This window comes from Ruminococcus sp. (genome assembly GCF_017549005.1).
Taxonomy (GTDB): Bacteria; Bacillota; Clostridia; order Oscillospirales; family Ruminococcaceae; genus Ruminococcus.
On record NZ_JAFYYT010000009.1, the window covers coordinates 57,672 to 104,131 of the forward strand.

Here is a 46,460-nt window from a genome sequence, read left to right on the forward strand (position 1 = left end):
TCTGACCTCTTACGGGGAGACCCTTACGGTGACGAACGCCTCTGTAGCAGCCTATTTCAACAAGTCTCTTGATGTTAAGAGCAACTTCACGGCGGAGGTCACCCTCTACTGTGTAATGCTCGTCGATATAATCACGAAGCTTAGCTACATCCTCTTCTGCGAGATCCTTTACTCTTACGTCAGGATTAACGCCTGTTGCTGCGAGGATATTTGTTGCAGTCTGACGACCGATTCCGTAGATATAAGTGAGACCGATTTCGATTCTCTTATTCTTTGGAAGGTCAACACCGGCTATTCTTGCCATATTATAATTGCACCTCCATTAATGCGTCGGGGATCAGCCCTGGCGCTGCTTATGCTTTGGGTTTTCGCAGATAACCATGATTCTGCCTTTACGTTTAATAACCTTGCACTTTTCGCAAATAGGTTTTACTGAAGGTCTGACTTTCATTGAAAATACCTCCTTTAGCGGATAGAGGATATCTGTGATATCCTGTATTTTTACTTAACGCGCCATGTTATACGGCCTTTTGAAAGGTCGTATGGTGACATTTCAAGTTTTACCTTGTCACCGGGTACGATTCTGATATAATTCATTCTGAGCTTTCCCGATACATGAGATAATACCTCATGACCGTTTTCAAGCTGAACCTTAAACATTGCATTCGGCAGAGCGTCAGTTACAACGCCCTCAACCTCGATTACATCTTCTTTTGACACTTTGCATAACCTCCTTTACTCAGCGCTGCTGAACTGTTTCAGCACATTTCTGAGTTTTTTATCAGTTATATCGTTTAGATCGATCATACTGTCTGTAATGCGGATATGTTTTATATTCTTACGCTTCGGGGCTGAGAGCTTTCTGCTCTTTCCGTCCGCGATAAGGCAATATTTTTCATCGGCTTCCACGACTGCGAAATACTTTCCGCCGTCACGTCCTGCCTCCGCTCTTACAACAGAGCCTTTCAGCAGCTTCACGATAATTCCCTCCGTCAGGGCTGTGTCAAAATGACGGGACCGTCAGGAGTTATTGCGATAGCGTGCTCAAAATGAGCCGACAGTGAACCAGATTTGGTAACCACGGTCCAATTGTCCTTGAGAGTTTTTACATCATCGCCTCTGACATTTATCATTGGCTCGATACATATCGTCATTCCCGCAACCAGTCTTGGTCCGTGACCTGCACGTCCCCAGTTCGGTACTTCGGGTGATTCGTGAACCTCTCTGCCGATTCCGTGGCCGCAGTAATTTCTTACGATTCCGTAGCCTCGTGAAGCACAATACTCTTCTACAGCATGAGAAATATCTCCGATTCGTGCGCCGACCTGAGCCTGTGCGATACCTTCATAGAGGCTCGCCTCAGTGACCTCAAGCAATGCTTTAGCTTCATCAGAAATTTTACCCACAGGGAAGGTCCAGCAGCTGTCTCCGTTGAAGCCTTTATAAGCAGCTCCCGTATCGATGCTTACTATATCTCCTTCTTTTAACCTGTGGCTTGCCTTCGGGATACCGTGTATAACTTCCTCATTTACTGAGATACAAGCGTTTCCGGGGAATCCATAAAGGCCTTTAAAGCATGATTTGCTGTTATGACGAGCGAAGTACTCGCCCACCAGCTTATCAACGTCGAGCGTTGACATACCAGGCTTTAATCTTTCGCCCGCATACCATATTGCGCCGCAGGTAATCCTACCTGCTTCACGCATTATGGCTAATTCGGACTTTGATTTAATGACTATACTCATTACTTCTCTACTCCTACTGCTGCGAGTGTGAGCTTGGAAGTTTCTGCGACCTCTTCCTGACCGATAACAGTGACAAGCTTGCCCTGCTTCTCGTAATAGTCCTTGAGAGGAGCTGTTTTTTCGTGATAAGTTGCGAGTCTTTCGAGAACTACCTCGGGCTGATCGTCCTTACGAACGATAGTCTTGTCGCCGCACTTATCGCAAACACCCTCGGCCTTGGTAGGCTTATACTCAACGTGGTATGAAGCTCCGCAGCCCTGGCAGACTCTTCTGCCCGAAACTCTCTGCTTGATAGTCTCGTCGGGAACGTGGATCTCGATTACCTTGTCGATACGGATGTTCATTTTATCAAGAGCTTCTGCCTGAGGCACCGTTCTTGGGAAACCGTCGAGGATAAAACCGTTTTTGCAGTCATCCTCAGCGATCCTCTCCTTCAGGATACCGATAACGATATCGTCTGAAACGAGAGCGCCTGCGTCCATAGCAGCCTTAGCCTTAAGACCGTACTCTGTGCCGTTCTTTGCAGCCTCACGAAGGATATTGCCTGTTGAGATCTGAGGAATATTCAGTGCTTCGGAAACCACCTCAGCCTGAGTACCCTTGCCTGCGCCGGGAGCGCCTAAAAAGATAAGGTTCATATTGACGGTCCTCCTTTACTGTAAGAAGCCCTTATGATGACGCATCATAAGATGTGATTCAAGTGTTCTTGTTGTTTCGAGAGCAACTGATACTGCAATGAGTATCGTTGTACCACCCATTGAAAGCTGCTGCAGCTCATGATCTGCCATAGCCATGAAGATCGGGATAACTGCAATGAAGCCGAGGAAGATAGCACCCACGAGAGAGATCTTGTTGAGTACTCTCTGGATATAATCAGATGTGGGCTTACCGGGTCTGATACCGGGGATACCGCCGTTTGACTGACGGAGATTGTTTGCTATCTCAATAGGATTGTACTGGATCGAAACGTAGAAGTAGTTGAACGCGATAACGAGCAGGAAGTAAATTACAGCGTAACCCCAGCCTCTTGTGCTGAAGAAATCGCAGAACTTGCTGTAGAAGCTGCCGTCATGCGGATTCTGTTTGAACATCTGTATAGCAGATGGGAGAGACATAAACGACATAGCGAAGATGATAGGCATAACGCCGCTCATAATTACCTTTATCGGGATATGTGTCTTCTGTCCGCCGTACTGTTTTCTGCCGACTACGCGCTTTGCGTACTGTATCGGGATACGTCTTTCCGCCTCATTCATAAAGACGATAAAGCCGATCTCGAAGATTATGAATGCAAGGTATGCAAGTGATATCCAGAGGTACTTACCGTTCTGTCCGGTCTTGATGCTGTCTCTTGTAAGTCTTATAAGAAGTGCAGCGTCATTCGGGAATCTTGCTGCAATACCTGCAAAGAGTATGATAGAGATACCGTTTCCGATACCCTTATCGCTGACTCTGTTACCCATCCATACAACTATGAGCGCGCCTGCAACGAACAGTGCGATGATTACGAAGGCTGCAAAAACGCCCTCGCCGCCCGTTTTATACTTCAGAGCATTGCCGATAACATTGCCGTCCTTGTCTTCAACGCCGTTTGTATGCTTAAGAGTAAGATAATAAGCAAACGACATGAATACCGCAAGTACCATTGCTACGAAAGCAGTGATCTTTTCGATCTTCTTTCTTCCCTCTTCGCCCTCGTCGCGCATTCGCTCGAGAGGAGGCAGTGCATATGTCAGCAGCTGCATAATGATGGAAGCGTTGATGAACGGTGTTATCGAAAGTGAGAACACAGTTGCCTTTTCAAGTGCGTTACCTGTGATAGTATTCAGATAATCGAGGATACCGCCGTCCTTTGCGTTGTTCTCCATCCATGCCCTTACTACTTCGGTATTGATGAAGGGAACAGTTACGGCACATCCGAATCTGAACAGTATTATCATGAGTAATGTGTATAAGATCTTTTTGCGTATCTCGGGTACACCCCACGCTTTTTTCAGCGTATGGAACACATTACATCACCTCAGTCTTTCCGCCTGCCTTTTCTATCTTCTCAACAGCGCTCTGTGAGAATTTTGCAGCTTTAACTGTCAGCTTAGCGGTAAGCTCTCCATTTCCGAGGATCTTTACTCCGTCATTTAACTTCTTAACGAGACCGGAAGCTACGAGGAGCTCTGTGTCTACTACTGTACCGTCCTTGAACTTGTTAAGATCGGAAACGTTAACGATAGCATACTTTGTAGCGAAGATGTTGTTGAAGCCTCTCTTAGGGATTCTTCTTGCGAGTGGCATCTGACCGCCTTCAAAGCCGATCCTTACGCCGCCGCCGCTACGAGCATTCTGACCCTTGTGGCCCTTACCTGCTGTCTTGCCGTTACCCGAACCGTGGCCTCTGCCTATACGCTTTACAGCCTTGTTGGAATCGAGTGCAGGTGTTAATTCATGAATTTTCATATCGTTGCACCTCCTTGTTTACGCTTCTGTAACCTCAACGAGGTGTGAGATCTTCTTGATTTTTCCGTTTGTCTGCTCGTTGTCGGGCTGTGTTGTAACATCTCCGACTTTTCTGAGGCCAAGTGACTCAGCAGTAGCGATCTGGTCCTGCTTTCTGCCGATGAGGCTCTTTACAAGCTTGATATTCTTTGCCATTTCTTACTGCCTCCTTAACCTAAAATTTCCTTAACAGACTTGCCTCTCTTAGCTGCTACGTCCTTAGCGGAAGTGCAGTTTACGAGACCGTCGATAGTAGCTCTTACTACGTTGCAGGGATTGTTTGAACGAAGTGACTTTGTTCTGATATCCTTGATGCCTGCAACCTCGATCACGGCACGAACAGGGCCGCCTGCGATAACGCCGGTACCGGGTGCAGCGGGCTTCATAAGAACTCTGCCTGCGCCGAATGCGCCAACGATTTCGTGTGGGATAGTAGTTCCCTTGAGAGCGACCTTTACAAGGTTCTTCTTTGCGTCCTCGATGCCCTTACGGATAGCATCGGGAACTTCTCCTGACTTTCCGAGGCCAAAGCCGACTGTACCGTTTCCGTCGCCTACAACAACGAGTGCTGAGAACTTCATGATACGGCCGCCCTTAACTGTCTTTGATACACGGTTGATAGCAACAACCTTCTCAACGAACTCAGGAGCCTGTGTTTCGATATTAGCCATTGTTTTACCTCCCTCTTAGAACTTTAATCCGTTTTCACGTGCGCCCTCTGCGAGTTCCTTGACTCTGCCGTGGTAGAGGTAGCCGCCTCTGTCGAAAACTACTTCGCTGATACCCTTGTCAGCTGCGTTCTTAGCGATCATCTCGCCGACCTTGCGAGCACCCTCAACGTTGCTGCCGTTGCCCTCAAAGCCCTTATCCATGCTTGATGCAGAAGCAAGAGTAACGCCGTTTACATCATCGATAAGCTGAGCATAGATGTGCTTTGTCGAACGGAACACATTCAGACGGGGACGCTCGGGAGTTCCTGAGATCTTTGCACGAACTCTGCGGTGTCTCTTTAATCTTGCCTTATTGCTGTCAAATTTCTTAATCATAGCAATTTGCTCCTTTTAATTACTTCTTGCCCTTACCAGCTTTACCTTCCTTGCGGATGATATGCTCGCCTTCGTATCTGATACCCTTGCCCTTGTACGGCTCAGGTGGACGCTTTTCGCGTATCTCAGCTGCAAACTGACCTACAGCCTGCTTGTCGATACCGTTTACTATGATCTTGTTGGGCTGAGGAACTTCAAGCTTGATAGCGTCTGTATCCTCGAATACAACAGGATGTGAGAAGCCAAGGTTAAGAGTTACCTTGTTGCCGCTCTTTGCTGCACGGTAGCCGACACCCTCGATCTCGAGAGTCTTTGAATATCCGTTTGTTACACCCTCAACCATGTTGTGGATGAGTGTTCTTGTAAGACCGTGAAGTGAACGAAGACGCTTGTCGTCGTTAGGTCTTGTTACTGTTACAGTGCCGTTCTCGACCTCAATGCCGAGCTCTGTGCTGAACTGTCTTGAAAGCTGACCCTTAGGTCCCTTTACAGTGATAAGATTGTTTTCGTTCTTAACCTCTACACCTGCAGGAACGCTGATGGGCATTTTACCGATTCTTGACATAATCAGTTTTCCTCCTTACCAGATGTATGCAAGGACTTCGCCGCCGACATTGAGCTCTCTTGCCTTCTTGTCAGTTACGATTCCCTTTGATGTTGAAACGATTGCGATACCAAGGCCTTTTCTTACCTTAGGCATATCCGCGCAGCTTGAATAGATACGCAGACCGGGCTTAGAAACTCTTCTAAGGCCTGTTATAACAGGAGACTTATTGTCGCCGTATTTAAGCGTGATCCTGATAACACCCTGCTTTCCGTCCTCAATGAGCTGGAAGCCCTTTACATATCCCTCGTCTACGAGGATCTGTGTAATGTCCTTCTTTACTCTTGAAGCGGGAACGTCAACTGTGGCGTGCTTTGCAGTATTCGCATTGCGAATTCTTGTTAAAAGATCAGCGATTGTATCAGTTATCTGCATGCCGAATGACCTCCTTTTTGTATTTTACCAGCTTGCCTTTTTAACACCAGGAATCTGACCGTCGTGTGCAAGCTCTCTGAAGCAGATACGGCAGATGCCGAACTTTCTGAGATATGCGTGCGGTCTGCCACAGATCTTACATCTGTTGTAAGCTCTTGTGGAATACTTGGGAGTTCTCTGCTGCTTATTGATCATTGCCTTCTTAGCCATTTTTAATCCTCCCTGATTACTTGATGAACGGAGCGCCCATAAGTGAAAGGAGCTCTCTTGCCTCTTCATCGGTCTGTGCTGTTGTGATGAAGTTTATATCCATACCTCTTACCTTATCGATCTTATCGTACTCGATCTCAGGGAAGATAAGCTGTTCCTTGATACCTGTTGAATAGTTGCCCTTGCCGTCGAATGAATTTGCGCTGATTCCTCTGAAGTCACGTACACGTGGGAACGCAACGTTGAAGAGCTTGTTTACAAATTCATACATTCTTTCGCCTCTGAGAGTAACTTTAACGCCGATAGGCATACCCTCACGGAGCTTGAAGTTAGCAACTGACTTCTTAGCTCTGCACACTACAGGCTTCTGGCCTGTGATAGCTGCGAGATCGGTCATGATAGCATCGATGACCTTTGCGTTGTCCTTTGCTTCACCTGCGCCGACGTTGATAACAACCTTGTCGAGCTTCGGGATCTGCATAACACTCTTATAGCCGAACTTCTTCATAAGTGCAGGAGCAACGTCGCTAACATAAAAATCCTTTAAACTTGCCATGTCGTTTCTCCTTTACTATTATTCAAAAGACTTTCCGCACTTCTTGCAAACGCGGAGCTTCTTGCCGTCCTCTATAACGTGGCCTACTCTTGTGGGCTTGCCGCACTTAGGGCAAACAAGCTGTACCTTACAAGCGTAAACGGGAGCCTCAGTTTTTACGATGCCGCCCTTTTCGCCCATTCTTGTAGGCTTTACGTGCTTTGTGATCATGTTGACGCCTTCAACGATGACCTTTTCTTCCTTAGGGCTTACCTCGACGATCTTACCTGTCTTTCTGTCGCCCTTGCTGTCGTACTTGTCCTCGTACTTGCCGGTGAGAAGGATTACAGTGTCACCGGTTTTAACGTGTACTTTACTCATAATCGAATGACACCTCCATTAAAGAACTTCAGGGGCAAGGCTGAGGATCTTTGTATACTCCTTTTCACGGAGCTCCTTAGCAACAGGTCCGAAAATACGGGTTCCCTTGGGGTTCTTGTCTTCCTTAATAATAACAGCAGCGTTCTCATCGAAACGGATGTAAGTACCGTCCTCTCTTCTGAGACCCTTTGCTGAACGAACGATAACTGCCTTTACAACATCGCCCTTCTTTACAACGCCTCCGGGTGTTGCTTTCTTTACTGAAGCAACTACGACATCGCCGATATTTGCATATCTTCTGCGTGTACCTCCCAGAACTCTGATACACATAAGCTCCTTAGCGCCTGTGTTATCAGCGACTTTAAGATAAGTCTGCATCTGTATCACAGCGAGTTCCTCCTTTCAAGCTTTAAGCTTCTATCAAAATTACTTAGCCTTTTCAATGATATTTGTTACACGCCATCTCTTGTCCTTGGAAAGCGGACGTGTTTCCATAACCTCAACGCGGTCACCGATTCTGCACTCATTGTTTTCATCGTGAGCCTTAAGCTTAACGGTACGCTTGATGATCTTCTTATAAAGCGGGTGTTTAACGTTATCAACGATAGCAACTACGACGGTTTTATCCATCTTATCGCTTACAACCTTACCTACTCTTGTTTTTCTAAGGTTTCTCTCAGTAGACATTAGCTAAATCCTCCCTTTCTTACTGCTGTGCAGCAAGCTCTGCCTCACGCAGAGATGTCTTGATGCGTGCAATATCCTTCTTTACAGCCTTGAGTCTTGCTGTATTATCAAGCTGATTGATTGCCAGCTGAAAGCGGAGAGCGAAGAGCTCTTCCTTGAGGCTGGCGAGCTTCTCGTTGAGCTCATCAACTGACATTTCTCTGATTTCCGATGCCTTCATTACTGCTCAACCTCCTGCTCTGCTTTAGTTACGAACTTACACTTGATAGGAAGCTTGTGCATAGCAAGACGCATAGCTTCTCTTGCAGTCTCTTCAGCAACGCCCTTGATCTCAAAGAGAACACGGCCCGGCTTAACAACTGCTACCCAGTATTCCGGTGAACCCTTACCTGAACCCATTCGTGTTTCAGCGGGCTTTTCTGTGATAGGCTTGTCAGGGAATATCTTGATCCAAACCTGACCGCCTCTCTTGATATAACGAGTCATGGCAATACGGGCAGACTCGATCTGGTTGGAAGTGATCCAAGCAGGCTCGAGAGCCTGAAGACCGTAATCACCGTAAGTTACCTTGTTTCCTCTGTATGCCTTACCCTTAAGACGTCCTCTGTGGACTCTGCGGTATTTAACTCTCTTTGGAAGCAGCATTACTGGTTACCTCCTTCTCTTTTAGCAGCGCGAGTCTTGTTGAACTCTCTGCGGTTATCCTTTGACTTGTCGTCTCTGCGACGTCTGTCATTGTTTCTTGTATCGTTCTTTCTCTCGAGCTTTTCTCTCTGAGCAGCAGCCTTTGCAGCATCGCCCTTGAGAACTTCGCCCTTATAGATCCAGACCTTTACGCCAAGCTTGCCGTATGTTGTATCAGCCTCAGCAAAGCCGTAGTCGATATCAGCACGGATAGTCTGGAGCGGGATAGTACCCTCGTGGTAGCTCTCGCTTCTTGCGATCTCGGCACCGGCAAGTCTGCCTGATACCTTGACCTTGATACCCTTTGCGCCGAGACGCATTGTTCTGCCGATAGACTGCTTCATAGCTCTTCTGAAAGATACTCTGTTCTCAAGGTCGAGAGCGATCTTCTCTGCTACGAGCTGGCTGTCCATATCGGGCTGCTTTACTTCAATGATATTGATGAAAACCTGCTTGTTCATCATCTTCTCGAGCTGTGCTCTGAGCTTCTCGATTTCTGCACCGCCTCTGCCGATTACGATACCGGGCTTAGCGCAGTGGATGTGGATTCTTACCTTATCGGCAAAACGCTCGATCTCGATTCTCGGAACGCCTGCAGCATAGAGGCTCTTCTTTACGAAATTACGAACGTTGTAGTCCTCAACGAGAGTGTTGCCGAAATCGGACTTGTTTGCATACCAACGAGAATCCCAATCTTTAATAACGCCGACACGAAGACCGTGCGGATTAACTTTCTGGCCCATTCTTCAAACCTCCTTGGGATTATTCTTTTTCTGTGAGAACTACTGTGATGTGTGATGTTCTCTTTAAAATTCTATATGCTCTGCCCTGTGCTCTCGGCATGATCCTCTTCATTATAGGTCCTGGTGTTACGAAGCACTCGGAAACCACGAGGTTATCCTTGTCCATGCTGAAGTTGTTCTCAGCATTTGCCTGAGCGGACTTAACAAGCTTTGCAACGATAGGACTTGCAGCCTTAGGAGTAAGATCTAAAGTAGCTAAAGCGAGATCAACAGGCTTGTTTCTGATAAGATCCAGAACAATCTGCACCTTTCTGGGTGATATACGAGCATTTCTTAAATAAGCTCTTGCTTCCATCTCTGAACTCCTCCTTCCGCTTATTTCTTACCGTTGTTGGATGTCTTTGAGCCTGCGTGGCCCTTATAGGTTCTTGTAGGAGCAAACTCGCCGAGCTTGTGACCTACCATATCCTCTGTAACGTATACCGGAACGTGCTTGCGTCCGTCGTGTACAGCGAATGTGTGACCTACGAAATCAGGGAATATTGTTGAAGAACGGCTCCATGTCTTGAGAACCTTCTTTTCGCCTGCTTCGTTCATTGCAACGACCCTCTTCAGGAGAACTTCCTGGACATAAGGTCCCTTTTTGATGCTTCTGCTCATTAATCAGTTCCTCCTTTCAGATTACTTGCCGTTGCGGCGCTTTACGATGAACTTATCAGTTCTGTGATGCTTCTTACGTGTCTTATAGCCGAGTGCTGGCTTACCCCAAGGAGTAACAGGGCCCGGACGTCCGACAGGTGACTTACCTTCACCACCACCGTGCGGGTGATCGCATGGGTTCATGACAGAACCACGAACTGTAGGTCTCCAGCCCATGTTTCTTACACGACCAGCCTTACCGTAGTTAACGTTCTCGTGGTCGATATTTGAAACCTGACCGATAGCAGCCTTACAATTGATCGGAACCTTTCTCATCTCGCCTGAAGGAAGTCTTACGAGAGCGTATGTGTCTTCCTTACCCATGAGCTGAGCCTGGTTGCCTGCGCTTCTTACGAGCTGAGCGCCCTTGCCGGGATAAAGCTCGATAGCGTGGATAAATGTACCAACAGGGATATCAGCGAGCTTGAGTGCGTTGCCGGGCTTGATATCAGCCTCTGCGCCTGACTCGATCTTATCGCCGACCTTTAAGCCGTTTGGTGCGAGAATGTATCTCTTCTCACCGTCCTCGTACTCAACGAGCGCGATGAATGCGCTTCTGTTAGGATCGTACTCAAGAGTCTTGACAACTGCGATCATATCGTCCTTGTCTCTCTTGAAGTCGATTACACGGTACTTTCTTCTGTTACCGCCGCCTCTGTGGCGAACTGTTATACGGCCGTAGCTGTTTCTTCCCGACTTCTTCTTCATTGGTTCGAGAAGGCTCTTCTCCGGCTCAACCTTTGACAGAACCGAGTAGTCAGTTACAGTCATCTGACGTCTCGAAGGTGTCGTAGGCTTATAAGTCTTTATAGCCATTTTAACTTTCTCCTTTAATGCATTTTTTGCGGGAGCATTACTCCCATAACTCTCTTACTTATTTAATAGTGGGATCAAACCATGCCCTCGAAGAACTCGATAGCCTTTGAATCCGCTGTAAGAGTAACGATAGCCTTCTTCCAGTCGGGTGTCTTGCCGACATATCTTCCGACTCTCTTATCGCGTCCGTTGCAGTTCATTGTGTTTACCTTTGCAACCTCAACGCCGAAGAGCTGCTCAACAGCCTTCTTGATCTCGGACTTGTTAGCGTCCTTAGCTACCTTAAAGGTGTACTTTCCAGCCTGAAGATCGTCCATGGACTTCTCAGTGATAACAGGCTTGAGAATGATGTCCTGAGCTGCTTTCATTATGCGTACACCTCCTCGATCTTTCCTACAGCATTCTTTACAACGATGAACTTGTCATAGTTGAGAATGTCGTAAACATTAAGTGTATTTACAGCAGCAGTCTTAACACCGGGGATGTTAGCTGCGCTCTTGATAACCTTTGTATCAGCCTCTGCTGTTACGATGAGAGCCTTGCCCTCAACGCCGAGAGCCTTGAGCATATCAACAACTGTCTTTGTCTTGAAGCCGTCAAGTGTAAGAGCGTCAAGAACGATCATGTTGTTGTCGATGACCTTAGCAGAAAGCGCGGACTTCATTGCAAGTCTCTTTACCTTCTTGTTAAGCTCGTATCTGTAATCTCTGGGCTTGGGGCCGAGAGCGATTCCTCCGTGTACCCACTGAGGAGCACGGGTCGAACCCTGTCTTGCATGGCCTGTACCCTTCTGTCTCCAGGGCTTTCTGCCGCCGCCGCTTACTTCTGTTCTTGTAAGTGTGGACTGTGTGCCCTGTCTCTGGTTTGCAAGGTAATTAACAACTGCAGCGTGCATAACGCCTTCATTGGGAGTGATTCCGAAAACTGCGTCATTGAGCTCTGTCTCGGAAACCTGCTTACCTGTCATATCAAATACTGAAATAGTAGACATTTACGCTTCCTCCTTCCTTAAGCCTTAACGCTGTCAACGATATAAACGATACCGCCCTTAGGACCGGGGATAGCGCCCTTGATAGCGATGAGATTGTTCTCAGTGTCTATTTTAACGATTTCGAGATTCTGTACAGTTACCTGCTCAGCACCCATGTGACCTGCCATGCCCTTGCCCTTGTAGATTCTTGAAGGGGATGAGCAAGCGCCCATTGAACCTGCCTGTCTGTGAACAGGACCTGTACCGTGAGTTTCCTTGAGTCTGTGCTGATTGTGGCGCTTGATAGCACCTGCGAATCCCTTACCTTTGCTTGTGCCGACAACGTCGATAGCGTCGCCTACAGCAAATGTATCTGCCTTGATGATGTCGCCTACGTTGAGAGCGTCGCAGTCGTCAAGTCTGAACTCCTTGAGTTCCTTCTTGCAAGCAACGTCTGCCTTGTCGAAGTGACCCTTCATAGGCTTGTTAACTCTCTGTACCTTTACGTCGCCGTAGCCCAGCTGAAGTGCTGCATAGCCGTCGTTCTCAACGGTCTTCTTCTGTACAACAACGCACGGGCCAGCTTCTACTACTGTTACAGGAACAACTTTTCCTGTTTCGTCGAAGATCTGAGTCATACCGATCTTCTTGCCGATAATGCCTTTCTGCATTTTCATTTCCTCCTGTTAGGTTATTGGTTGATGATTTACACATCAACTTGACCGACGGATCACCGTCATTCCGCTTCCCGAGCGGTAGTTTCAAGCGTAATATCAGTCAATTACTTGACTTCCATAACAACGTCTACGCCTGCGGGGATCTCGAGCTTGTCAAGAGCAGCTGTTGTCTTGTCTGTAGGACGGATAACGTCTACGAGTCTCTTGTGAGTTCTCATCTCGAACTGCTCACGGCTGTCCTTGTACTTGTGTACAGCGCGGAGAATAGTAACAACTTCCTTATCTGTAGGGAGCGGGATAGGACCCGAAACTCTTGCACCGCTTCTCTTGGCTGCCTCAACGATCTTAGCTGCTGCAATATCAACAGTAGCGTGATCGTAGCCCTTGATCTTGAATCTGATTTTTTCGTTGACTGCCATTGTTTTCGCCTCCTTGGAATTAATTACGGGGACGCAGATTGGAATATCACACGTTTCCGTGTGTTTCATGCTTCATCTCATAAAAAACTCGAAAAACTGGTGTTTTCCGAGCGGTTTCAGCAAAATATGAGCACAAAAAGAGCATAATCCACGCATACGCAAGCTGCGTGAACAATAACCACAAACTGTGTTCGATATCCCATTCGCCCGGTTTAAAATCGGACATACTCCACGGAAATTACCTGCCATACCGACAGCAACCTTCCGTTTCAACGCATATCTTCGTGCAGTCAGTGCGCGTACAGCGCACTCAACGTAATCAATTATATCACATATATAGGGATAAATCAACAATTTGCAGAAATTGTATTTGTAAATTTTTAATGAACAATAATTTTATTTTAACAATATACTCCGAACCGTGATTTCCTCACAGCCCGGAGTATGGATAAATGCCTGTTCATCGCCTTTTCAGCTTCCGAAGATAAATTTCAGAGCTGTCAGGACAGTATCGCCGACCTTCTTCGAGTTCACGATCTCGAGAGCCTTGTCGGGGCGGTCTGTGATGATATTGTCAACTCCGAGAGCCATCATCTTCTGCATTTCGCTCTGCCTGTTCACAGTCCATACGAAAATGCGCTTTCCGTGATGATGAGCCGAGTTCACCACAGCCTGGTTGACGAAGAGATAGTTCATACTCACAGCGTCGATATATGGCAGCTGTGCAAATGACGTAGCCGTTGCGAGGTTTGCGATAAAGCCCGTCTTAATCTTTGGATTGAGCTGCTTAACCTTTTTCAGTGCAGGGTACGAGAACGACGTGATATAGCAGGAATTGACGATACCGTACTCCTCTATGAGCTCCACAGCCTTTTCAGCAGTCTTTTTCGGGTCGCCCGAGCGCTTTATCTCAATATTCAGCATTATATCATCCCCCACAAGCTCCAGCACGTCCGAGAAGAGCGGTATCTCCACGTCGTCGAACTCCCCGTCCTTTCCGAACCACGAGCCTGCGGACAGCGTTCTGAGCTGGTCGTAGGTGTATTTCTCCACCATGCCCGTTCCGTTCGTTGTACGGTCGAGCTTGTCGTCATGTATCACGACGAGGCGGTCGTCAGCAGTCAGCTGTATATCGAGCTCTATGTAGTCCGCACCGCAGTCCATCGCCGATTTGAAGGCAGGCAGGGTGTTCTCCGGAGCTACCTTTGAGAAGCCCCTGTGCGCCGTTACCTGAGTACGGCTTATAATTCCCACGTTGAGGCTTACATTTCCGCGTGAAAGGGCTTTCAGGTAGGACAGGTTCATCACCGAGCTGACAGCTGCAAGACACACTATGATGACCGCACTCTTTTTCTTGCTGAACTTCTTATAGCCCGCATTCGGGAGAACTATATCCTCGTCCTTAACGTCCTTCATGAACTTGTCGGTAAGCAGCCATATAATGGCAGGAGCCGAGAAGAAAGCCGATACCGCCGTAAAGACGCTCCACGTATAACGCAGTATCTTCAGCGCCGTGCCGAAAGCAGCTCCTGGCTTTGAAAAGCCCTTTACGATAAAGACTATGATGAAGCTGAGACCGAAAGTCAGCAAGCCGATAAAGGCAACTATGCCTATGCTCCACAGGAGCGCCGAAATTATCATCTTTCTGCGCTGTCCGTGCATTTTCTCCTTGCTGCTCTTTATGCACTCCTTAAAAGGCTTGTCGGTAAGGATAAGGTAGTGGATACTGTAGCTCGCGCTTATGATAAGGATAATGAACAGCAGCTGCACAAGTACATAGCATACAACTGCCAGAGCTCCGTTCATGGAGTTGAATATCCTCCTCATCACAGGCATGAGCGGAGCCATGAACATACCCGATGACAATGAGAACTGTGCAAGGGGCATTATTGCCATGTACGCAAGGAAAGAGACTATCCCCGTGCCTCTGAAAGCCTTTGCAAAAGCTTTCAGACCCGTTCGGAACATTCCTCCGGTGTATATCCGCTGCTTTTTGTTATAGCAGGAAAAGCAGGCTACAAGAGCGGAGAGCTCCACAAAGGAGAAGAACGCATAGCTGAAAAGCATCAGAGCTATGACTATAAGGGTCGAGGGATGTCTTAAATATGTAAGAAGATTTTCATCGTTGAGATAAGTAACTCCCGAAAGCTTCATGGTGAGCTTCAGAAGCAAGGCAGTCACAGGCGTTCCCACTGCAAGCAGAAGGAGCTTGAAAATAAGCTCGAATACCAGGAAGTGGGGCATCGCTTTTATAAAGACCCCTGCGGGTCTGAGTATCTTTTTCATTTTTTACTCCGGAACCAATGGATTTACTTCAATTATACGCCCCTGACCGTCCGTTGTCAATATCACATTGTGCTTATCGGACAAAAAAGGCATAAAGAAATTTCTTCCTTATGCCTTTTTCTGTAATAATACATATTCAGCCAACTATTCCCGAGCGTTCTATTCCCTCGGTGAAGTGCTTCTGCAAAAATACATACATGATAAGCACGGGAGCTATGGAAAGCAGACAGCCTGCCTCTTTCCATACTATCTGGTCACGGGGACTTATCTGCACCGTCGGGTCGTCGAAAAGGTTCATTTTCAGCTCGTTGTCGAGATTTGTCAGCATGAGGGCTATGGTCCTGGTGTCCGTGAAGAAGGTGCTGCTCACATAGTAGTCGTTCCAGTACCATACAACGGAAAACAGGAATACAGTCAGCAGCGCTGCCGAAGCGTTGGGCAGCATTACCCTTACGAACGTTCTGAAAGGTCCGCAGCCGTCGATATACGCAGCGTCCTCCAGTTCTCTCGGCATTCCCTTGAAGAACTGACGGAATATATATATCATCAATCCTGCGCGTATGCCGTTGGCGGTCATTGCAGGTAGATACATGGTAAGTCTGCTGTCAATGAGATTAAGTGAGAAAAGCCCTTTTATGCCGAAGTATCTGAACTGGGTATACAGCGGCAGGGATATCACCTGCGTCGGCACAAGTATCATCATGATGACAACTCCGAAGAGAAGCCTGCTGCCCCTGAACCTGAATCTTGCAAAGCCGTAGCCCGTCAGGGCGCATGAGAACACCTGCACCAGCGAGCAGCCTATATTCAGGAACAGAGTGTTGCCGAGAGTTTTCCAGTAGTCCATAGCGTCAATGGTCTCGGCTATGACCTTCAGCGTGTAATGCCTCGGTATCCACATTACCGTGGGGTCGCTCATATCAGCCCTGTCTCTGAAAGCGCAGCTTATCATGTATATCAGTGGATACATTATGACAAAGCCCAGTCCTATGAGTATAACGGCTCTGAAAAACGGCCATACCTTATCCGCAACGGCTTTCCTCCGCAGATAGCGCCTTTCCTCCGCCGTGACGGAAGCTCTTCTTCGGCGTCCTGCTTCGCGGCTGTCCATGCCGCTGCCTGTCTCGTCGGCTGTCTTTATCTTCGGTGCATTCGTTACATCTGCCATTCATGCACCTCCTCAGTCGTTCTCATAGTATATGAACCTGTTCATAACAGCCGTGACCACGCCTATAGCGGCAATAACGACTGCAAAATATATCCACGCCATTGCGGAAGCCTCTCCGAAATCGAACTGGCTCCTCATGGTGGAGATACGGTTCATAACGCTGTTCATCGGGTTAGTGAACGAATCTATTACGGTAAATATGAGATTTGCAAGTATGAACGGGCTGACATACGGGAAGGTTATCTTCCAGAAGTACTCCCATGCGGTAGCGCCCTCCATCTGTGCCGCTTCACGGGCAGAGGCAGGGATATTCTGCAGAGCCGCAAGGAAAAGGATTATCTGTATGCCCGAATTCCATACGATACCGAAGATATTGTCCGCGACTGCTGAAATAAAGGTGCTGACGCTGTCGCTTATGCCGTAGATACCGAGGAACTGCATCAGCTCACCCACAAGATTCGTGGAAAACATGGTATTGAACTGCTCAGCGCCCGCATTGCCCGTAGAGTCCATATCGCCGCTGATTATCCTGAAAACAGGTCCCGTGGCGATTATGACGGGCAGAAAGAATACAGCCCTCGCAAGTGTCCTTCCCCTGAACTTCTGATTGAGCACCACCGCGATAAACAGCGAGAATATCAGTATCAACGGCGTTTTCCAAAGAGTTTCGAGGAGAACGTCCCCGAGATATTCCGTATAATAGGGGTCTTCACCAAGTACGCTGAAATAGTTGTCCATGCCCCTGAATTCGGTATTCAGCGAGCCGGGATCCACCGAAACACTGCAGAATGAGTACCACAGCGACTTCCCGAGAGGTATCAGGAAGAAAAGCACCGTTCCCGCCAGCCATAAGCTGATAAAACCGTAGCCGTACAGGGATTTTCTCCGCTGATAGGACATTATGCGCCTTTTTTTACTGCTTTTTTCAGTTTTTGCGCTCAATTTCTTCCCGCCTTTCCTATGTGATTTCGCCAAGAGAGATGAAGCCGCCGTCCCAGCTGACCGTCATTGCCCCAAGGTCGGTAACGACCCTTGTTCCGTCCGAATAATCTGTAGTTATGATATCGCCGTCCGCATGATAACCGGTAATATAGCAGTCCGAGACACTGCTCAGGAGCGGCTCGAGCATGGCGTAATCCTCTGCCGCTTTTCTGATATTGCCCTTATAATTGGCATAATACAGGAAATCAAGCTCTGTGTCTTTCAGTTCGCTTGTCTCCTCGTGAATCATATCGTAGCTGAGAGAGCTTCCGGTAGCCGCCGCCATGAGCATCAGCCTTTCGGGGTCGGGGCTTCCGTTGACAGCCTCCGCTGAATACGGTATAACACCGTGCATTACCATCTGATAGAACGGGATATCCTCGTCAAAGAGGTCGAATCTGCCCGAATTCATGGGAACTCCCGTGATATGGCTGACATATGGGAGAGCATAGGCGTTTGCATTGTCTGCAAGTATGCCGCCCCCAAGCTTCTCCGTGACAGTCTCATAGCCCTCCGTAAGGAGCTTTTCCGCGCCTGCCCTTGAAATGCTCTTTTTGCCATAGTCTCCGTAAAGCGAGGAGGTAAGACTTGCGAGAGAAACTCCGCCGAGCCCTGCATTTGAATAGTTTTCGGCGATATCTCCGAAAACCTCACCGTAGCAGTCAGGAGTAAGCAGAGAAAGATTCTTTCTGAAACCGTCGGGTATGCCGTAAGCCCTGTCATAGCTGACTATCCTCGAATATGAGCCCGAAACCCTCACGGCTGTGTCCGAAAATGAGTAATAGCCGTTTCCCGAGCTGAAATCCCTGTTGTCGGAAACAGGGTACAGGCTGTAACCGCATTCGTCTATAAGGTCGGTGAGGCTGCGGAAGTCTCTTACTCCACCAAGCTTTCCCGAGGGCTTTGCGCCCTTGTCGACCTTGTTTTTTATACCGTCGTTGGTCCAGTTGCTGTAGGAGACGACCATATCGTCAACTCCGCGCTCTTTCAGCTCGCTTATTATGTCAGCTGCCTGCCCGAAATCTGTAACGGAGGTCCGAAACGAGAGCGGTATGCCGAGAACCGACTTTTTCTTCATAACTCCGCCGTAAAGTCCGAGATACAAAGGTGCTTTGTCCGCGCTGCTCCTTATCTTCACGCCCTGCTCTTCAAGGAGATACTGCCTGTATCTTGCAGCTATATCGGTATAATCAGCGCCTTTCTTCGCAATGGGGTAGTAGAGCAGCTCTATATCGTCCGATCTTATCTTTCCCTTTTCAAAGACAGTGTACTTATCGTGGCTGTTTCCCGACATGTAAAATGTGTCCGTACCGCGGAGAATAAAGGTGAAATTGCAGATATTGTACCTGCTTTTGGACTGTCCCGACACGTTTGCCGTGATATAAGCGTTGGAGTCGCCCTTTGCCGCGACCGCAAGGAGGGCGTTGCCCCCTCTTACTATGCCGTATACGGGCAGATATATCTGCTCCGTGAGAGCTCCCCTGTTCTGCGGTACAGCCGTTACATCGCTGCCATAGATACGCTGCTGATAGAGGTTCGTCTGCATAGTCCTGCCGTTGTTGAAGCGCACAAGGGCTCCGCAGCCGTCGGGTATGACGAAATATCCCTCTTCATCGTCGGGAGCTGCTCCGAAGCTGCCAAGCAGTGTCATCTCAGTCGCTATGTTTTCAGGCTTTGATTCGGCTATCTCAGATATTTTCACCCTTGCCCTTAGGTGATCGTCCTCTATGGTATACTCCACAGGAACAGTAAAGCCTGCGTCTTTGTAGCCGTATATCACGCGGATACCGTTTTCGATATCGCTGACATTGAATACGCAGTCCTTATCGCTGCCCGAGCGGAGCATATTATTGCCCGAACGGCTCATAGGTATGCCGTAGCGAAGCACATTCGACGAGCGCAGCTCGTCCGCTACAAGTCCCGTAGCAGTTGTATCCTGAGAAGCTTCGAGGGGCGACGACCACCATATAAAGCCGTTTTCCTTGTTCTCGATACCGAATGAGGCGCTCCTGTCGTCTATTATCATACGGAGCTTATCATTTTCCGCGCCGTAGCGGAAAGCTCCGAGGTAATGGCTGCCGTCGGCGGTCAGCCACGCAAAACCGCCCTCTGCGGACTTGTATATCCGCTTTCCGTCTTCTGTCCTGTCAAAGCTGTAGCTCTTGTCCGTGCCTTTCATATCACCGCGGAGGAACTCCAGCGTATTCTTGTCGGCAGACAAAAAGGCGTATTTGCTGTCAAGGGTGGAAACTATCTCCCTTATCCTTATGACTCTGCCGGTATCTTCATCGGTAAGCACGAAAAATCTTCCTGCGTCGCTGACATAGAGCTTTCCCTCGTCGCATTTGACGCCGCTTCTGAATGAAGCCGCAGCTTTTCCGCTTTTACTGTCAATTATAACGAGCTCGCCCAGTTTTTTCAGCTCGTCTGCCTTGTCGGCTATCTTCTGCTGCTCGGAAGTATAGTCCTTTTTGCTCTTAGGCTTGCCGCCCACGGTCTCCCAGAGCTCATCTTCAATGTCCTTGCTCCTGAAATAAACATCGTAGCCGTCGCAATATCCTATCTTTTTAAGGTATCTGTCAGCGTCCTCCGCCGAAAGCTCGGCTTTCTCAACTGACTCCGAACGTTTGGACTTCTCGGTATCTCCGCCGCTTTCGGTTTCCGAAGCCGTATCGGACTGCACGGCTTTTCCTTCGCTGTCCGCATAGGCGCTGCCCGAAGCCGCCATTGAAGCCGCAATGAGCAGACAGAGCAGCGTTCTTCTTATCTTTTTGCCCATATTCCGCGCCTTTCAGACTCTCGCTCTGTAGGAGAGCTCCGTGTAAACAGTGGATATGAAGATGTATACCTGCTGTATCAGCGACATGAAAAGCACCAGCAGGAACAGCATTATGAGCATTGCCGCTATGGTCAGCAATACCGCAAATACCGTCTTTCTGAAGGTGTACTGATGTACCGACTTCACCGCCGAGAACAGCAGCACCACCGTCCAGCAGGTGCCGATGATCTCTATCACCTGCATGAAGACAGCTTCGTCGCGCACAAGTATGTGGGAAAGCAGTACATTCACGTAAAGCTGCACCACATAGGGTATAAGTGCGTAGGCACTGTATATGCAGATATTCCTCAGCGTTCCCTCTCCCTCGAGGAGAGTGCACACTGCCCAGTTGCCCACTGTCCATGCTCCGAAAAGCACGAAGCTGCGGACTATATAAGGTATGATATTGAAAGTCTTGTCGTATGAGATGTGAAACTGAAAGCCGTAGAGCCGCCCGTAGGCTATCTCGCCGAAAAAGAGGAGCAGAACGATGAGCATGGCTATTTTCAGCGAGCCCGACTTCTTCCAGCGCATATCCTCAAAGCCCTCAAAAGGGTGCGTCACCGCGTGCTTTACCCACTGACGCTGAGTAAGATCCATCATTGCTGCTCCGCCTCCTTTTCTTCCGTATTTTTCGCAGCTCTGCGCCTTTTCCTGTAATGTCCGGAAACTATGAGAGCTCCGGCGCAGAGTATCAAAGCCGCCGCTACAGCCGTGAAATGCTCCCTGAGGAACTCCCTGCGCCTGCCCTCGAAGGCTTTGTTGTAGATGTCGCCTGCGTCCGCAAGCTTCGCGTACTTCATGGAGCCCTTGTAATCGCCCTTTCTGAGAAGCGCCGAAGCTATTCCCACATAGGCTCTGCGGTAGTTTCCGTCCCTTGCAAGGACCTCCTGCCACGGTTCGAGAGCCTCCTCGTAGTATCCGTCGTTGTAGAGTGCGGCAGCCTTGTGGACCACCTGTCCGAATGAGGTCTCCTTAAATACCGTCACCGTGTCCTTTGAGGAGTCAAGGACGTATATCTTGTCGTCGAGGGACTCCACCGCCGTCGCATGGTCAAATCCGCCTGTCTGTTTGGCAATGGCACCCGTGATGAACAGCAGATTGCAGTCCTCGTCGTACTGGAAAACTCTACCCGTGGTGAAGTCAAGGCAGTTTATGCAGCCGTCTGCGGCTACATCTATATCGACTATGGACGGCATGAACATCTTGTTCTGCGATGTATCGTACATGGGCTTGTAGTCGCCGAAAGTCAGCGAAAGTCCTGCAAAAATGTTGTTTCCTGCCGCATTCAGCTTCTTGACAGCGTCAACTGACTGAGTATTTGAAGCGGTACAGGTGAAGATAAAGTCTCCGTCGATGTCAAAGCTGGTTATTCCCGTGGGGACTGTCCTTTTTCGCCGTGCCTTCTTCTCGTCGGACATGAAAAGGCTCCTGAAATAGTTGCTTACCACCTTTGCGGTAGCTTCAACGCGGTTCGCGCCGTAAAATCCGATAAATCCGCCGTCGGGCGAGAACATCGCGGCTCCCGTTGTGATATTTCCGAGAACAGTGTAGACGTTACCTGCCTTGTCGGCAACTACTCTCTGGGGCAGAAAAGTCCTCTTCTGGTCGTAGACCTCAGACTCGGGCTTTGTTATCTCAGTTTTTACGCTGCCGGCCATATCCGTTACAAGTATGCGTGAATTATCCGTATCGGCTATGTAAAGGCAGTCGTTCGACGCGGAAACGAAAACTCCCATAGGCTTGCTGAGCTTTGTTTCCGAGCCGTCGGGCATGGTGAAGCTGTCATAAACGCGGAGAACGCTTTTCAGCTCGGAGTCCGCCGCGATAATGCGGTCGTTGCCCGTATCGGTTATGTATACCGTGCCGCTGCTGTCTATGAAAAGGTCGGAGGGGCTGTCGAAGCCGCCTATCTCAAGGTCGTTTCCCGAGACCGTCCTGTCGGCGGTATAGCCTGCCTGTGAGGGGATAGCCTCGCCCCAGCGGTCGTAGTTGTAGCTCTCCGAGGGAACTCCTGCCGCCGAGACAGACGATACGCTCACGGAAGCGAGTGCAGCAAATGCCGTCAGCGCTGTGATACATCTTTTCAGTTTTGTATTCGTTTGCTTCACTCCCTTTCATTTTATCGGTTTGCACCGGGCGTCAATGATGCAGTCACCAACTAATCATCAAAAACTACTTACTGCTCACTCTTTGATGCCCGAATGTGCCATAGTCTCGATGACCTGCCTCTGAGCAAGCATGAATATGACTATAGGCGGTACGAGCATGAATACCGCTGCCGCCATTGCTACGCCTGCACGGGCAAGTCCCGAGGTGGCAGCCTGCGAGACTACTGTGGGAAGGGTCTTGTACTCCTCCCTGAATACCACCGAGCCTGTCTGTATGTTCCACGCCCCCTGAAATGCGAATATTATCAGGGTCATGAGCGCAGGCTTCTGATTGGGTATAACTATCTGCCAGCATATGCGGAAAAGTCCTGCGCCGTCCACCTTTGCGGCTTCTATCATGGAGTCGGGCACCTGACTTATGGACTGCCTCATGAGGAAAAGTCCCATGGGCGACGCCACCGCAGGGAAGATAAGCGCCATATAAGTATCTATCATGTGGAGCTTCGCCATAACTATGTACTGCATTATGTATATGACGCTGCTCTGATAGAGAAGCGCTATTACTATTATGCCGTTCAGCAGTTTGCTTCCCGGGAACTTGCACTTTGCAAGCACGAATGCCGCCATTGACGAGAATACGCACTGCAATACCGTTACCGCCGCAGTCACAAATATGCTGTTGAACACATAACGTGAGAACGGTACGCGGTTCTGATGGAGCACACGGAACATATCCCTGAAATTGTCAAGGGTGGGTCTTACTGCGTAAAGCTTCGGCGGGAAAACGAAAAGCTCCTCAACGGGCTTTACCGACATTACTATCGTAAGGTATATGGGCAGCACCATGAAAAGTCCGAGTATCGCAAGAAGCATGAATATACTGATACTTCCGCCGAATTTTCTGCCTGCCTGTCTGTTTGAAGCGCGAAGCTTCGCAACGTCTGTAACTGCCACAGCTTCGCCTCCTTAGTCCATATATTTGCCAAGCGCCTTGCTGATGAGCTTGTTGCAGACGAACATGGCAGCGAAGAGTATAAGGCATATCGCCGAAGCATAGCCCATTTCAAATCTCTGCCAGCCGTAGTCGAAGGCGTGGGTCATTATCGTATGCGCCTTGTAGTCCGTACTCGGGAAGCCTACAAGGTTCTGAGCAACAGTTCCTGCGGTGAACGAGCTTACTATCTGCATTACCGCCGCGAACATGAGCTGAGGTCCCATTGACGGGATAACGATGTAAATGAGCTCCTGCCAGCGTGTGCGGATACCCTCGATAGCTCCCGCCTCGTACATGGAGCGGTCAATATTCTGAAATCCCGCACGAAGCGCAAGAAATCCTGCGCCCAGCGATATCCACAGCTGCACAACTATCGTGACGCCAAGCACGTATCTGCCGTCCGTAAGCCACTGCACAGGTGAATTGATGATACCGAGATTTATGAGGAAGGAGTTCATGTAGCCGTTCATATCGCCGCTGAAAATGAGCTGCCATACCGTGTATACGTTGGCCATTGAGGGCGCGTAGAATATCAGCGTAAACAGCGTTTTCAGCTTCGGGTGCATCTCGTTTATCATCCATGCCAGCAGGAAACACAGCACGTAGCTGACAGGTCCCGTAAGCAGGGCGAATACCAGCGTTACCCTTATCGAGCGTATGAATATCTTGTCAGAAAGAAAGAGCGTGGTGAAGTTGGAAAGTCCCACATATTTCGGCGGACGGACCATGTCAAAGTCCGTGAAGCCCATAGGCAGCGACATCAGCACAGGCACTACGGTAAAGACTATGAAGAATATCATAAAGGGCGCTATCATGCCGTAACAGGCTTTGCTGCGCTTTATATCGCGCCAAAGCGTACCGCGCTTTTCCTTTTTTATTCTTTTTCCGGTATTTTCAGCGGAAACTGCCACCTATTTCACTTCCTTTACGTTTTAACCGAGGCGGATATTACCTGTCTATTAAAGTAACGCCTTCTCTTGCAAGGCGACTTCGTATTTTGGGGCGCTGCCCCAAACCCTGCAAGGGCTGTCAGCCCTTGACCCGACCAAAGGGGTGTAAACCCTTTGGAATCCCAGGTTTAACCTCAGTTGAGTCCAAGATTTTTACGCTTTCGCGTTATTTCGTCGTTTATGTCCTTATTGTACCATATCAGCGTATCACGGGGGTTATTATGCTCGTTTATGGTCTCTCTGAATGCGTTCATTATATTCCGCGTCACCGCATATGAGGCAGGAGTTACGGGTATCTCCTCAAGCTCTGCCTGCTGTGCGCGAAGCCGCTCAAGCTCGCCGTTCGACCACGACATACGCCCGAGAGCTTCAACATTGGCAGTATCGAACCGTCCCAGAGTTCCCAGAAGTCCCTCTATCTGAGAAGCGTACTGCACCTGCGTCTCCGTATCAGTGAACCACTTGACGAACTCCCACGCATTTTCCTTGTTTTTCACCTTGCTGAATATCACAGCTCCTGCGCCGTTTGAGTTTGCCGCGTGTGATACGGTACCGTCGGCTCTTTCAGTTCCGGGTACGGGACAGAAGTCCCACAAGCCCTTTATCTCGGGAGAAGCAGCCGTAAGCTGGTTGAAAAAGGTATAATTTGCGATAACTATGGGATATTCCCCTGTTCTGAAACGGCTGAATGCGTCGTAGGTCTGCTCGAAGCAGTAGTCCGTGTAGAAATCCGTCCACTCCTCAAAGGACTGCACCGCTTCTATAGTATCAAGGGACGAAGCCGTCAGGTCTTCATTATAATAGGTCTTCCCCTTTTGCAGCAGAAGCATGGCAAAGGTATGACCTGCCTCCGTCGCAGGAGAGATATTATTCGGCGGAAGAACAAGTCCAACCGACATATAGTTCCTTTGTAGGGCTGGGAGCATATCCCTGAGCTCCGACCATGTCTCGGGAGGCGAGAAGTATCCAAGCTCCGTGAGCACGTCCGTGCGGTAGAACATCATCGGGAAGGACTGGCTCAAAGGCAGTCCGTAGCAGCCGCCGTTGTAGGTATACTGCGTCATGGCGTTCCTCTGAAAACGCTCCCTTACCTCGCCGAAGTCATCAAACTGCGACAGATCAACAAGGAGATCACGGGCAGCAAGGTTCACAGGGAACTCTCCACCGAGGAAAAGCGCAACATCAGGCCCTTTCCCTGCAAGTGAAGCCTCCACCACTCCGCCTGTGACAAGGTTCACGGAAACAGGTATGCCCGTTTCCTGCATGAAGCGGTTCTCAGTCATTTCCTTCACAACCTGTGCCTGATCGCGTCCCAGTGAGACCCATACCTCCATAGCCTCCTCGTTCTCAACATCGGAAAGGGTGGTATAGTCCTCGAAAAAGGAGCCGATAAAGGCGTCAAGTCCGAATTTCAGCGACTTTCCAAGCTTCTCATCACAGCTTGAGAACTCCCTGTCGGCAGTAGCAAATTCAATGTAATCAATTTCAAGGGGCTGGTCGCGGTTATCCCTCATCCATGCGGAAAGAGATGTGATACTGTCCTTTATCTGGCTTAGATACGAGGGGATACGCAGAGGCTTTTCCGTGCATTTGTCCAGTATCACAGCCATATTCTCCAATGCAGCCGCCTCTGTGCCCTTGCTCCCGGCAAGAGCCTCTATGCCGCTCTGAACGTCTTTCAGCTCCGCGGAAATGCTGCCGAACCTTTCTACAAGCCCCGGTATCTTTTCATGTACATAATAATCCGTGTATTTATCGGGAGAAGGTCCCGTTATCATCAATACCTTCCGGTAATAAGTGTTCAGCTCCCTGACTACGCCCTCGAGACGGCGGAGATACTCGCCGATATCGCCTGTTACGGCTTCAAGGGAGATAGTGTGGGGCATTCCGCCCTCCAGCCATACATATACGTAATCGCCGCCGCTTTCCGGAGTTACTACCGACCAGTCCGTATCGTAGGCGAACTCGACGCGGTCAAGCTCCCTGCATGGAACTTTTCCGTCGATATAGATACGCCTGTTGGAGTCAAAGCCGCGTATCTGATCCTGACGCGCCTTTATGCCTATCTTATACCAGCCGCCCGAACCGATATCCTCCTCGGGTATCTCCCATGTAACGGTTTGCAGAGCCTTTTTCCAGCTGCCGCTGCCAAGGGTGTTGTACACCATTTTACGTGGGTCGGCAGGCGAAGCAAGGTAACTGCTGTTGTCATAGGTAGGATAAAGCGTGGGGTCGGACTTGTACAGGGCGCTTTCGCCCTCTATCCTGAACAGAGCGGATGGCGTTCCGCCAATGGTCTGTTCAGTCGCCGCAGAAGCCGCATATTCGCTGTATGCGGGGAGTTCCTCAGGATTGAAAAGCTTTATGCGTTCAATGGCGAGCTGTGCCCTCTCGGAGCTGAAACGCAGCTCATGCTTTCCCTTTTCGAGATAAATGAACAAAGGCTCGCTGAAAAGTCCGTCAATATCGCCGAATACCGAGCTTTTCCACACAGGGCGCTGCACCTGGGCGGGACGCACCTGATTTCCGCGTATATCCGTGTATATCTCATGCTCATCCGTCCATACTCTGCTTAAAGTCATGCGTGAAGCCGTATCGTAAGGGAGCTTCCCGTCTATCTCCATTTTCAGCTCTATATCGGGACTTCCCGACAGCATGGGGCAGTAATCCGCAGAAATGCAGTAGTTGCCCGTTTCCTTTACGTCGAGGCCGAAAACTATACTTCCGTCGGCGCTGTTCCAAAGAATGACGTTATTTCTGGTCTCGCCGTCATCGGAGGTGAAGCTGCCCGTGGTGATATCGCCGTTCTCAACTGCCGAGATATCGCTTTTATCAAGAATTATCTCCTTATCTGGGCGGTTTTCGCCCGAATACTTATCATAATACTCGCTGAAAGTGAGAAGTCCGCTGTCAAATGGCTCAATGCTGTAATAATCCGCGGTCAGTGCCGCAGATACAGTGTTTTCAGCTCCGAAGGCGCATAAAGGAGCTGCTCCGGAAGCCGCAAGCTGCAAAGCCATTGCCGCCGAAGCTATCCTGCCTATTGGTAATTTCACCGAACTTCACCGCCTTTCCGCATATCACAGCCTTTTCCGCTGCCTGACAAATAAAAAAGCGCACGTTCCCCTGACACGGGAATTATGTGCACAGGCAGCCTGCAAAAGCCGCGTTCTTCATTAAAGTTAGTATATCAAATTTATTCCCCGATGTCAAGAAAACGGGTGTGTCGGAAATATAAATAATATCTTTTACCTGTTTTGATTTAGCTTAATTATAAGTTTTCTTGATAAAGCTGTACAAATCACAGTGCTCCAAACTGTAAGCTTCTCCAATATTTTTCACCTGATTTTCATTTTTTCGGAATAGTATTTCATCATTATTAAAAAACTGTAAAATTTGAGTTCGTTTCTACGTTTTGTATTGACAATTTGTACGATTTGTGGTATTATAATATTGGAAAAACTAACAGTTTCAATACAACTCCACAATAAAAGGAGAGATATCTTGGCAAAAGTTTTAGAAGTAAAGGAACTGTCAAAGCAGTACTCAAAAGTACTTGCCGTAGACAGAATATCCTTTGATATAAATGAGGGCGAGATATTTGCTCTTATCGGACCCAACGGCGCAGGTAAGACAACTACTATCCGCATGATCTCAACCCTCCTCACTCCTACATCGGGAGACGCTTCCGTCGCAGGACACAGCATAATCAAGGCTCCCGACAAGGTAAGAGAATCAATAACCTACCTCCCCGACGAGGCAGGCGCTTACAAGCAGATGACAGGTATCAAGTACCTGAGATTCATGGCAGGTCTGTTCACCTCAGATATCGACAAACTCAACGCTTACGTTGAACGCGCAAAGAATATCTGCGGTCTCGGAGACAGACTGGGCGACAAGATCGGCACCTACAGCCGCGGTATGATCCGCAAGCTGCTCCTTGCGAGAGCGGTAATGACAAAACCGAAACTCGCGATACTTGACGAGCCGACAAGCGGTCTCGACGTTCTCAACGCCATCGAGATACGCAAAATGATAAAAAAACTTGCAGAAGAAGAGGGAATGTCCTTCCTTCTCTCATCACATAATATGCTCGAGATAGAGTTCGTTTCCGACCGCATCGGCATCATCTCAAAGGGTCACCTTATGGTAACGGGCAGGGCGGACGAGCTGAAAGAACGCTATCAGGCGCCTAATCTCGAACAGGTATTTGAAAGGGTGGTGAATGAGAATGAAGTTCATTAACCTTCTCAAAAAAGAGCTCTCGGAGCTCATAAACAAGCAGATGATCATATCGCTGGTGTTCGTTCTCGCAGTATTCCTTATTATGGGAAACGTCATGCAGTCGGCTACGTCCGAAATGGTCAACGACGCAAAAAATCCCAAGATAAATATCTGCAACCTTGACGATACGGACTTTACCAACGAAATGCTGAGCTATTTCAAGTCAAACGACACTGAGATAAACAGTATCACCCTTACCGATAACGACTACGCAAGCGCTTTCAGGGACAATTCAAAGCTGAAAAGCTACATTATCATACCGCAGGGTTTCGCGGACGAGGTACTCGCCGGCAAAAAGCCCGAGGTGCTCTCCGTAAACAAGGTGCAGGGAGTTTCCGCTTTCAGCGGAATGACAGGCGGCACAGAAGGAACAGTTTCTCTTCTGAACGGCTATATTTCCCTTAAACTTGCGGAACAGCAGGGTGTTTCAAAGGAAGACCTCGGTATAATCGAGGCTCCGCTGAAAGTGAAGGAGCATACAGTGGTCGCGGATAAGTCCGCAGAGATATCCAGCGGCACCATACTCACAAAGGTGCTCATGCAGAACATGATACTCCCGCTCATAGTGCTCATACTCATTATGATGACATCTCAGGCACTTATAGCTTCGATCTCAAACGAAAAGATAGACAAGACACTGGAAACTCTGCTTTCCACACCTGTTTCGAGAGGTTCTGTCATAACGGCGAAAATGCTGGCAGCTGCCATTGCGGCTCTCCTCAATGCAGGAGTCATGATGCTCGGATTCTCGTCCTACACAAAGGGCATGATGGGCTCTATGACCTCGGACTTATCCACAGGTGTTCCTACAGGCGTGACTGACACGGCAAAGGAGACTGCCGCCTCTATCATATCGTCCGGCGACGCTTTGAAGCAGCTGGGACTTACTTTGGGAGCTTCCGATTATCTGCTCATAGGAGTCCAGCTCTTCCTGACCATAATGATATGCCTTGCGATATCGATTATCCTCGGCGCACTGGTCAACGACTCAAAATCGGCACAGACAATGCTGCTTCCAATAATGATGATGGTAATGATACCGTGGATAGTAACGCTTCTTGCCGATATCAATACAATGCCCACAGCCGCAAAGCTGGTGATATGGGCAATACCTTTCACTCACACGTTCACGGCTATGCCAAACCTGATGTTCGGCAATTATGCGGCATTCTGGGGCGGTCTGGCTTATCAGATAGTATTCTTCGCAATAGTGATGTTCTTCGCTCTGAAGCTCTTCAAGTCAGACAAGATACTCACTATATCGCTCAACTTCGGACAAAAGTCCAGGTTCAAAAAATCAAAGAAGACCAACGAGGATTGATCCTCTTCCCCTTTCCCCATGAAAAGGCGCAGCAGTTCCCAGCGGGAGCTGCTGCGCCTTTTTATATTCGTATTTCTCAGTATCAGCTTGTGAGGAAGTCCCATAATCCGTCGTAGCCTGCGTTTGACATTATAACGTCCCATAACAGGAAACCTATCACGATAGTGAATACGCTGATTATGATACCTGCAATAGCAAAGCCCTTTCCGCCCTTGACTATCATTCCCACGATTCCGAATATGATTCCGAGTACTGCAAATGGAAGTCCGCCGACATAGGCACAAACTCCGCCAAGAAGCGAAAGTATACCCATTACAAGCGAAGTTATGCCGAATCCTGCCCCACTCTCCTTGCGCTGAAGGTTCTGAGGGTCGTATGGGTTGAGCATCGGCGGCGGATATGCGCTGTAGGGCTGATTATAATACGGCGGCGGAGCTCCCTGAGGAGGTCCGTACTGCTGGGGATAACCGCCGTAAGGCTGTCCGTACTGAGGAGGCGGTCCCTGCGGAGGGCCATACTGCTGAGGATAGCCGCCGTACGGCTGCCCGTACTGAGGCGGTGCGCCCTGCGGCTGGGTATACTGCTGCGGAGCGCCGTTTACAGGCTGAGAGCCCTGCGGCGTTTCATTTATCTGAGCGTTGGTGTTATCGTAACCACCGTAATCAATATTCTGATCTGTGTTATTATTATCCATAGCAGCCTCCTTGTGCCAATTTTTCATAATTATATCATAACACGATAAAAATGTCAACAATCCCCGTATAAAGTAAAAAGCTATGCAAAAATTTGCATAGCCTAAACAAATGAAATGAATAAATATAGAAGGGGAATTGGGGGATTACTTAATCCACTTATAATATACAATTCCAACCTTAAAATAGTCTTAAAGTAATCTTAAAATACAATTAATTTTTGTTTAATTTTATTTTAGGCAGTTATTTAACCTTAATTACAGTTTCAAGAGCTATCTCCATCATGTCTCTGAAAGTAGTCTGACGCTCCTCCGCTGTGGTGGATAAGCCCTTGAGGGGGCAGTCCGATACAGTAAGGATACAGAGAGCGTTCTTCCCTGCCCTTGCTGCATTCATGTAAAGTGCGGCAGCTTCCATTTCTATGGCAAGCACGCCCATTTTCTGCCAGTCAGCAAGACTGTTGGCGTCGTCGTAAAAAGTGTCGCTTGAAAGGATATTTCCCACATGGAAGGAGCTTCCCTTTTCCACGGCGGACTTGACAGCTGCCGAAAGGAGCTTCCATGAAGCTGTGGGAGCATAGGTACCCGGAAGTCTGTACTGCGAAGCATAGGCGGAATTTGTGCTTGCGCTCATTCCGATGACAACGTCGCGGAGCTCAACATTGTCGGCAATACTTCCTGCCGTGCCTACGCGGATAATATTCTCAACACCGTACTCGCTGAAAAGCTCCCATGAGTAAATGCCTATAGAGGGCATACCCATGCCGCTTCCCTGCACGGAAACGGGAACTCCCTTGTAAGTGCCTGTAAATCCGAGCATTCCCCTGACCTCGTTGTAGCATACGGGATCATCGAGATAATTCTCGGCGATGAATTTTGCTCTCAGCGGATCTCCCGGCATGAGAACTGTCCTGGCGATATCGCCTTTTTTTGCATTGTTGTGTGGTGTCGGCATAATCAAGCCCTCCCTTTTTACAGTTTAGAGTTGTGCAGGGGCGCACAGTTTGCGCCCATTAAACGTTCAAATTATATCAGCTTCTTTTAAGAAGCTTGTTAACCGTTACGAGCAGCGCCTTGTAGTTCAGAGCGGCGATAACTGCCGCAAGTATCAGCGCCCATAACGGATAGAGCTTCACATCTGCAAGCAGCAAGCCGCTCATCGCAAGCAGAACTGTCATATTAAGCAGATTCTTCAGGCCGTCAAAGCGGAATGGCACATAGTACCTCGCGTCGATTATACGCGCCCAGAAGCTTATCACATAGCTCAGGAAAGTCGCAACTGCCGCACCCTGTATTCCCCATACTGGTATGAGGAAGAAGTTCATGGGGATATTTATGCCGCAGGCAACGAGAGCTGTCCAGAATGAGTTCTGCGGACGCTTTATAGCCGAATAGATACTGCCAAGGAACTGGCTGAAGCACATGAATACTGCCGCTACAACGAGTATCGGAGTGTACACATACACGCCTGCATACTCTATATGCTTGTCCGCAGGCACAAGGAAAGTTGTCACAGGCTTGATTATCACAAGAAGTGCTGCCGCCGCAATGAACATAATGGACTCATAGGTGTTGTATACCTTCCCGTAAAAATTGTTCCTGTCGGCGGAGTTGCTTTCGGTTATGGCAGACATACTCCACGCCTGGAAGAATATCGTTGATACTATGCCGATAAGTCTCGGGATCATATTGGCGAAGTAGTATATTCCTACAGCGCCCTCACCGAGCTGGTGATAATCGCTGTGCATCTGCTTGATGAAAAGTCTGTCTGAGAGCGATGTTACAGCCCACATAACTATTGTTGGTATAAGAGGCACTGCAAAGTGCATCATTTCCTTTGCAAGAGCCTTGTTGAAGTACTCCGCGCCAATAAAGCTCCTGAGTCTTGCCGCTATGCACAGGAACACCACCGAGCAGCTGTCTGAGAGTATCACTGCGAGGAGGAAGCCCTTTACTCCCATTCCAAGCCACATTATGAACATCACATTGAAGATGAAGAATGTCAGCGTCGCAAGTATCCCGTCAAGGGAGAACAGCTTTACCATGTCACGGGAACGGACGAAGTTCTGACACAGCATCCGTATTGACGACATGGTCACATAGAGAATGAACAGTATACCGTATCCGCTGAAGAAGCTGAACAGCGGAATAAAATGGAGAAACGGCACTATCAGCGCCATGACCACCATTCCCGTCAGCGTTATAACGCCGGAGGTGGTGAATACCTCACGCTTGTCGTAGTCCTTGTCAAGTCCGAAGCGTATAAGGTACTCCTGCAAAGCAAATGTAAAGACGGGCTGCAAGAACAGCAGCATGGTCTCGAGGAGGTCCTTTATTCCGTTGTTGACAGAGTCCATATTATGGGCATAAAGCCTTGTCAGCAGGATTATGAGTATTTTCGAGCCAAACGTGCCTATTGCGAATATTCCTGTATTGAATACCAACTTTTTATATTTATTCATTTTTCACACTCCGAATAATGGTAATACTCAATTATTATACCACAAAAAAAAGTCTTTGTCATCTTTTTTGTAAAAAAGCTCCCGATAGCGGGAGCTTTAAGTGCGAGATCAAGTGAACAATGAAACAAATGAAAATGCAAAGGCCATTGTCAGCACAGCTATAACTATAGTGATAATACTGAGAACAACGCCTGTTATAGCCATTCCCTTGCCTGCGCCCTTCTTGAGTCCTACTGCGCCGAGGATAAGTCCTATGACAGCGATGATTAATGCAATCAGATGAAAACAGCATGATAAAAGTATAGCCAGGATACCGAGTATCATAGAAGCTATGGAGAGACCTATGCCTTCGTCAGTCTGCTGCAAGCCGTTACCGTTATTGGTCATCTGTCCGTAGAACTGCGGAGCCTGACCGTAGGGCTGTTGACCATATGGCTGTCCGTAGGGTATCTGACCGTTGGGCTGTCCGCCCTGCTGATAGTTCTGCTGTGCGTTGGACTCTCCGCTCATAGGGGCAACAGGTCCGTTCTGCTGCTGTGCGTTCGGAGCGCCGTTCTGCGGGACCATAGGCTCGCCGTTCTGCTGTCCTTCCTGCTGTCCGTTATTGTAATTATTATCCATAATAATACCTTCCCGTGAATAAAGTAGCGATATCATGGCATTTCTGCCTTTACAGCAATATCGCAGTGTAAAAGAATAAGCTCCCGCAATTGCAGAAGCTTATTTGTCATCCTAAGATATGGGGGCAATAACAGGAATGAAATTCCTTACTATAAAGTAAACAATGAACGCTCCTATCACAAATCCCCAGAAAAGCCCCTTCCGCGGCAAAAGCTTTATCTCCCTGCCGAAAAGAGCTCCAAGATTTTCCAGATAAAGCAGAATCAGAAGCAGACTGAGGAACGGTATAAGGGCGTTGTTCCTTACTGCGGTGATAAAATGACCGCGGAGCATTGCCTCCACGCACCGTGTATTTCCGCAGCCCGTACACCAGTACCCCGTCAGCTTATGAAACGTACATTCCGGAAAGAATCTTTTTAAGCTTATAATATAGTTTCTGAGAGCAAATATTACTGCAATAAGAACAGGTGCGCCTGCCGCAATAAATATCCTCAGACGTTTAGACATATCTTACTTGATGAAAAGAGCTGACTGTTGTGAATATTCCTTCAGCCATTCAGTCAATGATTCAGCAGAATCCTTTAATACAACTAAAAGGATAATGTTGATTATTACTAATACAAGACCAACGATACCGCAAACGATACCTGCGATAGCCATACCCTTGCCGTCCTCGTCGTTCTTTCTTGACAGGTAGCCAAGTACGAGAGCAACTATTGCAAGAGGAAGACCGAGCCAGATCCAGCAGCAGCCGGGAATGACAGAACAGATACCTGTTACCATTGAGCCTATAGCCTTGCCCTTGGAACCACCCTGAGGCGGCATGCTTCCGTTGTACGGATCCATAGGAGCCTGATTGAACTGACCGTTCTGATTGTTGTAATTATTATCCATTATTATTGAACCTCCCTAAAGGTATATTAATGTAAATAGTATAACATCTTTCACGAATTTTGTCAATAGAAAGCGCAAAAAATATCAAAAAAAGTTATTGACCAATATAAAAAGTATATCAATACAGTAAAAGGGCGCAGCCGTTTTTCCGCAGCTGCGCCCCTAATTAAGGAGGTTGTAATTATTTTTTATTTATAGCTGTTTCTATCAGCTCTGCTCACTGAGGATAAGTGAGATACGTGTCTGGAGAAGGTCGATAGCCTCGTCAGCTGTCTTCTCGCCCTTCATGTAAGCCATGATCTCTTCCTCGAGGATAGACTCCATATCAGGGTCAAAATCGCCCATTAACTGAGTGGTGTTCATGATATAATCCGAAAGGAAGTCTACCTGCTCCTGTGAAAGGGGCTTAACGTCTACCTGCTCCTGCTTCTTGTCATCATAGTAGGAATACTCGTATTCCTGCTTCTTGCCGTTATTGTCATAGTAGTAAGGCTTGTTCATGCACTTGTTGAGCTGTCTCTCAAAGTTCTTCTTCAATGCAGACATACCGAAGCTGTAACGTGAATAGCCTTCCTTCTCGTCCTCATCTGTCTCTTCCTTGAAGTTGTCCTTGATGAGCTCCCAGCAGAGATCCTTGTACTGTGAAGTCGTAAGGATAGAGAATGTGGTGTTAAACATCATTACAGAACCCTGGCCCTCATTGCATGGGTAGCCGATAAAGGTAATAGGATCCTTTGCGTACTGACCGTTGAGCTCTCCTACAAGCTCACTCGGCTCATAAATGTATAATGCATCGAGGAGCACCTTGTCGGAATTGAATGCTTCAGAACCATAGTACTCGTCCATTTCCGAATAATATTCCTCAGCCTCCGGATCGCCGTCTTCAAATTCCTTGCTGGGCTCGAATGAGTCGATGAAGTTGAGGAGCTTCTTGAACTCGGGATCGTCAAAATGGCACTTGCCGTTCTCATAGTCGATAAGGCTTGCGAATGAGTGCATGAGTATCGACATTATGGAATCTCTTGTATCTGTTCCCAGAAGATGTGTTTCCTTGTTGGAACGGTTCTCATATGCATCGATGAGCTCGTCGGCTGTCCATCTTTCCTTGTCGATGTTCTTCTTCTTTGCTACAAGAGTGCTGATCTGGAATGAAGATGTGAGTGAAAGGAGCTTGCCGTCGACCTCACAGGCTTTGAGTACGTTCGGCATAAGGTCTTCCTTCTTGAGGTCGGAATCCTTGTCGAGCATCTCATAGAGGTCAACGAAGAGGCCCTTCTTGCCGAGGCTCTTTGTGAGGACATTGCTGCTGCCGCAGATCATATCGGGAGCGTCGCCCGAAATGATGTCCTTCTTGAGCTGGCTTGCACCAAGCTGCTGGTATGTTCCGTTTTCCTTGTCATATTCGTCGAACTTGCTGTAATCAACGATCTTGAAGCGAACGCCGTCGTGAGCCTTGTTGAACTTCGATACCTGCTCTCTGATCTCCCAGTCGCCGTTGAGAGCACCGATAGTGATGATCTTTGTATTCTCTATCTCGGAAGCGTCGCGCTGTGTAAGTCTGTAGAAGGTGCTGCCGCCCTTTGACGAAGAATAATCGTTGTAAAGCACGACATACTCGCCGTTGTCCATGGCAACAATGGAGTTTACGCCGCCGTCGCCCAGGTCGGAGTCGAGCCAGTTGATGATCTCATCAGATGAACCGTCGTCCTTGATTCCGTAAAGTCCAGAAGAGCTGAGCGAAAGGAGCTTGTAATCGCCTGAACCGGGATAGAAGGTTCCGTACATTACGTCGCTCATATTGTCGCCGTCTATCTCCTGACCTGTAGGCTTGAGAGTCTCAGCATCAACGAAAGCGACCTTCATGCCGTTCTTTTCATAGCCGTTAACGATAAGTGTCTTGGCGTCAAGCAAAGATATGCCGTAAACGTATTCAAAGTCGGGGAAATCCACCTCTTCCTTGACATTTCCGTCCTTGTCAAGAAGAACATATGTCTCTCCCATGCCGCCGTATATCTCAAGGATAGCTCTGCCGCCGCCGCAGGGAACAAGACGTCCGACGTTGGCGCCGATGCCCTTTGCGTACTTAGAGTCCTCGTCTTCTTCAACGTATTCATCAAGGCCTGTGATCTCCTTCTCGAGCTTTACATTGCCGTCAAGGTCGATCACATAGAGCTTGTTGCTGTACTTTGCGTTCTTTTCAACTTCTTCCTGATATTTTTCCCAGTCAAATTTCTCATAATCAAAGTCGGGATCGTCGAAATCAGGTCTCTCCATATCGCCGTAATCAGTGAAAGCAACCATTGCGTAGATATCTCCCTCGGGAGAAACAGAAGCGTTCACATTGGCTTCGACCTTTTCCTTGTCAACGCCGAGGTCAAACTCTACAGCCTCTATATTGGAAAATTCGTTGTCTGTCTTGTATATCTTCTGCTCGCCGTTTTCATAATCATAGCCGAGCAGTACGATGGTGTTCTCGTCAACCCTGTACATAGAGTCCACAGAATCCACATCAGCGTCCATTTCAACAGCGCGGTAGGAAGTTGCCATGAGATTCTGCGTATCCTTTGCCTTGCCGTTCTTATTGTTGTTCTGCTTCTTTTCACCGCATGATACAGCCGAACCTGCCATTACCATAACAGCGGCAGATAATGCTGTTATCCTTCTTAAAACTGACTTTTTCATAAATTACCTCTTTTTCTTTTTTATTTTTGAACTTTCTTTTGTCTGCTCACTTTCTTTTTCTGAGCTTTTCTCTTTTACGATCTCCTCAGACTTTTGTTTTTTATCTCTTATCCTTCTCGTTTTTGACGAGAAGAACCTCTCTATAGCGTCTTTAAGATCATCTTTGTTTTGCCTGAACCTTTTATATGCCAATGCAAGCAGACATATAAACGTTATCAGCGGTATAGCAAGGAGGAGCCTGCGTCCCCCGTAGATGAATGAAAGCCTGAGCTCCGTCAGCCTTGAAGCGTTCTCCCAGAACGGATAAACAACGCTGTCGTTCCTGACGATGTATCTGTCAAGCTTTTTCAGAGCCTTTACCCTCTTTGACGGCAAAAAGCGCTCCGCATTGTTTACAATGCTGATATTTCCCTTATACGCCTCGGCTAACTGTCCTTTTACCGAGTTATAAGCGAAATGCTCAACAGGTTCGGGAATGGCACATTCATAGCAGGTGACCTTCGTGAACTCGGGTTCCCTTTGCTCTGAGCCTTTCCACATATCAGAATATGCAGAGCCGAATATCGGTCCTGCGGCTTTATAGGTTATATAAGCCCGCGGAATATCGTCTATGCTCTTCTTTTCGGGCTTGGTGCCGGGAGTATCTATAACTCCCGAGATATACATCTCTTCACCGTTTATGTACAGCTTTTCTCCTGCGATCTCTACCGAGCCGTAAAGCCGCCATGCAAGCTCCTTGTCAATGACAGCTCCGTCCTGCAGGAAGTTCCTGTCAGAGAAAAATGAGCCGTTAAGGAGCCCGAAACCTCTGAACAGGAAGAAATCTCCTCCCACAACAGTGACTTTCGCCTGTGACTGCCCGTTTCTGTCGCCTGATACAGTTGCAGTTCCTGCGTCGGCGCTGTAGGCGTGGGGAACTATGTCCTCCCCTTCCCCCGGTATAACCGAAACGCTTTTCAGCGAGCTGTAGATCTGATTTTTCACGCCTGCGGCTGCATTTTTGTCAAAGCCCGAGTCCGCGCTGAAAAAGCAGCTTACCTGTCCGTAGTCGTAATCGCTGCCCTTCTCTATGCGCTCAGCGGTGAAGTTGTACTTCTGCGATTCCGCAGCGCTGCCGCCTGCCGCCGTGAGTATGACCGCTCCGATGATCGCCGCGGCGTTAAGAGCCGCAATGAACATCTGTCCGAATTTGTATCTGTTCCTCATAAGGTCAGCACCGCCTTATTTATCCTTCATGCGGACCTGATCCCCTGGTTCAACTAATTTGCTTGCAGCAGTGATAACGTAATCTCCTCTGTTGAGACCGCCTGATACTGCATAGGATATCTCATCCTCAGCTTCGACGTTAACGCTTACCTTTTCAGCGTAGTAACGGTTGCCGAGAGGGGTATTCTTTGAGCTTACCATAAGCACATACGGCTCTGTTGCAGGGCCGCAGAGAGCGCTTCTCGGGATAATGGCGTCGTATGTACCGCTTCCGCACGGAACAGAGAGATCAAGTCTGTCACCTGAGTTGACCTCGCCTGAGATCGTGTATATGAGCATCTTTTTCCTTGCGCCTGCGGAGCTGTTCTTTATCTCCTTGAGAACGGCTGTGATATCGCTGCCGTAGCTGTTGGTTATATCAGCCTCAGAGCCGACCTTTACCTTCTTGACCTTTTCGGCGTCAAGGCCGTCAAGGGTCACGGTGAAGCCCTCGGATATGATGTCTATAACTGCCGCAGCAACGCCTTCGGTCGCCTTGTCGTCAAGCTTTACGTTTATGGAGCTTACAACGCCGTCGTATTTCGACTTTATCTCTGTAGACTCCGACTCTGTTTTGAGCTTGTCATACTTTTCCTGGAGCTTGTCGAGAGCCTTTTTCTCGGCCTGGAGGTCGAGCGCCTCGGACTGCGAGGTTTTTGAATCTGTTTTCTTTGTCTTGTCGAGGTCAATGATAGCCTCTTCAAGCTCGTTCTGCTTTGCTTTTACGGATTCCGCAAGAGTATCATAGCTTTCGGACTTTTCGCTGCCGTTTTCAGAGTTGTATTCATCTATAGCGGCTTTGAGCTCGTCGATCCTGTTATTTGCCTCGCTCATTCTTGAAGCAAGACCGTCGCGGACGCTTTTCTTTGACTGGTCGTAGGTGTCCTTTGCTGTATTTCTCTCAGCTTCCTTTGCCTCCATCTCAGCCTTTGCGCGCTCGGCATTGTCGCTCTCGGCTTTCTCGAAAGCCTCACGGGCTGCCTGATATGCTGTCTCGGCACTGTTCCAGGCCGCACAGAGGGAAGTAAGATCGCCTGCAAGCTCCACGTCAGCTTCCATATAGTCGTCCATATCTATGCACCTTATGGTCGATGAAAGCTTTGCGGCCTCATTCTCCAGCTTTTTCAGCTCTGCGCTGTTGTTTCTGTAGGCTTCTTTTGCAGCGGCAACATTGCCCTCGTTAGCCTTTGCTGCGTCCCTCTTGTTTATGAGGTCGTTCAGCTCATTCCTGAGATTCCTTATCTTCTGATTGTCCTTTGTATAGTCCGCAGGCTCGACCTTGAGTAGATTCTTCTCATAGGAGAGCTTTGCGGTCTCGAGAGCTTCCTCAGCAGCGTCGAGAGCTTCATTGCTCACGGTGTTGACGGTGAAGAGGACATCTCCCTTTTTGACCTCCTGACCTGACTTTACGTGTATCTTCTCGATAGTCCTGTTGCCGTCTATCATGACCTCATAGGACTGATTCGACTCCACGTAGCCTGTCTGCCTGATCCTCTCGATGAGCTTTCCGGAGCCTACCGACTCGGTGGAGATCTCGGCGAGGGATCTGTTCATTATCGTGTTTGAGAAGAAAGTGAGCACAAGCATTATTGCAAGAAATATAATAATGAGCGTCTTTATCAGCTCTCTTCTCCTTGCGGGGGACATTTTTTCTTTTTCGTCCTTTTCCGCAAGTATATCCTTAACTTCTTTTGTTTCGTTCATATCAATGCTCCTTACGAAAGAATAGCTCCTGTTGATGTGTATTTATCTTTATATCAGCCCTTGATACCGCCCGAATAGGTTATTCCCTCGATGAGGTAATCCTCTCCGTAAAGGAACATGAGCACCGTCGGTATCATATATACCGTTCCCACTGCAAAGGCAAGTCCTATATCTCCCGTATTTATCTCTGAGAGGAACACCGAAAGCGGATGCAGGGTATTGTTTTTCATAAGTACGATAGGCTGCTCGACCATATTCCAGTAGTCGATGAAAACAAGCATTGCTATAGACACTATCGCGCCCTTGCATAATGGCATATATATCTTTGTGAGTATCTTCAGCTCGCTTGCTCCGTCAAGCTTTGCAGCTTCGACATAGGAAACAGGTATCCTCTTCATTACCTTCGTCAGCAGGAATATGCTGAACGGCGAGAATATGGCGGGAAGTATCACAGCCTTTCGCGTATCGAGCATATCAAGCTTGTCTGCAACGAGGAAATTCGGTACGAGCGTTACCTGATAGGGCATTATCATAAGGATTATGTACGCGAAGAAGATAATGCTCTTGAATTTGTTTGGATATCTCGAAAAACCGTATGAAGCAAGTATCGCTACGAGTATCTGGAACACTGTTATGGGAACTGTGAGTATCACAGAGTTCCAGAACTTCATGAGATAATCCGAATTCTGTATCAGTACAGCCTTGTACTGGTCGAACGTGACCTTGTCGGGTATGAATTTCAGGTTGACGTCATCGGCAATAAATACCTTTTTCTTCTCGGTCATGTTCGAGAACATCGCGCCGTAGTTGGCGGAGATCTCGTTTGACGTCATAAACGAGTTCGCAATGGTGAGCACTGTGGGCATAAGGAACATCAGCGCCGCAAACAGTATGAATATCAGTACGCAGCCGTTGAACATCCTGCGCCTGTTTCTCAGTCCGAACAATCTTCTTCTCATCAGCTCTCCACATCCTTTCCGAATATGTTCTCGGCAACGAGAAGAACTGCCATGATAACTATCATGAGAAGCGCAAGCAGCACAGCTGCCGCCGAAAGCTTCTGATAATCGAGACTGTTGAAGGTGTTGTTCATGAAGTGCTGAAGCATATACAGCTTGTCCTGAGGATAATTTCCTGTCAGGAGGTATACCTCGCGGAATATCTTGAAGGAGTTTATCATGGAAAGTATCAGCACGAAAAGGATAGTCGGAGAAAGGTATCTCAGCTTTATATGTATGAACTTGTACCATGCTCCCGCGCCCTCCAGCTCGGCAACCTCGATTATGTCACGGGGTATCGCACAAAGGGCAGCCATGAAAAGTATCATGTTGTAGCCTAAGTTCTTCCACAGGAACATACATATTATAACAAGCTGTCCGTAAGGGGACTTTATCCAGTCTACAGGCTGTCCGCCGCAGGCCTCGACTATCTGGTTGACAGTTCCGTGGTTGTGGAAGAGTACCTGCCATACAAGTACTACGGAAGCCGTCGGCACCATGAGTGGACTCAGGAAGAACGTCCTGAAAACGCTCTTGCCGGGAATATTCCTTTCAAGCAGCATTGCAAGCCCCAGTGATAACACAACAGCAAGGGGGACCGATACCAGCGAGAAGAACGCAGTATTCTTTGCCGCCTTTGTAAACGCCTCATTGCTGAAAAGCCTCGTGTAGTTCTCAAGGCCGACGAAATCCTTCAGCACGGGATTGTTTATTAAGGAATAGTATATTACGATACAGAACGGAACGAGAAAGAAGAGCATGACTCCCAGAAAACTGGGAAGTATACAGACATTGCTGAATATCCTCTCTCCCCTTCTTCCGCACTGATCTCTGGTTTTGTTTTTCATTTGAACACAACCTCACAGATGATCTTTTGTTCTCATATTTTAAAGCCGTTTTGCGCTGCATATAATATAGTGTCTTTCAAACGGCAAAAAGACGACGGAAATAATATATTTTTATATTTTAACTTAGTCACGCCACTGAAGGGCAGCTGTGCGATTATCCCTGCAATACCGCCTATCAATAAATAAGATGTATTTTTCAGTGCTTTCATACTGCCACTCCGACATAGCTGCGCGAATCCTTAGCAGCCGCTGTTTTTCAACTGAGAAGCACGACATAAAAAGCACACTAATACTATAATACAACTTTGACAAAGGCTTGTCAATATTAAGAAAGTTATTTCAACTTAACAATTCTCAAATACTATGCCTGTGTTAGATAAAACGGTCAGGTCTCCGCTTTTTTTGTAGCTTTTTTCGTCAGTCAGCGTCACGCTTCCTTAGTACATTTACTATCATACACTGTCAACGTGACATTAACATGACTTTTAAGTTACAATATTGTCACTTTCACGGTCACCTGTAAAACGGCTTCCATATTAATTAGACGATACAAAAGACGATTTTGTGACATTTTTTCAGGAAAAATTTCGGCTTTCTCATGCTAATCGGCATTTTGACTTTGCATAAGTGCTGCCACAGAGAAATTTTAGTGAATGTGACTGTTTTTCAATTGTGCTATTGACTTTTTCCTCTTGTTATGATACAATATTTTCTGTTGAAACGCCATGCGGGTGTAGTTCAATGGTAGAATGTCAGCCTTCCAAGCTGAACACGTGGGTTCGATTCCCATCACCCGCTCCATTTGTTAGCAGCTTTAGCTGCTATATTTTTCTGTGCGCCTTTAACTCAGCTGGATAGAGTAACTGCCTTCTAAGCAGTAAGCCGCTGGTTCGAATCCAGCAAGGCGCGCCATTCCGAGACTCTCCGTTATATGACTCCATTTAATGGAGAGCTTCGTTTTTATTTATTGAATATGGTGGGTGTAGCTTAGCTGGTTAAAGCGTCGGATTGTGGTCCCGAAGACCGTGGGTTCGAATCCCATCTCCCACCCTCATGAAATAGGCACTTTCGAGAAATCGGAAGTGCTTTTTTCGTTGTTTTCCTAATACTTTCCTAATGTTAAAATTTTATACACGACAAATCCCCGCAATTGCGGGGACTCTCCATATCATTTTTTCATAAGTTGTTGATCTATCATGGTACTAATCGAAATCAGGATTTAGACAATTCAGCTAATTCTTCTTTAGAGTATTCCTTATAGTATTTAGATGTTGTAGACAGCATTGAATCTGTTGTATCAGGAATTATTTTCATAAGTTTTTTTAAGTTGATCTCACCAGGCATAGAAAGAATATTACCATCTTCGTCTTCAGATTTAATGGCACAAAAAATAAAATGGCCACTCTCATAATCAATATCAAAAAAATCTGATACTTCAGCCTTATCTACATCTAAATACTTATCTTGATTTGCAATAAAATTTTCATAAATATATTCAAACAGCGCATCTTTACTTATTTTGATAACTCTCACTTTATCTTTATCCATAGAATGCTCCTCCATATCTCGATTTATCATAGTAACTTATGTTTTATCCATATTATACACCGCACTGTCGCCAAAAGTCAAGAATACGTATATGAACGAAGAAGTCCCCTCGCGTGGACTTTCTGTTTTTTCAGGAACGGCAAGAAACTACATATTCGAGCTCCATAAGAAGTCTATCGCACATTTGCCTATAAATAGCCAATGCAACGACGGTTAACACGATTGTTAACGTCCGTTGACGGATTTCCAGCGACAGTTGGTAGACTTATCCGAGCCAGAATGATACTATGGATTCATCAAAGGAACTATCGCTCAGCGATAGAAGGAGGAGTCTATTATGAAAAAAAGTATCGTATTAAACCAAAGCACGGTCGGTCAGAAAAGTGCCGGAGCATTAAAAACATTTTTTAAAAATATCAGTCCTTTCAACAACAGAACAGATATGCCATCGATACTGCTGGTACTGAAAAAAGTGTTCGCTTTCTACCTTTGCTATTGGGCAGGTATACTTCTTGCGGAAGGACTCGTTATAGGCGGGCTCTTCGCCTGCGGTAAAAACTTTTTACACGGAGAGATGTTCAGCGACGACATAATGATGCTCATTAAGCTTTATGGTATGATAGTTGTTATTGCTTCAAGCGTCATCTACTGGAAGCTGATAGAAAAAAGAAAGCTCTCGAAAATGGGAGTTACCAGAAGTATCGGCGGATGGTTCAGCGGCGCAGGCGTGGGTATACCGTTGCTTATTGTCTCGGTTTCTGCTATAATGGTAACAGGTACCATAAAATTTGTCGGAGTTTCAACAGATCTCAACATCACAATGCTGCTGCTCATGCTCGGCGGATATATCGTACAGGGTGCAGCTGAGGAGTTCCTTTCCCGAGGAGTAGTCTTCCACGGACTTAAAGGCAAGGTTTCCATGCCCTTTGCTGTTGGCGCAAACGCACTCGTGTTCACTCTTCCGCACCTTAGCACACTGATTGGTTCAAAGCCGCAGTTCATAATCTCAGGAGTGATAAATTTAGCAGTTATTTCATGCTTGTTCTCGTTCATTACGCTCCGCACCAAGAGCATATGGGCAGCCTGCGGACTTCATTCCTTGTGGAATTTCTGCCTGAGCTGTGTCCTTGGACTTACACTCACCGGCAGCGAGGGTACAGCATCTGTCATCAATATGCGTTCAAAAGGAGAAAATCTCCTCAATGGCGGTATATATGGCATAGAAGCAAGCATTATCACCGCTGCAGTAATAGCAGTTGCAGCTGTACTGATGTGGTATTCATATAAAAAAGACAATACAGAAAGGCAGGCGTGAATTATGGAGTTCAATAATAAGCTTTACGAGCTCAGGAAACAGAAAGGCTTCTCACAGGAGGAGCTCGCCAATCGTCTGAACGTTTCAAGACAGACTGTATCAAAATGGGAAGTCGGTGACTCCACTCCTGATATGGAGAAGCTCATCGCTATCAGTGACCTTTTCGGCATATCCCTCGACGAGCTTGTTCTAAACAAGACTCCCGAACCTGCCCCTGCTCCTCAGCCTGCCAAATCAGAGCTGTATACTGATATAAAAGAGAAAGTTCTTACGGACGAAAACAGAAAAAAAGCCAAAAAAGGCTTGAAGATCGGCGCAATAATTCTGGGAGTATTTCTTGCAATAGACCTGATATCATTCGTTATATATGTTGCCCTGAACGGATTTCCGAAGTAAACACATATCCCAATAGATAAAACTCAGTCCCCGCAACTGCGGGGACTTTCCATATCATTTTTTCATAAGTTGTTGATATATCATGGTATTAAGCTAAATCAGAATTTACGTTGCTGTGTTTAGTTCCTGAATAATTCTTGAGTATGTTTTGTTCCAGTTTTCATTGGGATTATTGATAATCATATATTGTACATTCAAGCCACGCAGTATTTCTGTTTCTCTGCGCTGGCGTTCTTCCAGTGCTTCTATATATCCGTCAAATCCGGTCAGATGTTCCACTTTGCCATAAGCACCATTACAATGATAGTCTATCACACCGTTCAGCCAATCTGTTCCACGTTCAGAAACAGCTTTTTCGATTGCATTTCTTATATTATCAGAATGAAGATAGACAATAAACGGATTCATCGGTCTTATGATATTGCAGATGCTGGTGATATATTCTGATGACATTTGAATATCAAATCCAAAACGCATCATTGTTTCACACATTGGATTCTGCAATAATACGCAGTTAAACACATATTGATTATCCGATTCGGCCGCATGGACAAATTTTGTCCATTTATCCAGCATAAGAGGCTTTTCAGTTTCCCAAGGCAGAAAATCATAGATCTTATGCTGTAAAAGTTTGTCAAACAATTCTCCGCTGAATAAGCTCAGAGAAATAATATATCCATCAGCTTTGGAAACAGCATTCTGTTTTATAAGTACTTGTTCTTCCGGTAAAAAGCTGCATAATTCCTTGTTTTTTATAAACGAATGAAATTCGTAATCAGCAGGGTGATTTCCACTTCCTTCATCATAGAATTTTGCCCCTATACTGTCTGCAATATATTTTGAAGTTGTGCTTTTACCTGAGCAGGGCAAGCCTTCCACTATTATAAGTCTGTGCATAACATCATACCTCCGGTAAATTCCGATTTATCATAGTATAATTATATTATTCCGCTAAATCCAGCCAAAAGTTCGCCCTTTTGATAATGAAAATATGCATTTGGTCAACAAAATGGCAACTTTTGTAGCTTTTGGTCAACTGCGGTAACTTGTTTTATGCTCCCT

At 47.5% G+C, this 46,460-nt stretch carries 55 protein-coding genes and 3 tRNA genes (1 of these 58 only partly in view); 7 read left to right on the top strand and 51 right to left on the bottom strand.

What is annotated here, in order from left to right:
- From rpsM to IKW96_RS04605, 37 genes are all read right to left on the bottom strand, one after another.
- Positions 1–304 carry the 5' portion of a 30S ribosomal protein S13 gene (gene rpsM / locus IKW96_RS04425; protein WP_024860932.1) on the bottom strand. It extends 65 nt beyond the left edge of the window, so only the first 304 of its 369 coding nucleotides appear in the window; it begins with the start codon at positions 302–304; the stop codon falls past the left edge of the window.
- A 33-nt stretch (positions 305–337) separates the two neighbouring features.
- Positions 338–451 (bottom strand): 50S ribosomal protein L36, encoded by a 114-nt coding sequence (gene rpmJ / locus IKW96_RS04430; protein ID WP_009984964.1) that lies wholly within the window; start codon positions 449–451, stop codon positions 338–340.
- Between the two features lie 50 nt (positions 452–501).
- Entirely contained in the window at positions 502–720 is a 219-nt protein-coding gene (gene infA / locus IKW96_RS04435) for a translation initiation factor IF-1 (RefSeq protein ID WP_009984966.1), read from the bottom strand.
- A gap of 15 nt (positions 721–735) precedes the next feature.
- Entirely contained in the window at positions 736–978 is a 243-nt protein-coding gene (locus IKW96_RS04440) for a KOW domain-containing RNA-binding protein (RefSeq protein ID WP_296570819.1), read from the bottom strand.
- A 14-nt stretch (positions 979–992) separates the two neighbouring features.
- Complete coding sequence (gene map / locus IKW96_RS04445) at positions 993–1,745, bottom strand: type I methionyl aminopeptidase (protein ID WP_296570822.1); 753 nt, start codon at positions 1,743–1,745, stop codon at positions 993–995.
- The gene (locus IKW96_RS04450; RefSeq protein WP_296570824.1) at positions 1,745–2,383 is read right to left on the bottom strand and encodes an adenylate kinase; all 639 of its coding nucleotides are present in this window, start codon (positions 2,381–2,383) and stop codon (positions 1,745–1,747) included. The genes map and IKW96_RS04450 overlap by 1 nt, the downstream gene beginning before the upstream one ends.
- Before the next feature lie 15 nt (positions 2,384–2,398).
- A complete protein-coding gene (gene secY / locus IKW96_RS04455; RefSeq protein WP_296570826.1) occupies positions 2,399–3,754 on the bottom strand; it encodes a preprotein translocase subunit SecY in 1,356 nt (451 codons plus the stop codon).
- Between the two features lies 1 nt (position 3,755).
- Positions 3,756–4,196, bottom strand: a complete 441-nt coding sequence (gene rplO, locus IKW96_RS04460) for a 50S ribosomal protein L15 (RefSeq protein ID WP_296570828.1) — start codon at positions 4,194–4,196, stop codon at positions 3,756–3,758.
- Between the two features lie 18 nt (positions 4,197–4,214).
- The gene (gene rpmD / locus IKW96_RS04465) at positions 4,215–4,391 is read right to left on the bottom strand and encodes a 50S ribosomal protein L30 (protein ID WP_296570830.1); all 177 of its coding nucleotides are present in this window, start codon (positions 4,389–4,391) and stop codon (positions 4,215–4,217) included.
- 14 nt (positions 4,392–4,405) lie between these two features.
- Positions 4,406–4,906 (bottom strand): 30S ribosomal protein S5, encoded by a 501-nt coding sequence (gene rpsE, locus IKW96_RS04470; RefSeq protein WP_024860939.1) that lies wholly within the window; start codon positions 4,904–4,906, stop codon positions 4,406–4,408.
- Between the two features lie 15 nt (positions 4,907–4,921).
- Positions 4,922–5,281 (bottom strand): 50S ribosomal protein L18, encoded by a 360-nt coding sequence (gene rplR / locus IKW96_RS04475; RefSeq protein ID WP_296570831.1) that lies wholly within the window; start codon positions 5,279–5,281, stop codon positions 4,922–4,924.
- A 19-nt stretch (positions 5,282–5,300) separates the two neighbouring features.
- Positions 5,301–5,846, bottom strand: a complete 546-nt coding sequence (rplF, locus tag IKW96_RS04480; protein WP_296570833.1) for a 50S ribosomal protein L6 — start codon at positions 5,844–5,846, stop codon at positions 5,301–5,303.
- 15 nt (positions 5,847–5,861) lie between these two features.
- The gene (gene rpsH, locus IKW96_RS04485) at positions 5,862–6,260 is read right to left on the bottom strand and encodes a 30S ribosomal protein S8 (RefSeq protein WP_019680111.1); all 399 of its coding nucleotides are present in this window, start codon (positions 6,258–6,260) and stop codon (positions 5,862–5,864) included.
- A gap of 24 nt (positions 6,261–6,284) precedes the next feature.
- Positions 6,285–6,470, bottom strand: a complete 186-nt coding sequence (locus tag IKW96_RS04490; RefSeq protein ID WP_009984979.1) for a type Z 30S ribosomal protein S14 — start codon at positions 6,468–6,470, stop codon at positions 6,285–6,287.
- Between the two features lie 16 nt (positions 6,471–6,486).
- Positions 6,487–7,026: a 50S ribosomal protein L5 gene (gene rplE / locus IKW96_RS04495; RefSeq protein ID WP_296570836.1), complete on the bottom strand. Its 540-nt coding sequence runs from the start codon at positions 7,024–7,026 to the stop codon at positions 6,487–6,489.
- Between the two features lie 18 nt (positions 7,027–7,044).
- On the bottom strand, positions 7,045–7,386 hold the full coding sequence (rplX, locus tag IKW96_RS04500) for a 50S ribosomal protein L24 (RefSeq protein ID WP_296570838.1): 342 nt from the start codon (positions 7,384–7,386) through the stop codon (positions 7,045–7,047).
- Between the two features lie 18 nt (positions 7,387–7,404).
- Entirely contained in the window at positions 7,405–7,773 is a 369-nt protein-coding gene (gene rplN / locus IKW96_RS04505; RefSeq protein ID WP_009984984.1) for a 50S ribosomal protein L14, read from the bottom strand.
- Between the two features lie 39 nt (positions 7,774–7,812).
- Complete coding sequence (gene rpsQ / locus IKW96_RS04510) at positions 7,813–8,073, bottom strand: 30S ribosomal protein S17 (protein WP_019680108.1); 261 nt, start codon at positions 8,071–8,073, stop codon at positions 7,813–7,815.
- Between the two features lie 19 nt (positions 8,074–8,092).
- Positions 8,093–8,293, bottom strand: a complete 201-nt coding sequence (rpmC, locus tag IKW96_RS04515) for a 50S ribosomal protein L29 (protein WP_019680107.1) — start codon at positions 8,291–8,293, stop codon at positions 8,093–8,095.
- Entirely contained in the window at positions 8,293–8,718 is a 426-nt protein-coding gene (rplP, locus tag IKW96_RS04520) for a 50S ribosomal protein L16 (RefSeq protein WP_019680106.1), read from the bottom strand. Before rplP ends, rpmC begins: the two co-directional genes overlap by 1 nt.
- Entirely contained in the window at positions 8,718–9,500 is a 783-nt protein-coding gene (gene rpsC / locus IKW96_RS04525; protein ID WP_296570842.1) for a 30S ribosomal protein S3, read from the bottom strand. The genes rplP and rpsC overlap by 1 nt, the downstream gene beginning before the upstream one ends.
- A 19-nt stretch (positions 9,501–9,519) precedes the next feature.
- Complete coding sequence (gene rplV, locus IKW96_RS04530) at positions 9,520–9,855, bottom strand: 50S ribosomal protein L22 (protein WP_295081300.1); 336 nt, start codon at positions 9,853–9,855, stop codon at positions 9,520–9,522.
- Between the two features lie 20 nt (positions 9,856–9,875).
- Positions 9,876–10,160, bottom strand: coding sequence for a 30S ribosomal protein S19 (gene rpsS / locus IKW96_RS04535; protein ID WP_009984992.1), 285 nt, complete (start codon positions 10,158–10,160; stop codon positions 9,876–9,878).
- A gap of 21 nt (positions 10,161–10,181) precedes the next feature.
- The gene (rplB, locus tag IKW96_RS04540; protein ID WP_296570847.1) at positions 10,182–11,015 is read right to left on the bottom strand and encodes a 50S ribosomal protein L2; all 834 of its coding nucleotides are present in this window, start codon (positions 11,013–11,015) and stop codon (positions 10,182–10,184) included.
- 74 nt (positions 11,016–11,089) lie between these two features.
- Complete coding sequence (rplW, locus tag IKW96_RS04545) at positions 11,090–11,383, bottom strand: 50S ribosomal protein L23 (RefSeq protein WP_296570848.1); 294 nt, start codon at positions 11,381–11,383, stop codon at positions 11,090–11,092.
- Positions 11,383–12,006: a 50S ribosomal protein L4 gene (gene rplD, locus IKW96_RS04550; RefSeq protein WP_296570850.1), complete on the bottom strand. Its 624-nt coding sequence runs from the start codon at positions 12,004–12,006 to the stop codon at positions 11,383–11,385. The genes rplW and rplD overlap by 1 nt, the downstream gene beginning before the upstream one ends.
- Positions 12,007–12,023: 17 nt before the next feature.
- Complete coding sequence (rplC, locus tag IKW96_RS04555) at positions 12,024–12,656, bottom strand: 50S ribosomal protein L3 (protein ID WP_019680099.1); 633 nt, start codon at positions 12,654–12,656, stop codon at positions 12,024–12,026.
- 110 nt (positions 12,657–12,766) lie between these two features.
- Positions 12,767–13,081, bottom strand: coding sequence for a 30S ribosomal protein S10 (gene rpsJ / locus IKW96_RS04560; protein ID WP_009985001.1), 315 nt, complete (start codon positions 13,079–13,081; stop codon positions 12,767–12,769).
- A gap of 471 nt (positions 13,082–13,552) precedes the next feature.
- Entirely contained in the window at positions 13,553–15,367 is a 1,815-nt protein-coding gene (locus tag IKW96_RS04565) for a glycerophosphodiester phosphodiesterase family protein (RefSeq protein WP_296570853.1), read from the bottom strand.
- Between the two features lie 136 nt (positions 15,368–15,503).
- Entirely contained in the window at positions 15,504–16,535 is a 1,032-nt protein-coding gene (locus IKW96_RS04570; protein ID WP_296570855.1) for a carbohydrate ABC transporter permease, read from the bottom strand.
- Between the two features lie 12 nt (positions 16,536–16,547).
- Positions 16,548–17,477 (bottom strand): carbohydrate ABC transporter permease, encoded by a 930-nt coding sequence (locus IKW96_RS04575; protein ID WP_296570858.1) that lies wholly within the window; start codon positions 17,475–17,477, stop codon positions 16,548–16,550.
- Between the two features lie 16 nt (positions 17,478–17,493).
- Positions 17,494–20,295 carry a DUF5696 domain-containing protein gene (locus IKW96_RS04580; RefSeq protein ID WP_296570863.1) on the bottom strand — a complete coding sequence of 934 codons (2,802 nt, stop codon included), beginning with the start codon at positions 20,293–20,295 and terminating at the stop codon, positions 17,494–17,496.
- A gap of 12 nt (positions 20,296–20,307) precedes the next feature.
- The gene (locus tag IKW96_RS04585) at positions 20,308–20,937 is read right to left on the bottom strand and encodes a Yip1 family protein (protein ID WP_296570867.1); all 630 of its coding nucleotides are present in this window, start codon (positions 20,935–20,937) and stop codon (positions 20,308–20,310) included.
- Positions 20,934–22,445, bottom strand: a complete 1,512-nt coding sequence (locus IKW96_RS04590; protein ID WP_296570868.1) for a hypothetical protein — start codon at positions 22,443–22,445, stop codon at positions 20,934–20,936. The genes IKW96_RS04585 and IKW96_RS04590 overlap by 4 nt, the downstream gene beginning before the upstream one ends.
- Before the next feature lie 75 nt (positions 22,446–22,520).
- Positions 22,521–23,399: a carbohydrate ABC transporter permease gene (locus IKW96_RS04595; protein ID WP_296570870.1), complete on the bottom strand. Its 879-nt coding sequence runs from the start codon at positions 23,397–23,399 to the stop codon at positions 22,521–22,523.
- Between the two features lie 12 nt (positions 23,400–23,411).
- Positions 23,412–24,350, bottom strand: a complete 939-nt coding sequence (locus IKW96_RS04600) for a carbohydrate ABC transporter permease (protein ID WP_296570872.1) — start codon at positions 24,348–24,350, stop codon at positions 23,412–23,414.
- Between the two features lie 173 nt (positions 24,351–24,523).
- Complete coding sequence (locus IKW96_RS04605) at positions 24,524–27,445, bottom strand: extracellular solute-binding protein (RefSeq protein ID WP_296570876.1); 2,922 nt, start codon at positions 27,443–27,445, stop codon at positions 24,524–24,526.
- 448 nt (positions 27,446–27,893) lie between these two features.
- Here IKW96_RS04605 and IKW96_RS04610 point away from each other — a divergent pair, with 448 nt between their 5' ends.
- Together IKW96_RS04610 and IKW96_RS04615 are read left to right on the top strand one after the other, a co-directional pair.
- The gene (locus IKW96_RS04610) at positions 27,894–28,634 is read left to right on the top strand and encodes an ABC transporter ATP-binding protein (RefSeq protein ID WP_296570879.1); all 741 of its coding nucleotides are present in this window, start codon (positions 27,894–27,896) and stop codon (positions 28,632–28,634) included.
- The gene (locus IKW96_RS04615; RefSeq protein WP_296570882.1) at positions 28,621–29,994 is read left to right on the top strand and encodes an ABC transporter permease; all 1,374 of its coding nucleotides are present in this window, start codon (positions 28,621–28,623) and stop codon (positions 29,992–29,994) included. Before IKW96_RS04610 ends, IKW96_RS04615 begins: the two co-directional genes overlap by 14 nt.
- An 82-nt stretch (positions 29,995–30,076) precedes the next feature.
- Here the strand turns inward: IKW96_RS04615 and IKW96_RS04620 are convergent, their stop codons facing one another.
- The 12 genes from IKW96_RS04620 to IKW96_RS04675 all read right to left on the bottom strand — a co-directional run bounded on the left by IKW96_RS04620 (position 30,077) and on the right by IKW96_RS04675 (position 42,348).
- Positions 30,077–30,688 carry a DUF4190 domain-containing protein gene (locus IKW96_RS04620; protein ID WP_296570884.1) on the bottom strand — a complete coding sequence of 204 codons (612 nt, stop codon included), beginning with the start codon at positions 30,686–30,688 and terminating at the stop codon, positions 30,077–30,079.
- Between the two features lie 241 nt (positions 30,689–30,929).
- The gene (deoD, locus tag IKW96_RS04625) at positions 30,930–31,640 is read right to left on the bottom strand and encodes a purine-nucleoside phosphorylase (protein WP_296570886.1); all 711 of its coding nucleotides are present in this window, start codon (positions 31,638–31,640) and stop codon (positions 30,930–30,932) included.
- A gap of 76 nt (positions 31,641–31,716) precedes the next feature.
- On the bottom strand, positions 31,717–33,147 hold the full coding sequence (locus IKW96_RS04630; RefSeq protein ID WP_296570890.1) for a lipopolysaccharide biosynthesis protein: 1,431 nt from the start codon (positions 33,145–33,147) through the stop codon (positions 31,717–31,719).
- A 108-nt stretch (positions 33,148–33,255) separates the two neighbouring features.
- On the bottom strand, positions 33,256–33,768 hold the full coding sequence (locus IKW96_RS04635; protein ID WP_296570893.1) for a hypothetical protein: 513 nt from the start codon (positions 33,766–33,768) through the stop codon (positions 33,256–33,258).
- Positions 33,769–33,879: 111 nt separating this feature from the next.
- Positions 33,880–34,275, bottom strand: coding sequence for a DUF2752 domain-containing protein (locus tag IKW96_RS04640; protein WP_296570896.1), 396 nt, complete (start codon positions 34,273–34,275; stop codon positions 33,880–33,882).
- Between the two features lie 3 nt (positions 34,276–34,278).
- Positions 34,279–34,662, bottom strand: coding sequence for a DUF4190 domain-containing protein (locus tag IKW96_RS04645; protein WP_296570899.1), 384 nt, complete (start codon positions 34,660–34,662; stop codon positions 34,279–34,281).
- A 207-nt stretch (positions 34,663–34,869) separates the two neighbouring features.
- The gene (locus tag IKW96_RS04650; protein WP_296570902.1) at positions 34,870–37,344 is read right to left on the bottom strand and encodes an ABC transporter substrate-binding protein; all 2,475 of its coding nucleotides are present in this window, start codon (positions 37,342–37,344) and stop codon (positions 34,870–34,872) included.
- Positions 37,345–37,347: 3 nt separating this feature from the next.
- The gene (locus IKW96_RS04655; RefSeq protein WP_296570904.1) at positions 37,348–38,550 is read right to left on the bottom strand and encodes an ABC transporter permease; all 1,203 of its coding nucleotides are present in this window, start codon (positions 38,548–38,550) and stop codon (positions 37,348–37,350) included.
- Between the two features lie 15 nt (positions 38,551–38,565).
- A complete protein-coding gene (locus tag IKW96_RS04660) occupies positions 38,566–40,293 on the bottom strand; it encodes a biotin/lipoyl-binding protein (RefSeq protein ID WP_296570907.1) in 1,728 nt (575 codons plus the stop codon).
- A gap of 53 nt (positions 40,294–40,346) precedes the next feature.
- Positions 40,347–41,252 (bottom strand): carbohydrate ABC transporter permease, encoded by a 906-nt coding sequence (locus IKW96_RS04665; RefSeq protein WP_296570910.1) that lies wholly within the window; start codon positions 41,250–41,252, stop codon positions 40,347–40,349.
- Positions 41,252–42,139 carry a carbohydrate ABC transporter permease gene (locus IKW96_RS04670; RefSeq protein ID WP_296570913.1) on the bottom strand — a complete coding sequence of 296 codons (888 nt, stop codon included), beginning with the start codon at positions 42,137–42,139 and terminating at the stop codon, positions 41,252–41,254. The genes IKW96_RS04665 and IKW96_RS04670 overlap by 1 nt, the downstream gene beginning before the upstream one ends.
- A 32-nt stretch (positions 42,140–42,171) precedes the next feature.
- Positions 42,172–42,348 carry a hypothetical protein gene (locus IKW96_RS04675; RefSeq protein WP_296570916.1) on the bottom strand — a complete coding sequence of 59 codons (177 nt, stop codon included), beginning with the start codon at positions 42,346–42,348 and terminating at the stop codon, positions 42,172–42,174.
- A gap of 518 nt (positions 42,349–42,866) precedes the next feature.
- Between IKW96_RS04675 and IKW96_RS04680 the strand changes: the two genes are divergently transcribed.
- The 3 genes from IKW96_RS04680 to IKW96_RS04690 all read left to right on the top strand — a co-directional run bounded on the left by IKW96_RS04680 (position 42,867) and on the right by IKW96_RS04690 (position 43,190).
- Positions 42,867–42,940, top strand: a tRNA-Gly gene (locus tag IKW96_RS04680).
- 34 nt (positions 42,941–42,974) lie between these two features.
- Positions 42,975–43,051: transfer RNA gene (locus tag IKW96_RS04685), tRNA-Arg, on the top strand.
- A 63-nt stretch (positions 43,052–43,114) separates the two neighbouring features.
- Positions 43,115–43,190: transfer RNA gene (locus IKW96_RS04690), tRNA-His, on the top strand.
- Between the two features lie 161 nt (positions 43,191–43,351).
- Here the strand turns inward: IKW96_RS04690 and IKW96_RS04695 are convergent.
- Positions 43,352–43,687: a hypothetical protein gene (locus IKW96_RS04695; RefSeq protein WP_296570919.1), complete on the bottom strand. Its 336-nt coding sequence runs from the start codon at positions 43,685–43,687 to the stop codon at positions 43,352–43,354.
- Positions 43,688–44,024: 337 nt separating this feature from the next.
- On the opposite strand from IKW96_RS04695, the gene IKW96_RS04700 reads away from it, so the two are divergent.
- Positions 44,025–45,002, top strand: a complete 978-nt coding sequence (locus IKW96_RS04700; protein ID WP_296570921.1) for a type II CAAX endopeptidase family protein — start codon at positions 44,025–44,027, stop codon at positions 45,000–45,002.
- Between the two features lie 3 nt (positions 45,003–45,005).
- Positions 45,006–45,398 (top strand): helix-turn-helix transcriptional regulator, encoded by a 393-nt coding sequence (locus IKW96_RS04705; protein WP_296570923.1) that lies wholly within the window; start codon positions 45,006–45,008, stop codon positions 45,396–45,398.
- A gap of 105 nt (positions 45,399–45,503) precedes the next feature.
- Here IKW96_RS04705 and IKW96_RS04710 read toward each other — a convergent pair whose 3' ends face one another.
- A complete protein-coding gene (locus IKW96_RS04710; RefSeq protein WP_296570926.1) occupies positions 45,504–46,295 on the bottom strand; it encodes a hypothetical protein in 792 nt (263 codons plus the stop codon).
- Positions 46,296–46,460 lie beyond the last annotated feature (165 nt).

What these genes read in the sequence shown, in the direction of transcription:
- IKW96_RS04640 (WP_296570896.1), bottom strand. Translation starts at nt 34,275, where the DNA reads ATGTCTAAACGTCTGAGGATATTTATTGCGGCAGGCGCACCTGTTCTT.
- rpsH (WP_019680111.1), bottom strand. Translation starts at nt 6,260, where the DNA reads ATGCAGATAACTGATACAATCGCTGATCTTTTAACAAGAATTCGCAAT.
- deoD (WP_296570886.1), bottom strand. Translation starts at nt 31,640, where the DNA reads ATGCCGACACCACACAACAATGCAAAAAAAGGCGATATCGCCAGGACA.
- IKW96_RS04645 (WP_296570899.1), bottom strand. Translation starts at nt 34,662, where the DNA reads ATGGATAATAATTACAACAATCAGAACGGTCAGTTCAATCAGGCTCCT.
- IKW96_RS04620 (WP_296570884.1), bottom strand. Translation starts at nt 30,688, where the DNA reads ATGGATAATAATAACACAGATCAGAATATTGATTACGGTGGTTACGAT.
- IKW96_RS04615 (WP_296570882.1), top strand. Translation starts at nt 28,621, where the DNA reads ATGAAGTTCATTAACCTTCTCAAAAAAGAGCTCTCGGAGCTCATAAAC.
- rpmC (WP_019680107.1), bottom strand. Translation starts at nt 8,293, where the DNA reads ATGAAGGCATCGGAAATCAGAGAAATGTCAGTTGATGAGCTCAACGAG.
- IKW96_RS04585 (WP_296570867.1), bottom strand. Translation starts at nt 20,937, where the DNA reads ATGATGGATCTTACTCAGCGTCAGTGGGTAAAGCACGCGGTGACGCAC.
- rplO (WP_296570828.1), bottom strand. Translation starts at nt 4,196, where the DNA reads ATGAAAATTCATGAATTAACACCTGCACTCGATTCCAACAAGGCTGTA.
- IKW96_RS04660 (WP_296570907.1), bottom strand. Translation starts at nt 40,293, where the DNA reads ATGAACGAAACAAAAGAAGTTAAGGATATACTTGCGGAAAAGGACGAA.
- map (WP_296570822.1), bottom strand. Translation starts at nt 1,745, where the DNA reads ATGAGTATAGTCATTAAATCAAAGTCCGAATTAGCCATAATGCGTGAA.
- rplR (WP_296570831.1), bottom strand. Translation starts at nt 5,281, where the DNA reads ATGATTAAGAAATTTGACAGCAATAAGGCAAGATTAAAGAGACACCGC.
- rpmD (WP_296570830.1), bottom strand. Translation starts at nt 4,391, where the DNA reads ATGGCAAAGAATATCAAGCTTGTAAAGAGCCTCATCGGCAGAAAGCAG.
- rplD (WP_296570850.1), bottom strand. Translation starts at nt 12,006, where the DNA reads ATGTCTACTATTTCAGTATTTGATATGACAGGTAAGCAGGTTTCCGAG.
- rplE (WP_296570836.1), bottom strand. Translation starts at nt 7,026, where the DNA reads ATGGCAAGTTTAAAGGATTTTTATGTTAGCGACGTTGCTCCTGCACTT.
- IKW96_RS04705 (WP_296570923.1), top strand. Translation starts at nt 45,006, where the DNA reads ATGGAGTTCAATAATAAGCTTTACGAGCTCAGGAAACAGAAAGGCTTC.
- IKW96_RS04580 (WP_296570863.1), bottom strand. Translation starts at nt 20,295, where the DNA reads ATGGGCAAAAAGATAAGAAGAACGCTGCTCTGTCTGCTCATTGCGGCT.
- IKW96_RS04490 (WP_009984979.1), bottom strand. Translation starts at nt 6,470, where the DNA reads ATGGCTAAGAAGGCAATGATCAATAAGCAGCAGAGAACTCCCAAGTAT.
- IKW96_RS04695 (WP_296570919.1), bottom strand. Translation starts at nt 43,687, where the DNA reads ATGGATAAAGATAAAGTGAGAGTTATCAAAATAAGTAAAGATGCGCTG.
- IKW96_RS04630 (WP_296570890.1), bottom strand. Translation starts at nt 33,147, where the DNA reads ATGAATAAATATAAAAAGTTGGTATTCAATACAGGAATATTCGCAATA.
- rpsS (WP_009984992.1), bottom strand. Translation starts at nt 10,160, where the DNA reads ATGAGCAGAAGCATCAAAAAGGGACCTTATGTCCAGGAAGTTCTCCTG.
- rplW (WP_296570848.1), bottom strand. Translation starts at nt 11,383, where the DNA reads ATGAAAGCAGCTCAGGACATCATTCTCAAGCCTGTTATCACTGAGAAG.
- rpsJ (WP_009985001.1), bottom strand. Translation starts at nt 13,081, where the DNA reads ATGGCAGTCAACGAAAAAATCAGATTCAAGATCAAGGGCTACGATCAC.
- IKW96_RS04655 (WP_296570904.1), bottom strand. Translation starts at nt 38,550, where the DNA reads ATGAGGAACAGATACAAATTCGGACAGATGTTCATTGCGGCTCTTAAC.
- rpmJ (WP_009984964.1), bottom strand. Translation starts at nt 451, where the DNA reads ATGAAAGTCAGACCTTCAGTAAAACCTATTTGCGAAAAGTGCAAGGTT.
- rpsQ (WP_019680108.1), bottom strand. Translation starts at nt 8,073, where the DNA reads ATGTCTACTGAGAGAAACCTTAGAAAAACAAGAGTAGGTAAGGTTGTA.
- rplX (WP_296570838.1), bottom strand. Translation starts at nt 7,386, where the DNA reads ATGAGTAAAGTACACGTTAAAACCGGTGACACTGTAATCCTTCTCACC.
- rplC (WP_019680099.1), bottom strand. Translation starts at nt 12,656, where the DNA reads ATGCAGAAAGGCATTATCGGCAAGAAGATCGGTATGACTCAGATCTTC.
- IKW96_RS04565 (WP_296570853.1), bottom strand. Translation starts at nt 15,367, where the DNA reads ATGAAAAAGATACTCAGACCCGCAGGGGTCTTTATAAAAGCGATGCCC.
- IKW96_RS04665 (WP_296570910.1), bottom strand. Translation starts at nt 41,252, where the DNA reads ATGAGAAGAAGATTGTTCGGACTGAGAAACAGGCGCAGGATGTTCAAC.
- IKW96_RS04670 (WP_296570913.1), bottom strand. Translation starts at nt 42,139, where the DNA reads ATGAAAAACAAAACCAGAGATCAGTGCGGAAGAAGGGGAGAGAGGATA.
- rplP (WP_019680106.1), bottom strand. Translation starts at nt 8,718, where the DNA reads ATGCTGCTTCCAAAGAGAGTTAAATACCGCAGAGTCCACAGAGGACGT.
- rpsC (WP_296570842.1), bottom strand. Translation starts at nt 9,500, where the DNA reads ATGGGCCAGAAAGTTAATCCGCACGGTCTTCGTGTCGGCGTTATTAAA.
- rplV (WP_295081300.1), bottom strand. Translation starts at nt 9,855, where the DNA reads ATGGAAGCAAGAGCTTATTTAAGAAATGCTCGTATATCACCCAGAAAG.
- rpsE (WP_024860939.1), bottom strand. Translation starts at nt 4,906, where the DNA reads ATGGCTAATATCGAAACACAGGCTCCTGAGTTCGTTGAGAAGGTTGTT.
- IKW96_RS04635 (WP_296570893.1), bottom strand. Translation starts at nt 33,768, where the DNA reads ATGGATAATAATTACAATAACGGACAGCAGGAAGGACAGCAGAACGGC.
- IKW96_RS04650 (WP_296570902.1), bottom strand. Translation starts at nt 37,344, where the DNA reads ATGAAAAAGTCAGTTTTAAGAAGGATAACAGCATTATCTGCCGCTGTT.
- rplB (WP_296570847.1), bottom strand. Translation starts at nt 11,015, where the DNA reads ATGGCTATAAAGACTTATAAGCCTACGACACCTTCGAGACGTCAGATG.
- IKW96_RS04675 (WP_296570916.1), bottom strand. Translation starts at nt 42,348, where the DNA reads ATGAAAGCACTGAAAAATACATCTTATTTATTGATAGGCGGTATTGCA.
- rplF (WP_296570833.1), bottom strand. Translation starts at nt 5,846, where the DNA reads ATGTCAAGAATCGGTAAAATGCCCATCAGCGTTCCTGCAGGTGTAGAG.
- IKW96_RS04570 (WP_296570855.1), bottom strand. Translation starts at nt 16,535, where the DNA reads ATGGCAGATGTAACGAATGCACCGAAGATAAAGACAGCCGACGAGACA.
- IKW96_RS04450 (WP_296570824.1), bottom strand. Translation starts at nt 2,383, where the DNA reads ATGAACCTTATCTTTTTAGGCGCTCCCGGCGCAGGCAAGGGTACTCAG.
- IKW96_RS04700 (WP_296570921.1), top strand. Translation starts at nt 44,025, where the DNA reads ATGAAAAAAAGTATCGTATTAAACCAAAGCACGGTCGGTCAGAAAAGT.
- IKW96_RS04710 (WP_296570926.1), bottom strand. Translation starts at nt 46,295, where the DNA reads ATGCACAGACTTATAATAGTGGAAGGCTTGCCCTGCTCAGGTAAAAGC.